Below are 57671 nucleotides of genomic sequence, written 5' to 3'. Positions count from 1 at the left end.
TATTTGGAACTAACCGCCTGAGAAAGAGTACTTCTAGAACAGAATAACCATAGTGGACAAATGGGTGAACTATGGTTATTCAATATTATTTAACAGATGCTGGGAAAGGCGTGGCACTTAACGCAGCAAGTCTAGGCTTGAATGTTTCTTTATCCCATATCGCTATAGGCACTGCTAAATATGAACCACTGACAGCATTAGGGAATTCTTCTTTAGTTGCTGAAGTAGGTCGCTATCCATTAAATGGTGGAGGGGTAGAACCTAATTCTCACACATTGAGATTTGTATCAAGTATTGAGCCGATTATTACTGCTGATGGTTTTGAAATAGGTATTTATACCGATGCTGGTGTTCTTTTTGCGATTGCTGCTACAACAACAAATACTCCTCTTATTCGCTTAGTGGAAAATATTGTCACCATTTCTACTTTTGGAATGATACTTTCTACAATTAATCTTGCAAATCTGATCGTTACGATTGACCCAAATACACCAATCTGTATTGCTTTGATGAATCAGCATTTAGATCATCCCAATCCACATCCGCAATATGCCTTAAATGTCGATGTAAATGCATTCAACAAGTATTCATTACTTGAAAAGCATATTTTGGATTTAACTGCTCTGGACTCGAACACGTATTACCCGGTCACTATCGATCTAAGAAGTCGACAAGATTGTAAATTTTATATTGATACACCGCTATATACCTATACTTGTCCTTGGTCCACGCACCACTCAAACACTTTTAATATTTATGCGGAGTGGAGCGATTATAGGCTAGCGTGGGGTGAAAACCTTGGTCTTAGGAATATCGATAAATTTCAATTTGTTTGGTCTGAAAAATCACCAATTATTAAAATAGATCAAATTTATTTTAATAGTCACGAGTATTTTTACGCTCGTGGTGGGACAAAATACATTCTTTACACTGAAAAAGGATTATCTCCTGTCTTACATACTAGTAGCCAACACTTTGAGGCTATAGGTTCAGTTAATGATCTACATACATTTGATCTAAATTTGATCAATGTTAATGACGTTAACCCCACAATGTTTCCGGAACCAACTTTATTAAAAAAACGTGAACATTTGGATGCATATGATCCACATCCACAATATGCTCGCCAAACAGATCTTGAAAATGAGCAATTATGGCGTACTCAGGCAGATGCAGATTTATTGCAGAGAATAGGTTGGGAGAGCGATGCCCGCATTACAAATGACAATCAATTACAGGGAAATATAGATCAAGAACGAGGCTGGCGTGAGAGTGCAGATAGTAATTTACAGCAACAACAGAATACAGAACGTGACTCGCGAATCTATAGCGATAACTTACTGAATGACAAAATAGATCAAGCTAATACTGCAAGAGTTAATGCAGATAATGCATTGTCTGATCGAGTAACGATTTTAGAAAATGCCCCACCACTACAAGTGATTGGGGTGGGTCAATCAATTGTTGATGTTAAGAGTAATCGAGCTGCTAATACAACCTATTGGAATACAACAGGTCGAGCAATTGAAGTTTCGATAGTTGTGCGAGCGTACCACGATGGAGGCAATCAACCGGTTAATCTATATGTAAACACCATTTTTCGAGCTGGAGCTCAATGTGATGTGGGTCCGGGTGGGTGGGTAGTTTCCACATTATCATCAGTTGTGCCAGACGGAAGCAACTACAGGATAAACTCAGGTGAGGTTGTGGCTTGGACGGAGTTACGATAATGAAATATTTTAAAGATTCTAATGGCCAAGTTCATGCACTTGAATCGGATGGTTCTCAAGATCATTTAATTTTAAAAGATATGAAAATGATGACTAAAATCGAAATTGATCATCATTTATATCCTGAAAATTATTTAACTGAGGATGAAAAGAACAGAAATTATTTGAATTCTTTACAGCCACTTGAGAGACGTCAGTTTTTACGAGCTCTAGTTGAGTACAACGAATACGAAAATCTGAAAAAAGCAATTGGAGACATTGGCGATAATAAGCAAAGAAGCATTGTAGAAATTGAGCTGAATGAAAGTAGAATTTTTGGTCGACTCAATGAATATACATTGATTATGTTTTCACTCATTGGTTTTGATGAAACTAAAATTAATGACTTCTGGGAACATGGGCTACTCCTATGATCAACGAATATCGAAATGCCATAAGGGACCATATAAATAGAAATATTCAGCAAGGGAAGTTGAATAATCTAGTTGTTTGGGATGTACAGTCGGATGAGGCAAAGGATCCAACACTATTGAGTTTCCGTATCTACGGCACCCGTCAGCATGTTGATGTTATTCAGGTTGCTTGTGGAGTAAATGGTATTTGGGAGAAATTGCCAGAGAAGCGTATAGCTGTACCATTAATTATCGATGTTTTGCGCTTGCGTAACGAATACGTTTTGTAGGAGGGAATATGTCTAATAATGACCATTTCCAACAAGCCTACTTGCAAATGCAAGAAGCATTAAAAAACGGAAGCTTGCGTAGAGACTTGCAAGGGCGAAGAAGTCAAGATAATAAGCAGCGTGCATTTGCTGAGAAAGAAATTGAATTTGATGATCGCGGTCGGAAAATTCCACGACCAATGTTTTTACGCCCTGAAGATATTGCTAAAGGTAAAGACTACGATGTTGAAAAGGTTCTATATACAACATTAGGCCTACAACCTGGTGAGCCACCACGTCGAATTACCAGAGATGATATTCTAGCTTTTCAAGACAATATTCTGCTACTGAAGGACCAGTATAAGAAGGGTATTACCATTCAGAATATTATTAATTTGAGTTTGGCTGATGATATCCAAAGAGCAAATGAACAAATTTATTTAGCGGTACCCTTAAGTCGAAAAAGTGGATTAGTTCACTTTCTCACAAATGCAGGTCCTAATAGTAAAGTACAAAATCACCATGTTGAAGTTGAATTTACTAATTTCACATCTGTTGTTTTTGACATTAAAAAAGAAGCAATTTCAACCGTTAAAAATAGATTGGCAAACGGAAAAATTAGATTTGAGTGTGATTGTGAACGGCATACATTCTGGTATCGATACATGGCAACAATCGGAGGCTATTGTTTAGGCCGTCATGAAGGGGGATTTCCTAAGGTAAGAAATCCGCATTTGTCCGGTGTAGCATGTAAACACGTTCTTCGTGTTGCTAAATGGATCACTTCACCCGCTGGTATCCAATATTTAAAAAAACAAGTTGAAGCAGATCGTAAAAAACAAGTTGGAGCCCGTTATAAGCTTTCTGATGCACAAATCAATGACCAGATCAGCCAGCAAGTTGAAGATTTACAAAATGGTATGTCTAAACCAATTGTCTCTAATATCCAAAAAGCTGAACAGGAAATGATGCGACGGGCAGAAAAAGTCGCCAAAAGGCATTTTGCTAAGCAGATGAAAGAAATCAAAGCACTTGAAAATAAGATGCATAAGTTAATGGTTCAATCACGCCTTGAGGCTGTAATCCACACATTGAATAAAGATAAACAATCTCAAGCTAAACGCATGGCAGATTTGTGGGTAAGAAACGAAATCAGCCAAGATGATTTTGATATTTATATGAGAGGTCTAAATGCTAAATAGTGCAGTAAATCGTGTAGCAAATGGCCGTCATCTTGCAGCAAGACGTGTTGTGATGAACACATTAGGGAGTATTCCAACACAAGTATGGCGTAAGCGTATTGTTTACAGTAATCCTATCGATGCAGAAAAGCCTGTAGACCTTTTATCCTTTGAGGCAAATGCATTATCGATTCAGGATGAGCCTAACTACGAATATGATCCACTCGGGTTTGCGTTTGTACTTCCAGATAAATTTAATGGGGGCGTAATTCATAAAAATAGCAGTATGAATAACCCAAGTGATTTAACACTCATCGTACAAATTGCAGCTTATAACGCTGAATTAGACACGCTCAAAGAGCAAATTAACCAAATCCCAGATTTAGAGTTTCAGGAAGGGGATTTACTGGCATTAATGATTTATGAAGGCTTTATTGTCTGGTTTGAAATTGTGCATATCACAGGTCAAACATTAATGTCTGATTTTGGCAAAAAGTACGTGTTGAATCGCCGTGATGAGTTGGGGTTGGACCCTGTTAAATCGGAAGTGGAACTAAGGGTGGCAATCAAAATGTTAAGAGATTTAATAGAGTTTAAGCGCGGTGAACAATTTTTTACTTCAGTAAGCTTTTCAGATTTGGAAACAGAACAACCTATAGATATTACTTCCGATATGGTTATTGAAGCGGTAGTGAAAAGCAATGCAAACGAAGACATAGCTACGCTGATATCTAGCCCAGATTTAAATCAAATAGGGTTGGTTGATTTGGAATCATTGGGTACAACCGAAATGTGGAAAGTAGGATTTGCTCAACTAGAAATATCATTGAAAAGCCAAGGTAAATTGCTAGGCCAACATGTTATTGCTTTCAAGGTGATTGAATAATGAAATCAAAAGCACATCTTAATCTTGGGGGTAGCCGTCCTTCAAATTGGGGAGCTGTTAAAGGCAATATCGATGACCAAGTCGACTTAATACAGTTACTTTCTACTAAAGCAGATAATGATGAATATATCGCTTTAGTACAAAGAGCAGATGAGTTAGAAGGTGAATTAGGAGGTAAAGCCGATTTAGTTCAAGGAACTATTCCTGAGTCACAATTACCTAATTCATTAATTCAATTACAACCTCAGATTAATGATTTAGGTATTAATAAACTTGATAAAATTGAATATCAACAACATTTTAGGGGATTGCATGATAGCTATGCAAAACTCATAGAAGCAATCCCGATTGGTAATGATGGGGATTACGCACATATTAAAGAATCACAAAATTTTGGACGATTATCTGCAATCTGGAGTGGTACACCTGGTGTTTGGAATATTTCTGGAATAAATGTCGGATCTAATACCGATGAGGTACCAGAAGGCAATCAAAACCTATATTTCAAAGTAGAACGTGTATTGGTATCAGTGATCAATGGATTCAATCCGGTAAACACAGCTATTATTGCAACTGATACTGTTGTTCAAGCCATAAGCAAGGCTCAAGGTCAGATCAAGAATATCATTGATAATTTTGCGTCAAATGTCAGATCAACATTGTTAACAGGGCTGAATACAAGTAATGCGACTAAAATTGTTGCAGGTGATACTTTTATTCAGGCATTCGGTAAAACTCAAGCACAATTGGACACAATTCCTTCACCAGTAACTTGGGTTTCAATCGCAACAATTGGAAGGCTAGCTGCTAATGTGGTTGATAGGGACCTACAGTTTGCCAAGATCAATGGTATTTTGTGGGTAAGAGGGAGTTTTACACTGACGGGAGGTATTACAGCAAACACCCCATTCATATTCATCACAAATAAAAACTATAAGATTGTAGCATTTAGACCTAACAGCTCCACAAAACAGTTGGCAGCATTGCAGATGCACACCGACAATTTCATTATCCGACAAGCACTATATTTTTCTGATCACAATGTTACGTCTGATTACGAAGCTGAGACAGTTTCTCAAAGCATACAAACGGGAGCTGCTGGTATTGGGGTAGCAGATGGTGTAATTGTTATACAGCCAATGCCAATTGGTATTTTAGCGATTTGATGCTTTTAATTATTTCGGAACTTGAATAGTTTTTATGTTGTTCTTTTTTTGATAATAAACAAATATTCGTAAATAAAGATATAGATTATGACTTTTTTAGTGCTTAACGAAACAAATAAAAATACTGGCGATAAGGGCATGGTTGCACAATGTACGTCAGCAATTTTTAATTATCAGGTTATAGGCAATGGTGCTGTGGTTGATTTCTTTGGCAGCAATCACCCCAATGCTGATATTGGGAATGAAGAACATTGGTCGCCAATTGTGACAATTGCTGCCGCGTCGCCTGACAGTGAACCATTTAGACAACATGCTTGGGACAAAATACGATATGTTGTAACTGCTGGAAACAGTGTAGAAATTTATGTTTCTAGTGGTGTGTCTGGTTAAAAATTCCTAATTTGAAAAAGCCTATCAATTGATAGGCTTTTTTACTTTTTAAAGTTAAATGATTTCAACGGGCAATTGGAACTTTATAATTTCAATTTTTTACAGCATGCGAAAGTAGGTTATCAATTTTCTTAAACCTACACGCAGGTGAAAAAAATGTTTGATTTACCAGATCAACAAAAAACGCATTTCCAAGCACAAGTATCAGCTGTGAGCGAATGTCAGAATTATTTCTATAAAAGTGGCGAGACTGCTGGTTTTGATAGTGCTGCTGGTATGCCTGAAGTTTTACCAAGTGCTTTGCTAGGCATCTTAAATATTGTTGGTTTTGACAGTGCCTCAGATATTGATAATGGTATTAAAGTAGGTATTCAACAATATCAATACTGTCATGGTGGTGAATTGCCGCATCCTTCGGTTATTGCAACTGCATTAGATGCTGGCTTATCTATGGCAAAAAAGGTGCACGGATTTACTGGAACTCTTAAAGATAACCTTTCAAGCTTAGAAACTGGATTCGATGATGTCAGCAATACGCATCAGGAGTCGGTAAGTATTGTTCCAGCAATGACGGTTGCAACCATTGCTACGGTTATCGCGTATGCCGCACCAATCATTGCATATATTCCAAATAACAATGGTTCAAATGAAGTGCCGATTGTAGCTGCCCGATTCACAACCGATCGTGCCTTCGGTGCAATGGATAAGGGCGATTATCTTGACGGAGTAAATGCATCAAAACCATACTCTGAGGGTCGATTCCGCTTTGCATTAAGTAATGGTGGGAATGGTGCAGTTTATACAGTCGTAGCTCACACGAAGTATGATGATTTTGCAGCTAAAACCCCAGATACGAATACGCCTTTGTTACCATTTATTGGTGGTAATATCTCAATCCGAATTAATGGCAAAGAGGTAGCTCACACTCGTAACCGCAGTAAATCAAAGCTTGCGGGTCAAATTTCTGCAATTGCTGAAAAGAAAGCTGTTATTGCAGGTACCGTATATTCAGTTACAGCAAGCACAATTAATTTAGACACAAGTGCAATTTCTGTAACATTAAATCAAGCCTTGCCTGCTGGCGCGAAACTAGAAGTGTTCTTAATCGCAGATTACGATGCTCGGGATAATAACAATAAATTTAAACTTGAGCCTGTAGGCGTAAGTATTGCACCAGATTACGAAACTTTAGTAAGTGCTCCTATTGTTACGCAAATTCGCGGTTCGAAATTGTTAGTCAACCAGCTTACAAATGAGTTGAATGTCGGTTTTGTTGGAACAGCTTTGTCTTTGATGCAAGGTAAAATTTATCTCGAACAAACTGTGCGTTTGTTAAGTGAAGGTAAAGAGCGTGCTATTTACAACGAACGTGAGTTTACATTTGACGCAAGCCGTGGTGTAACTGGCAACTTAGCAGCGGCATACAATACCACAGGCGACTTGTTCGGCGAATTCATGAAATATCTTGAAGCTGCCAAAACCCAAATTGTCCAAGATACAGGCGGAGCAACAGTAGGCTTTGACTTGTATGTAGGAGACAGTGCGAAAGTATTCTTTGCACAGTTATCTTCAGACAAAATGCCAACTAAAACTGGTGCAACAGCGGGCCATGGACAGATCGTGCGAATTGGCACTCTAGCAGATGGTACAAATGTTTATCATGTGCCTTCTTCAGCCGAAGTGTTAGTTGAAGCAGGTCAAGCTTTTGAAATGCTTTTGGTTGGTCGTGGTAGTGAACCTGTACGAAACCCGATTGTCGGTTTTATTGAAATGCCCCTTACTGTTAGTGAAGCTACGCCTGACCCTCGTGAATCACTCTTAGCTCTTATCGGTTCGCAAGCTGCGGAACTCAACCCACTAGATCGTTATGCAGATCAATTCTCGTTACTAAAAGCGATCAATATGCCAAAACTCAAAGATTAATACCTCAAATTGAATAAGGCGCAATATGCGCCTTATTCAATTACATCTAGATATTCACAATTTTAAAGGGTGGTGAATTCCCATGACACAAGCTCAAGATAAAATACAAACAACAAATGATGACGCAAAAGTGACGGAAACGAAAAAACGTGGTCCTAAGCCGAAGCAACAAGCTGAGGTACAAACTGAATCGAACCCAGCTCCTAATGCGGACAATGTAAAACTTGGTGCGGAAAATAATTCCGGTGTGAGTTCATCTTCTCAAACTGAATTAGCTTCTTCGGAACAACCTGTGACTGGTGCAGGACTAAATGATCCAAATCCCGAATTCCAAGTTTCCCTAGACGCGGTAAAAACTGATGGCGAGGATCAAGGGAATTCGAACAGTAACCAAGACAACAATGGAAACTCTGAGAAGGCTAGTAGTTCTGAAAATACTACTGATCTCAAGAATGTAAACCCTGAAGAAAAACAGATTAGTAATGGTGATTCCGAGAGCAAAGATGAACAAAATGTAAACAACGAAAATATCGTTGTTCAAAAAGTCGACCAAACTCTCACCATACCAAAATCTGCATTGACCATCAAAGTTAAAAATAACGGCTACAAAGCTGTATATGAGCCTTTTTCAAAAGTTTCTATTGAACCTGGTGAAAATGAAACTGTTATTGAATGTGCTAATCGAACTGACTTGAAAACAGTCCTAATAAATATTGATCAGCTTAAAACTCTTGGGAAAAAAGTTGAGGTTTTAGAAAATGAATGAATTCGATGGTACCAATCCGATTTTATCTGCTTTAGGTGATATGGCCATTGTGCGCGATGTCACTATCTTGAACAAAGGATTTAAAAAACATATAGAACCATTAACAGGTATTCATTTGCTTCCAGAACAAACTGTGATTATTAGAGTCACAGGTGATGCAGCATTCGAAAACATCAAAAAAAATATTGATCAAATAAATTTTCTTAAAAATAATTCGATAGAATTCAACTTTGAATTATCTACTGATGAATCTTAACTAGAATAATTTTCTATCAAAAAAAAACTCTACTTTGTGTGGAGTTTTTTTCATATTGGAACTCCGTTATTTTAAATTTTTTTGACATTGCAAAATATATAAAAGGTTTAGCCAAAGGGCAAACAAAGTGAACACAACAAAGATATTAGGTGAGGCTATTGGCATCCAGAGCCAAGGCATCATAGATAACACTGAGACTCTAACTAATGAAGGGCTTACCAGTGCTGTAATTGTTGGGCAATTTATCCGAGGTCGCTTTGATAAGCCAATGACTATTCATAAAGGTAATATCCGCGGTCAATTGGGTTATGAGCCTCAAAACCCGTTTTACAACGCAGTACAGGACTGTTTAGACACTGGTGTGCCGAGTATTCAAGTTTTGCGTGTTGGTGGAACTCATTCAGAGGAATAATGGAGCATTTATGTCTACTTTAAAATTGATGAGCAATGGTGATCTAACAATTGGTGGATTAGGTAGTGCACTGTTAAGCTTAGATTTCTCGACATTTAGTTATTTGCAAAATACAGAATTAGAAGTCTCTTTTTTTAGCAAAAAAAGCATACCTTTAATTTCAGATATTATTATGCGTTTGCGTATTATAGATGCTACCACTGGTGATGAAGTCATTCGTATTCAAGGTATTGTTGACAGCAATCCTGATAACTTGGCTTCAATTGTCGCTGTTGCTGATGCTACCGAAGAATTTGAGCAATTTGAATTAAGCTTTGTAGTTGAAGATACAGCTGATGCAATTTTGCTTTCTGATGCATTTAATGCGGCTAATAGTCTTGGACGTAACAAAGTCAGTATCCCATTGGATGATGAGATGGTGCCTCCATTTGATGCGGATGAACTTGTTAAAACGTTGACGAAATTAGTTGACCCGCCGTCATATCTTGCTTTACCCGTAGCAGATAATTTGCCTTTATATGTGGCATGTCTTCAAGCAGCTGAAAAATTTAATATTCCTTTGGATGTCGAACTTGATCCAACAATTACGGCAGAACAAGTCGCTCAACTATCAGAAAGTCTTGATGCTCAAACCCATCGAGTTCAATTGATCTGGTCGCCAATTTTATGTCGTCCACGTGATGCTGTATCTCTCCGTGGCCGTAAAATTCCGGCAACCTATATTGGGCAATATATTGGCGACAAATTATTGCGCAATGCTCAGACCAATGCGGAAGGATACGCACCAATTCAAAAAGCCGTTGCATGGAAAGATTATCCCTTCAAAAAAAAGGCATTAGAACTACGTCCGGATTTAGATTTGGGAGACGAGCAAACATTGGAAATTTTAGCTAAGGCTAAGGTGAATGTTGTTCGTCCTATCAAATTTAAGCAAGGTGTGCGTTTTGTATTAAGTGATCTTCTCACTCAAAAACAAAGTGAAAATAGTGCATTACGTTTGGTGCCCGCAGCGGAAATTGCAATGCGTACAAGCAATGATTGCGTGGCAATTCTTAAAGAAAATATGTTGAGACCTACAGATGATTTTCTTAAAGATACCAGTGAGGCCATTGAGGAATATTTGGACGGAGCTGTTACAGCCGGTTGGCTGAAACCCGCTGACGATTTAGGTGGCAAACCTTACGCATTCAGATTGACACCAGACAAAGACAAGCCTTTCGAACGCGTACGTTTGTATATGGCCCGTCGTCCAGAAGGTGCAACACGTACCGCAATCTTCGATGAAGATGTTCTAGTTAAATAATAGGTGATAATTATGTTTGGTCAAAATAGTCCATTTAATCCAAAATCTCAGCCGATTGAATTACGTGATTTTGATTCAGCTGCTGGTCAAATTTCATCGAGTGTGAATACTCTTACGAGTTCAATTCGAGAAGAACTTTCTTTTATAGAACAAATCCGAGAAATGGCATTACATATTGTCTCTGATCTTGTTGATGCTGTAATTGATAACACACTTGAAGAAGGTGAGTTACCTACTGATCGTTTGGATGCTTTGATTCTTGATACCATTGATGGTGAAGATGAAGATTCAACGTTTGAAGATGCATTGGTTGCATCCATCGACGATTTATTGTCGTCGTTTGGTGTAGATGATTCTGTGATTACTGAAGTCTTTAATGATAATGTTGAAGCTGCTGATGCGGCGATTGAAGCTGCTGCAAATACAGTGATTGCAAATATGCCAGATGATGGTGATCCAATGGATGAATTTGTTCGTGAATTTATTTATGGTGAACCTGATGAAGAGGAAGGATTTGACTCAGCTGGTGGCAAGAAAAAACTATCTCGTGGTCAAATGACAACTAAATCTGTTGGTGGCCGTAAAGTGCGTTATAAAGCAATTGCCGCGATTCGAAATGGTGTTATGAAAATTGTGAATAAACGATTACCAGGTCAAAAAATTCGACTTTCAGCTGCAAAGAAAGCTGGATTAAAAAAAGCGGGTTTAAAAGCACGTTCGGCAAACTCAATACGTTTACGGATTAAATCCTTGAAGAAAGGTAAGAAAATAGGACTTCACAAGTAACTCTTATTTTCAAATATAAATTTTAATAGCTCATGTTTGAATATTTCATGAGCTATTTTTGTTATATAAAGACGGAAATTGTCATTCCATGAATGAGGAATATACAGAAAGAAATTTATAATGATATAAATAATACTTTAATAATAAATAGGTGAAGGACATGGGAAAATTACAAGATCCACCATGGTTAGCAAGTGCAAAACAATATTTGGGTGTACAAGAAATCGTTGGTACGAATGATGATCCAACAATTTTAGGTTGGTTAAAGGATTTAGATGCATCATGGCAAAATGATGAAGTTCCATGGTGTGGTGTATTCATTGCAAAATGTTTGCAAGAAACTGGCTATGAATATCCTTCTAGTTGGGCATCCGCTTTGGCATATGCAAAATTTGGAGTAAATTTAGGCCAACCAGCAGTTGGATGTATTGCTGTCAAAAAAAGATTAGAACATGGAAAACTCGTAGGTGGTCATGTCACATTTATCGTCGGACGTTCAGAAAGTGGTGAACTAATTGGTTTAGGTGGAAATCAATCCAATAGTGTTTGTTATAAACTATTTAATGAAAATGATTTTATTGCATTTGTATGGCCTAGTATTTATCCGCTTAAGGAGCGTTTTAATTTACCAACATATCAGTGTAAATCAATGTTCGAGCTCTCAAGCGAAGGTGAAGAGGCTTAGTAATAAATGTATTAAAAGCCCTTATTGAAGGGCTTTTAATTGGAACAAGAGATATAAACAAAAATAATAAAGTTCAAAATATTCTTATCAAAAGAATTGAGAACAAACATGCGTCAAGTCAATCCAATACTTTTAAACCAAATGCGGGCTGATTCTTTGGCAATACAGCAAATTGGTTCTCCAATTTTGTCATGCCAAGGGATGTTGGTACCACGTGGAATGGAGGATTACCGCTTTTTAATTAAAAGCTGTCCTCGTCCAATTGTCAGTAATGAAGATCCTGCGGAAGTTCAATATCCCGGTGGTTTCACAGGTATTGTGGCTGGACCACCGAAAACACATTACACAGGTAATCTACAGTTGCTGGTCACTGAGGCTGGTCACGATCAACTTTTTGCGGAATATATTGTTGCAAGTAAAGGCATCATAGATTGCGATTATTATGATGGGCATGTAAAAAGTTTTACTCGTGCTTATGCCCTTGAAAACTGTGCTATTCGATTTGAAATGGCAGAGTTTGATACAGATAGCCGCTCACAAGTAATGACGGTTTCTTGCCCTATAGATTTCAACTACTTTGGTGGATTCGCAAAAATTGGTAGTAACGGCACAGTAATACCTGGACAACGAGAAATCGAAGGTGTTGAAGGATTAATTAGCCGTGTACAGAATGTCGTAAATACTGCTCAAGCGTTAACAAGTGTTGCTGGTGCCGCAGCGGGTCTTACACGTCAAATCGGTTCATTATTCGGGTAATTAGCTATGCAGTTGTTACCTGATGATGGAACACAGAATCCTAAAGTTATTGCGGGTTCAATTGCTGAACTTGCAAAGCTTTATTTCCAAAAACTGCAAATTAAAGGTTATTCACTACTTTTAGAAGATGTGACTGCGGCCCTTGTTGAAGAAACCAAACGTTATGCAGGTAATGCAACCTTAACATGTCAACGTGGTTCAACAAGTATCATCACTATAAGTCCTGATCTTATTTTAGAAGGTTTTGAGTGGGTCATCATTGAGCCATGCTTTAGTACAAATTGTGATGTGATTCAGGCACAACTAGTTGAAGCATCGAGAAGTATGGGCGGTGATGGTTTTGGTATGACTGTAAGTGAAGCTGAGCAAAATCACAAAGACGCTAAGGAGCAAATGCCTAAATTGGCATTTGTTTCTCCTCCGTTTAGTTTTAAAACGATGGGAGAGCGAGATTGAGAATTGTGATTGTTTCTTCGAATAAGCTAATTTCTGCATCTGAACTAATTATTGCAACTTTAAGAACTGATTTGGTGCCAGTACCTGTAAGTATTGAATTTGCAGTCAAGCATACAAAAGAGCTCGAAGATCAACTGCATGATGGGGCTGAAATTATTGTAAATGATTTCCCTTATCCATTTGAGATTGTCTATTCACTACCTGTTAAATCTCAAACGATCAAAGACAATGCAAGAATCGGAGGCATTCCTTGTATTGCTGTATTTAAAGGCTGCAAAAAGATTCTAGAAAATGCTTCAAAGGCTGTAATTCTTGATCAAACATCTTTTAATTCAGCTTATCGCGCCTGTGGAGCTTCAAATATTAGAATTGGGACCGATTTGCCGTTGCCTCAATTCGTTTGCTTAAAGGGTAGTTTAATTTCAAAAAGATTGGCCCTTTACCTACAACAAGAAGCTGCAGTTATCTGTTATAGAGAGAAGCAAATATTAGTAATTAAGTTAGACGCACTATTTAAGCAAAAACCTGTTTTAAAGCTCGACCCAAGTGAAGTGCAATGGCTTAACAGCGAACAGATCGAAAAGCACCAAAAATCTTCTTATGTATCCATTGACCAAGACGGATCAACATTCATTGGTGATGATACAACAACTCAAGGTCAATCAATTATTCAAAAAGCAGGACTAGATGCTAGGCAATTAAAAAATCTTGAAAAAGTTCTAATTCCCCGTGGAATCATACACCGTTCATTAAGTCTTGAGTTAAATGGTGGAGATATCGTGGAAATTGATAAAAAAACCTACGTCATTTTAACTGCGGCGCATCAAGTTGAAACCGGTGCGATTGGTGGAAATGTAGGTTCAATGACAAAATTATGGTTGGCGAGCTTATGAACACAACAATGATATTAGGTACATCATTAGAAGATGAAGAAATCCATGATTCATTAAATAACACTTTATTTTCAGTTTAAGGCCAAATCAACGATCCGATATGTTTTTATTTTCGGTAGAAAGGTAGTAGTTGCACATTCTTCGGGTGCATATATTAGGAAGAGTAATAGTCTTCTGGAACATTTATAATAATCATACATAGGTCTGACTAGACTTATAGGAAAGTTTAGTCAGATTTTTTATAGGTTTTAGTTATGGATATGGGATTTAAGAGAGCAAAAATCCTTAGCTACGATAGTAGTAATCGCACAGCAAAAGTTCATATACCTGGTCTAACTGATGGGTCTGCTGAGGGTTTAACTGCAACTTTTGCATATCCTGTTGGTGATAGTGATAAAGACACCGAACGAGAGATTCTTGATGGAGAAGATGTATATATTTTCTTTGAAAACAATGAACAGTCTAGGCCAGTTATTGCGTTTTACAGTAGCCATGGAAAAGACGTTGTAGTTGATACAAGGCGTATTAGGCAAGAAAATATTGAACTTTTAGCAAGAACTCAGGTGAATATTGAAGCACCAGAAATACGGATTAAAGGCAAGTTGGTGCTTGAAGGTGATTTTGAGCATTTAGGAAATCAAGAGACCACGGGCACAATTTCAGCAACAGAAGATGTAATTGCTGCTGGTGTTTCTGGTAAATCGCATTCGCATAAAGGGGTGAGAACCGGCACCGATGATAGTGGTCCACCAATTGCAACTGGAACTTAAGTCTTTTAGAGACTGAGAATCAAGCCAAAATTGCCATAATTCTTATGGTTTGGCGTAATTATGGCTGCTTCTGACATCCTATCACTCTTGCTGGGACCAAGTGCGAATAGCACTGTCCCACAACAAGTCATTGATGCAAACCAAGAAGCTATGGCACATATGTATGATGCTGTAGCTCCATTCTCACTTGGTACAAGTACAACAAAAGAAAATAGAAAACGGACTAGAAAAGAAATCCTTACTAAGTGGGAGCAAATGTTAAAGTTTGCGCCTATTGCAGAGGGTATAGGTATTCATGTAATGGCTGCATTAGGTGGAGACACACATAGCGGCCAGCAAATATTTATCACACCGACTGAACGATTACGCGGTGAAGTAGGCGTCACTGAAAAAGAGCAATTAAAAAAACTTGAGGCTCGAATTAAGCCAATTGAGACCATCATCAATAAGTACATTACTAAGCTTTGCTCAGAAGGTATATCTTTTGGTGACTCATACGCGCGTGTTTACGGTAAGAAAGGCAAAGGGGTTACTGATCTTTTAAGTAATGAATATACCTACGCCCCGAATATACAAGCATATGAGCAAGGCAGTAAAACAGTTGCATATTTTGCGCTGAATCCAAAGAATTGGTCGAAAGTAATCACTAAACTGAATGCGAGACAAATGGTTCGCATGAAGTTACCAAGAATCTTGAACATTCCACAATATGATCCTGTTGAAGCTGGCTTAATTTCACAGATGCTTGAAGGAGATGATCCAGCAGAATTACCAATATTACCTGCTCAAGTAGGTGGTTCATTCTTATATGCAATCGAAAAAACTTATGATGATGTAATCCTTGCCTTAACAACCATGAATAGCCAGCAAGTTGCTGATGCTGTAAATCAAATGTTCTTAACGCTTAACATGGCTGGAATGCCACCAGCGCAGCGTGAAGCATATATCCGTGGTCTAGAGGGAATGCTAAAAGATCATGAGAAGTTTGTTAAAGGTGCTTTGGAGGGGGGGGAAAGCATTTGGAATACAAAATACCATGTATTGCCTACTTGGGATGAGAAACAGATTTTAAATCCTGTTGGTGATATCAAGGGCCAGCGTACAGCACCAGTAAACATTGAAACATTTATGATCAATGTGCGCCTCCTAATGGGCGGTATAGGTCTTGATCCATCTATGGTCGGTTGGGCTGATATGTTGTCTGGTGGTATTGGTGATGGAGCTGCATTTCATACATCTAGTCAGATTATGCGTCGATCAATGTATATTCGACAATCAGCAGTCCAATTGACTAACGATGTCATGCATATTGATTGGGGATATTGTTATAACGAACAGTTTGAAGCAGGTGAGTTGGACTTCCCGTGGCGCATAGAGTTTTCAAGTACTCAATCAGCAGCAGTAACAGAAGAAAACACTAACAAGCAAATGCAAATGAACACTTCTTTACTCAAAATTCAGGTAATCAATTCACTTAAGGAGTCAGATTTAAGTGAGGCTACAATGCAATACATTTTAGAGAAAGATGCGGGTTTTAATTATGATGATGCATGTCGTGTAGCAGCTGATATAGCAAAGTCACGACCTGAAATTGGGGGAGAGGATTAAATGGCATTAAATTTAGATATTGCAAAAGGAGATGTTCCTTTAGGTATGTGGTCTGGAATGCCAATAACTGATGCGAAAAAGCATTATAGTCAAATTTATGCACTTGGAAGTATTTCATGCATTCATTTTGGCATTGAGCTTGAACCTTATGATTTCGATGGGAAAATAGCAAATAGTGATATTCCATTGTTTAATGTGACAAATAAGCTTCCATGGCTATGCCAAAGTGTTGATTTGTCATTACTGGATGTTCAAACTGATAGTGTTATTGTTGGTGCTTTTCAAATAAATCACATCACGGGTAATGGATCAGGGGAAATATCGATACCTTTTATTGAAACTAAAAATGCTTCAATTTTGAATAGTGCGCTTGCGATAAAAGAGATTATGTTCCCAAATGGTGAAATGGGGGGGACGCAAGCTTTACCTATAGATTATCTTATGAAGATGACAATTTATATTTATGATAGGCATAGTTACTCAACACGAGTATTTGAAGTCCAGCATTTAGTCGCTTTGCAAACAGGAAGCATTCCTTTGGATGCCACAAACAAAAATGGAATAGGTATCGTAACCTTAAATTTTATTAAGATGTTCCCAATGTTGAAATGATTGGAACACTTGAGTTTTTAACAAATTTTATAATGCAAAAATTGCCTTAATCACAAAAATATTGAGGCATTTTTCAATGCGTAATATCGACATTTTCGAACAGCTTTATGCTCCACATACTAGTCGTAAAATTGATGGGTTTGATTCGGCGGTCAATAGCGGCTCTTGTTCAATTGGCCTCATTAAAGGGCAGTATCGTCAACTGAATGCAATTGTTACAGATTGCGCCACTGAAGATGATAATTGGCGAATTGTAAATCTCAAGGGCACCTATAAGAAATTCAATTTAAATGGGCCAATTAGTTTAATTCCAGCTTTCGATTCAATTGCGGTTTTAGGGGCTGTCAGTGATGATCATGCCAGCGCATTGGCGATGATGCAGTATGGTCGCATGTTTGATGCGATTGAAGAAGATGTAATAGAGACTAATGCACAAGGTTTAGTTCGCCATTTATCAACATCACATTTCCATAAAAACAACCAATTAATTCAACGATCTCAACTTACCAACTTACAGGATATTCCTTGTGCATTAGTACCAGGATGGGATGGCATTGAGCTCATAACGCATGAAGGCCGTACTTCTCATCTATTATTAGATATGCAATTGCATGATGATCATGATCGACTTTTATCTGCATTTGATGGCTTATCTAATTTGCTTGAGTCAATCGGGGCAGAGTATGCAGATTTTGATTCTATTATCGTTGAGTATCAGTATCTAGATAAATTGATGAACATGTTGCATAAGGCAATGCAAACAGCATCAAAAGGTGGCGTAAAAGTACTTAATGTCGATCAAAGTGAAAAACCCTTTCGTCACAAAAAAGTGCTTAATGTCGCAGTCTCATATGATTTCGAAGATGGTCAGACTATCACGATTTTATTTCATAACCCTGATCGCGATGCAAAACGTATTTCAGCACAAGATACTTTGTTATCTTGGAAAATCATGATGAATAATCGAGATGTCACTGGTGTTATTCAACCTAATCAAGGCGAAGGTATTGCTTTACCCGTCTTAGCTGGTCGTATTGTTAAATTAATCAACCAAAACAGTGCTCGTTTTAAACGTACTCAGGCTAAAAAGGCTGAAAATGCAAAGACTTTGGCTGAGACTGATCAACGAATTGTAGAAAAACAAAATCAAAAATCTGCTTTAGCAACTGAAATTGCCAACTTATTGGAGCAAATTGGATTGCTGAAGGCTAATGATCAGCAACCTATCCCTGATGAAGGAACAGTGAACAAAGATCCATCTACACAGGACTTAAACACCAAAGCAGTTACAAAAACTGAAGCTAAAGGTGTCTATGATGCATTGAGTACTCGCCATCGTTGGTTAACAGGAGGTACCATGGAAGAATTTTTCAATCAAAACTATCCTGAAGGTATGCTTGAGGCATTAACAGATGCCAAAGCCTTAATTGAACGTCCATTCGGGAAAGTGGCAACTGCAAATGGCCTAAAAGAATCAATGGAGCGAATGATTCAAACTGTAGAGACAACCATTTCACGTTGGAAAGATGGACCTAAAGATGGTGCTGTAAAGGCCAAATCTTTTCCTCCAATTGAAGATTTAGGTGATGGCTATTTCAAAGCATATAAAAATGATAAAAAATTAGATGATTGGACAGCTCACATTAATTCTTATGGCGAATGGCAGGTTTCAGCAAATAACGCCTCATCTCGAGCTTGGAGTAATGGTTTTGGGGCACCACGGTTCTTTAAGACTCTGGATGAAATGATTGCAAAGTACCCAGCCTTTGGAGCATTACCAGCATTGTTAAAAGAAAAAGAAATCGAGCCAGAAAATGGTGCAAATAATGATGATGCCGACTATTTGAGTAAAATCATTAAAGGTGAAGTGGACTTTTCTAATGCATCGGAAGTTGAGGCCCATCTGGAAGAAATCGGGAACCGGTTAGCTCCAGAGATTAATGATTTATTTGAGCAAGCTGTAAGTGCCTACTCTGTATATCAAGTTAATCAAGCAGCAACTGTAAACTAAGGAATTACTTAAAATGAATGCATTAGAAAAATTGAAGCTCACAAAAGAGTTACGTGGCCTGATTGAGTCAATTCCTGAAAAAAAGGGAATGGATAAACTTCAAAGCACCAAGCGATTACGTGAACTGATTGAGTTGCTTGGTGGAAAATCTAATGAGGCTGTGAATAGGCTATTTCAGTCTATCATTGACGGTGATGTCAAAGTTTCTGTTGAGCTACTACAAAATGTTCGTAGTGAAGCCGAGAAAAACTTAGATGATCCACTGTTACTTGAGGCAGTAAATGTCTTGATATCACAAGTAAATGAGTTGGTTGGAACTGAGCAAGCCTAGACATGCAGTAAGCTTTCAAAATAGTCCTTAAATGGGCTATTTTTTTTGAGTTTTATCAATGAACAAGATCGATAATATTTCTAACGATTCTGATGCAATAACCGCAATTGATGCAATGATTACAAAACTGGGCAAACAAGTTATTACTGAGTGGAATGGTGAAAAGGCAAGTAAAACGTACCACGAATATCTATCAAATTTAGATCAATATGATGGAAAACTTATAACTGCATCTAAAGCATACTTTAATGATCATCTAAATGGGAAAGTCGTTAATACCAAAATAGGCTTGGTTCGAATCAATTCAAGGTCCAGAGGGAAAGTCCATGACCGTATGCGGGATGTGAAATATCTTGCTATTCCATATATTCCTGACGTTTTAATGACGGGTGATGTTGGTGATTTAGTACCTTTAAACAAGGAACGTGAAGATAGCGCCGTTGGTTATTATCATTTTACAAAGGGTATAAATCTAAAAGATTTCACATTAAACATAACGTTGAAAGTCGCTTTAGATGCTGATGGTAATTTATTGTATTTTTTAGGAGCCGCAAAAGAAAAAGCCAACTTACGGTCTATCTCTCATGCTCAAGGCACCACAGACTCTAAAGCTGGCTTTGATTCTATTGAATCACATGAAGATGATGAAATCAATATAATAGTACAAGTTTTAGACAAAGACGGTAATGTACTGGCAGAGGATGATGCTGAAAAATTAATATGGGGAGATAGTCCAAAAGCTACATCTTCAATTTTTAAAGGCAGAACAAACAACGTCAAAACAGCTAAAGGCACTAAGGTATCAACAGTATTTGCAGTATTGGAAGTTGATAAGGTTATTGCCTCACATACTGCAACTGGCAGTGAAAATCCGAATTACCCGCAAGAGCTTCAACCACGTGACCGAAGCCGTGAGTCATCACAGGCTTGGGTACAAAAAACCTCAAACACACTTGATCCTGAAAGCTTGGGGCGTTCAGGGCGTGCAGACACTGGCGCACCAATTATTGGGGATGATCTGGTTGTTGAGTCAGGCAATGGCCGCACCATGGCAATACAGCTTGCTTATGAGCGAGGAAATGCCGATGAATATAAGCAGTGGTTGAAAGATGAGGCTGATTACTTTGGATTTACTACCGAGCAATTGGAGAGCTTTAAGCAGCCTATTTTGGTTCGTATAAGAACGTCTGAAGTAGATCGTTCGAAATTCACGGTAGAGGCCAATCAAGATGACAAATTATCATTTAGTGCAACCGAACGAGCAAAATCTGATGCTAAAAGATTAGATATAAATCTATTATCACTTTTTATACCAGGTGAAGATGGTGATCTCTTAACAGTTAGCAATCAAAAGTTTGTTCAAGGATTTTTAAAATCTATTGGTGAAACAGAAGCTGCTCAATATATTGCCACTGATGGAAAGCCAACACAGGCATTAGTAACGCGGATAAAAGCTGCGATTTTCAGCAAAGCATATAATGATGATCGATTACTTGAAATGATGGCTGATCAATCTAAGCCAGACCTTCAAAATATGCTTAATGCATTGAGTGTTGCAGCACCAAAATTTATTGAAGCTCAAGCGGCAAGCCGTGGAAATATACAAGAAGTCTCTAATGCAATTGTGGATGGTTTAGAGCAATCACTAGATAAGCGTGTAGCAAATGCGATTATTGATGCAGCAAATACAATCATGGCAGCAAAGCACAATGACCAAGATATTGTTGAATATGTAAAACAACAGGGTTTGTTCAATGATTTAGGTGAGGGAGTCGCAGAACTAGCAGTCTTTTTAGCTAAAAATAGTCGAAGTGCTAAAAAAATGAGTTTGTTATTTAAAGCTATGGCTGAATTTGCTGAAAAACAGGCGATTGATGATCAAAATATGGGGCTGTTTGGGGAACCTGAACCTGTAAGCATTAAAGATGCTATTAATTATGCCGTGACAGTGATAGGCGATAATTATGGAGATAATGCAAATTTGAGCATGTTTGATCATGCCACTGGGTTTGATGGGATTGCGGAAGGCACGTTATCCTTTACAGTTTCACCTAAATCACCTAAATCACCTAAATCACCTAAATCACCTAAATCACCTAAATCACCTAAATCACCAAGTCTAGAGGATGATATAGGACAAGCCTTGTATCAGGTTGTACGTGCTGATGGTGTTCTGTTATGTGAAGTAGTTCATCTACGAGATGCAAATATTATTTGCAAGCTACTCAATAAGAATCAGGGCGTAAATGTTATTGATGATGAGCAAATTGATCCTAAATTTATAAGTGCATATGACAATGCCGTAGAAAATGACTCAAATCTTAAAACTAAATTTACATCTTTCGACCAAAAAGCACATGAGGCTGCTACTTCGCCCTTGAATGGTTTGGATTCTCCCTCTGATGCACAAAAGCTTTCTGGTGAATATCAAAAAGGCCACTTTTCAATTGGAAATTTAAAAATTGCAATTGAAAATCCAGCAGGTTCGATTCGTTCTGGGATTGACCCACAAGGTAATAATTGGGAGATCAGACTTAACCATCATTACGGATACATTGAAAATACAACTGGTGCAGATGGTGATGAGATTGATGTATTTGTTAAGAATCATCTAAACGATGCACCAGAGTTCGCTTATATCATTAGTCAATTAAACTTAGATGGCTCTTTTGATGAGCAGAAAGTGATTATAGGGGCAGAAACCGAAAAAGAAGCCAAAGAAATCTATATGTCCAATTATTCAGAGGGCTGGCAGGGATTTGGCGGTATAAAAAAGATTTCAATAGTTGATCTACTTAAGAAGATACAACATACATGGTCTGAGTTCGATTCTTGGGCAATGGATGGTAATTATGAACATATCCCCGCAGATAAAATTAATACGGAAAATGCCCCAAAAATTCATGAAAGCAAAATTAGTAAAGAGGACCCAATTGTAGTGATTGAAAAACATGGGAAATACTTTTTAATTGCTGGTACCGAGCGTCTAGCCTTGGCAAACAAAAGAAGAGAAGAATTCATTCCAGCTATCATTTTCGATGACAAAGATGTGAAATCTTCTATCATTCAAAAAGCTATAAAAAAAGCGGGCTCAATAGTGGACCCTGTAGCATTGGCAGCACTTATTGTTGATGAGTTAGATAAAAGTTTAATTAAAGATTTTGATAGTATTTCTTTTCCTCATTTAGATATTCTCTATTGACCTAAATGAATGGAACCCTTTAAAAATCATATACATTTCATCCCTTAACATGGCTGTATTAAAAATCCCATGTTGAGGGTTGTATGTCCATCTTTGAAAATAACTTTTCTCTAAAACCAGACAATGTTCTTAGCTCTCTCGATAAACTAATCGATGCCTTAAAAAACATAAATGAGATCACACTATTTTTCAAAAAAGTTTTATCTGGTGATATTAAGATTGATCGTTTCGAAATTAGAAAAATTATCTCGTATGCCGAACTTGATCCAGAAAATGAACTACTAGAACAAGTTGCTGAATTTCTACTAAATGATTCGATTCAAAAACTTGACTCAAATTTGCGCGAATTTATTGTTAAAGATAATCCAACATCTTTGCTTGAAAAAATTAAAAAGGCACAAGTTTATTATCTTTGTGAAGAAGAATTAATTGAATATGTAACCAAAAAGGGCAAACCATTACTTGTAATCGCTCTTAAAAACGTACCAATTAAAACAGCTAAAGAACATGATCCTTATGCATTTATTTTTGACGGGCATGTTGTAGTACGTGCAAGACACTTACCTGAATTACCCAACTCATTATTAACCAACCCACAAATATTAGTTAAAGAGGTTTTGTCTAATGTTACAGATACCGTTTCAGATTTGGCACAACTTAGTGAATTACGTCGCGGATCCGGAAGATCAACAATTTCTAAGACTCAATCAAGTGGAAATGGAGCAGAAATTGGAGAAACAGGCTCAAGTACTATTGAACGAGGGGTACTCCGAAACAGTGATATTGGGCTATCAGAAATTAATGATGCAAGTCTACTTAGCGCAGGAAATAGAGGAAATGAATCTGGAATCGGGAGAGGCTCAACCAGTTCTACAGGGGATGACGGCCGCGGAAGCAGTACAGATATTATCAAAGGATCATCTGCTAGAACTAAACGAGATAGATCAATTGTTCATTCTGCTAAGGCAATTAGAGTTGAATTAGATTCCAAGGCACAATTACAAGCTGCTGCTGAAGGAACGCCAACTGAGTGGGGTGATCCACAAAACATTGGTGAGGCTTTACCTTATCTACTTCCAGAACAATGTGATGATATTGTCAAAGCAGAAAAGCGTTTAATCCAAGATAATGCCAATGGTATGTTATTTACGAATGGCACGGGTACTGGTAAAACATTTACGGGTCTTGGAGTAGTTAAACGCTATTTGAATGCTGGATTGAAGAATATTCTAGTTATTACCTTAAGCGATAAAATTGCGCGTGATTTTATTAAATCGGGCGGTCCTCTTAATATCAAAATACACCAATTAGCAAGTACCCAAGATAATGGCGGTGATTCAAGTGTTGTAGTCACGACCTATGCAAATTTTGGGCAAAATAAGTCATTAGGGAAAAAAGATTGGGATCTCATTATAGTTGATGAGGCTCATACTTTGATGCAGAGTGCAGATGGCGAAACTACTTCAGCTTTAGATAATTTGCGTGCATTGTCTGGACATCATGCTGGTTTTCATACTTGGGCCAAAATGCGTTTTGCAGAACAAGATCCTTATGAGCTTCCAAAAGAACAGCGTACTGACGAAATGGTTAGAAATTGGAATGCTTTCATACATGATTGTAAAGTGGAATGGGAAAACAATTGGACCAACCAAACAGGAAAGCGTGCCAAAGTTGTCTTTTTATCAGCAACTCCATTTGCATACATTAAAACGATAGATTGGGCAGAAGGCTATCTTTTTAACTTTAAACCACCACAATCACAGTTCAATAATGATTCCTATGGAGGCTATAACTCGGGCGGTTCACGCGAAAAATTCTATATGGCTAACTTTGGATATAGAATGCGTTATAACAAGCTTACCCGTCCTGTTGGTGGAGTTGATGAGGGCGTATTCGAGCGACAATTTGCTGAAAGTCTAAAATCTTCTGGTGCTATGGCTGGGCGTGAGCTGCAGCTCAAATTTGACTATGATCGAAAATTTGTTTTGATCAAGTCGAATGTTGGTCAGAAAATTGATGAAGGTTTAGATTATCTATGGGATACCAAAGATGATAAAGGGAATAGCAAATATTCCGATCTCAGCAGCTTGGTTAATAATCGGTTTGATTATCTTTCACGACGCCGTTTACTTGAAGCGATCAAAGCAGAAGAAGGCTTACCATACTTTAAAAAGAACCTTGCGTTAGGTCGAAAAGTAATTATTTTCCATGATTATAATGATGGCGGTGGTTTCAAACCATTTGCTTTTTCAGATGATCAATTTAGATCAAAAAAAGATGGTGAGTACAATGCTGCGGCAGCTGCTCAATATCAAATGTTAGTACAAGAACGGCCTGATCTAATTCGGTTGAACTGTAATTATAATTCCCCGTTGGTTACTTTACGACGTGCATTCCCCAATGCGTTACTATTCAATGGGCGTATATCAAAAAAAGATCGTCAAAAGAATGTAGATATGTTTAACCAGGATAACAGTGGTTATGACATGTTAATTGTGCAATCGGATGCAGGTTCAACAGGTATTTCATTACACGATACTACTGGTACGCATCAACGAGTAAATATCAATATCGGGCAACCAATTAAACCAGCGAAGCTTCGTCAAACGGAAGGGCGTATTTATCGAGTTGGGCAAGCATCCAATGCAATTCAACGTTATTTCACAACGGGTACCAATTGGGAGCGGATGGCATTCGCTGAAACTATTGCGGGCCGTGCGGAAACAGTTGATAACCTGGCGAAGGGTGAAGATGCATTAGTCAGTATCAAACAAGCATTAATCCAAGCCTATGAGGAAGCAGACTATCAGGAACCATCATTAATGGATGGTATTGGTGGCAAGGCTTATGATGAAGAAAATGCTCGTATTGCTCGATTATCACCTTTTGATAAGGCAATGACATATTACCATGCGAAAGGCAAACGCACTGAAAGCCGCCAAAACCGCGAAGGCAAGGAGTGGTATGCAACACCTGAACCACTGGGCTATAAAATGCTTGAATGGGCTGGTGTTCACAAGGGCGATGATGTACTTGAACCAAGTGCTGGTGATGGGGCAATAGGTCGATTTGCGCCAAATGATGTCAACTTAACAATGATTGAACCTACTGAATCCTTGGCGAGTCGAGCAAAAATGGCAAATACTGGGGCAAATGTTATTGTTGGCGGTTTCGAAGTCCATGGTACAAACAATAAATATCATGCCATTATCATGAATCCACCTTTCGGGAATGCCGGCGCACTTGCTATCCAGCATGTACAAAAAGCATTTCAGCATCTTTATGATGGTGGTCGTATTGTTGCCATCATTCCGCGCGGTGCAATGGATGATAAATTTTCCACATGGTTAGGTAATGAGAAAGAAGCATATTTGTTTGCAGAGGCTTCTTTGCCACCAAGTACCTTTAGAAACGCTGGTACTGGGGTTAATACTCGAATTGTAATGATTGAACGTCATAGTTCCCCAGAAGATGCACCTGCTTATCCTAAGCACTTCAACTTTTCTCATGCTGAAAGTCCCGAGCAACTTTTTGATCTGATCCGTGATGCACAAGTTAGACCGCGAAAATTACGCATTGATGAGCAGCTCGAGCACTATAATTTGTATATGCGAACTGAACGAAGCAATTATGTTTTCAATGGTGATGGCTTAAATGTAGACTACATTAAAAAAATACTGACAAGTTATTGGTTCGCAGAAGTCAATCAATACGGTGAAGTCGTTTTGTCTTATAACAAGTCAGCAGAGATTATTCAAAAGATCAAAGAATATGAGAGCTCTATAGAAACAGTTTGAATGGAACTTGCATAAATTTTAAGAAAGAACTTAGTGAAAAATAGCCTTATCTAGATAGGGCTTTTTTATGGCTGATTTATCACGAGCACAAGCTGCAAACGCAGCCAAAACTACACCAGTAGAGGATTTGAGTGCAGATCCTTTTTACGGTTACGTGTCTAAACATAAATTTGCTGAATTTAATCTTTGCACTATTACCCGTGATGAAAATACTAGTGAACCAGTGGTTGCTATGGATGCAGAACAACCAACAATACGAGCATTTTTAACTGATGGTGATATTAGCTTTGAAAGCCAGTGGCAAACACCATTTGAGAATTCTAATCCAGAATTAAAGATGCCTATGTTAATGGCAGGGCTTCAAACAGGACAGACGGTTGCTTCAATTGGCACTATGAGCGGAGCTGTATTGGGGGAAATGTCAAAAGGCATTAGTTCTGCAATGCAGCCAATTGCTGAATTTGCAAAGCAGGTTGAAGGAAAAACCAATTTAAATAAAGTGAATACGACACAGGTATTTTTATCTACAGCTTCGGTTCATTTAAATCTGAGCATATTTTTTATTGCTATGAAAGATGCCCGCAAAGAAGTTGAAAATAAATTAATGCATCTTCAATCATGGTCCTTACCAGCGCATTTATCACAAGGCACTGTTTTAACTGATTTAGCTAACCAAGGGATTGAAGGGCTTTTCTCAGGAAAAATCCCACCTTTCATATCGCTTACAACTCATGGGAAAACTTATCTACCATTTCTGCTTCAAAGTGTTTCAGCACCTATTGTTGCGCCAATTGATAAAGACGGAAATCGGTTAAGTTTGACCGTGAGCTTAAGTCTTATTAGCCGTACAGCTTGGGATGCCCAAGATGTCCGTAATCTTTATACAGTTAAGTAAAAGGATCACTATGTTAGTTTTTGACCCTATGCCAATTGGTGAAAATGCGTATCAACTGAGTGAAGTTACATTTAATGATGCTCTTAAAGTCTCAGCTATAGGTAAACAACTGAATGAAAAGCGTATTTCAGCCTTCCTTGGTTATTCGATTGGCAATATGAATCAACCGTTGAATATGACGGCACAAGAGCGTTATTTCTTAATGCTTAAATATGCAGAAAAGCAAACCAATACTTTAATTTCAGTAAATATAGATTTTTCAAAATGCTTCAAAAGTTGTTTGAGTTGGAAAAATGATATTTCAGAACAAGGTGTAACAGTTCGTCAATTAACTGGCGCAGAGACAGAGTATTTAGAAGCACATTGTGTAAATGCTGCTGAATGGATTGCCTGTCTATTGGCTTTTCAAATTAAGTATGAAAACCATGAGCAGTTAGGCCATTTCCCAGATAGATCTACGACGGACCTTCTTTTCAAACAGCAATTTGCAAAACGCTTAAACTTCTTAAAAGCACTTCCACAAAGTGAATTTAATCTAATTTATTTGGATTACCAAAAACTTAATAGCCAACTTTTTACCCATATCGAATTAAGTGTCAACAACGAAGGTTTCGTAGTGCGAAGAGGTGCAGATGACGCGCCATTACGATTTCGGCCCTCTACCTGTTTTATCGGAATCATCAAAGAGTTGGACGAGTCATTTGCTTAGTACAGCTCAAAACCTATCTAACCATTGCAAGATGTCTTTATACGAAACTTTAAAAATGCCGATTAGTTTTGAAGCTGATTATTACGCTTCAGATGCTTGGGAAGAACGTAAGAAAGAAATGGACCAAGAGGCACAGCAATTTAACACTCTACTCAAGTTAGGCAATGAAGTAATTAAAGGTTTAAATAATTTAGGTGGCAGAAGATGAAAACGACAAGGATTTTAGGAGAGGCGATTGGCATTCAAAGCCAAGGCATAATTGATAAAACAGAAAATCAAAGTAATGATCGACTTACAACTGCCATAATTGTAGGTCAATTCATGCGAGGTCGCTTTGATAAGCCTATGGTGATTCATCAAGCTAACATTCGTGGGCAGCTTGGACATGAGCCTCAAAACCCGTATTACAACGCAGTACAGGACTGTTTAGACACTGGCGTGCCGAGTGTGCAAGTTTTCCGAATCGGTAGCTTCACAGATGATGGTGGTGGTGAAAATGGTGATTTGTTACAATTGTCAATTGATTACCCAGCCGCGGCCTCAGGGAAAATTACATCAGCATCGAACGGTTTGGTTGATGTTTTAGGTAATAGCGTAGGCACTGTACATCAGCTTGATCCAAACAAAGCGTGGGGATTAGGTGCATTATGGGCTATACGTTTTGTCTTTGTTGATCAAAACAATTCAGCAAAAAATTTCAATATAACGAAAACAGGCCGTGTTACGACTGACATTATCGTTAATGGCTGGCTTCTATCTTCAAATATTGAAGCGGGTAACATGCAAAACGGTACTTTAACTTGCACGTTTGTATTGTCATTTGATGAAGAAACGCCATTGCAAACAATTGAAAATTTATCAAAATTTGTCGGTGGTAAGAGTGTTGGGTCGCCAGCTTGGTATGTTGAAGATTCGCCGTTTGGTGATGTTTTAGCTTATTTCGGTCAACCTAAATCTGTCGAGATTGCAATCTCAAATCTGATTAGTTGTGATGGAGCAACAAACACATTTGAACTTCCAAATGATCCTGATGGTTCTGCATCTACTCTGATCACATCTATTGTCTTGAATGGTGTTAATTACCCAATCAATGAAGACACGGGTTCGTTTAATTTACCACCTGACACGATCACAATTAGTTATAAGAGAAGGGAGAAACCTAACGAAGAGAGTGGATATCACTGGGGTTACTATATTGAAGTTGCGAACGTCGCCAGTGAAGACATGAGAGTTGAGCTTGTCGGTTATCAAAATGGTGTTGTTGAAGAATATTGGGATGGTTCACAGAATACCAATCCCACATTAGCCTTTGTTGAAGGAGATACACCCAAAGCTATTGTGTGTTTGTCACCCAAAGGGAGCCAGATTAGTTGTGAAGGTGCTGAATCTTTGATCAGATTTGGTTGGTTTACTGGTCAGTGGGATGTTGAGTTAGATGGCGTACTTCACCACACCAATGGCGATAATGTCCCTTACTTCCTCCGAAGTAATTTTGGAGATATCTTAGAAACTGGCGATGATGGTTTTATGAACATCCAAAACAAAGATAGCAATCCCCATCGTTTCAAATTCATCCCCTTATCTGAAACTGAATTTACCGCACCAACGAATAATCCAACGTTTCTTGAGCATGATGATGGAAGTTTAACTTTTTGTTTATCAGCTCAAGACTTTACAGAACAGTAATTAATATTCTGATCATTACAGCCACCTTCGGGTGGTTTTTTATTGGAACAAACATAAAGGTAAGTTTTACTGATAAATCAAAATAACTATAAATAAAACATTGGTGACATGACATGGCTGAGCCAGTTAGTAGTGGGGTGGGAGCAGCTGCTTTATTAAAGTTGTATGGGCTTCTAACAATTTTGTCTATTGCGGCATCTTTAGCATATTTAATTGTTGTTATGACGAGAATGCCTAGGACTCGTAAAGAATGGGTTGTTTCTTTAGTGACAACACTTATGGGTAGCATTGCAGGTGGATCTTTTGTTATCCAAAAATTCGGTATGCATGAATGGGCCTTAAATTGGTTTGGGATGTGTGCTCTTGGCGGCATCATTTTCTGTTGCGGTTTGCCCTTTTGGGCAATCGTAAGATGGACCTTTAACTATATTGAGAAGAAAGAAGGTTCCGATATTGTCGAAGTAGTAAATGAGGTCCGCAATTCTATTCAGGGGAAAGACAATGTTAATGACTGAAGAAGGATTTAAAGTACTTCGTGAAAATTTTGGCAAACTTAGCCAGAGTCAAGTCGATGGTATCAATTCTATTGTAACTGCTATTCATGCAGATAAAAACATTAGTCACGCACAAGCAGGTTACATGCTCGCTACTGTATGGCATGAAACGGCTAAAACGATGCAGCCAGTGATTGAGTATGGTTCCGAAAAGTATCTAAAGTCTAAGCAATATTATCCCTATATCGGCTATGGCTATGTGCAACTGACATGGTTGGCTAACTATAAAAGAATGGGCGATTACTTAGGGATTGATTTAGTAAAAACACCAAAACTTGCATTACAACCAGAAATAGCTGCAAAAATTATGATTGCTGGTATGAAAAAAGGGATGTTTACGGGCAAAAAGCTAAGTGACTATATCAATCAATCTAAAAAAGATTATGTGAATGCCCGACGGATTATTAACGGTACGGACAAAGCAGAATTAGTTGCTGGTTATGCTGATACATTTGAGTATGCATTGAGGCGTCCCTGACGTGATTATTCATTCTTGTAAACGCTCTTTTCCCTTGTTGGTTTTGAGCGTTTTAATTTTTGTAATAATACATGGTTGCACAGCCCACACCATAAAAACAAATGTGAGCATATCGGTATGTTTGCAATGTGTTCAACATTAACTCACCCTCAATAATCCTTCCCATGTGAACGGATTATTACTGAGTTTGTCACGTGACATCGACCAAGCTCTATTTGGCATGAAGCAGGGACCTACTCCAATTTTCCTTTTTCCAAATTTTTCTTGGATTGCTTCATAAGCCTTCATCAAGCGTTCTTTTTCATCAATATCTTGCATATCTGTTAATAAATCATATGTATGTGATGATTTCGGCTCAATGCAAGTGAAAATAACACCGCATTTTTTAAACTTTATGCCAGCTTTAAAAACATGAGTAATCATTATCGTGGCGGCTTTTACAAAATCCGTAACGCAATCTGTTGGTTCAGGAAACGCAAATGAAACAGACTTGTTGTAGTAAGGAACATTCGCATCAAATGGGTTTGATTGTGCAAATACAATCATGCATCCGCAGAGTGATTTATCAGAGCGAAGCCTTTTACAAGCATCTTGAGCGTGCATAGCAATGGCTTCTTTTAAATCTTGAAGTTCTGTTACTTTCTGACCGAAGGACCGGCTAGATATAATTTGTTTTTTACTTGGTGGGGTATCTTCGATTTCAATACAAGATATGCCTTGGAGTTCGCTAACAGTACGCGCCATCACGATGCTAAAAAGCTTTTTCATTTGAATGGGATTACTACAAGCTAGGTCAAACACTGTGTTGATGCCCATACTTTGCAGTTTCTTTGTATGTTGTCGGCCCACGCCCCAAACTTCAGATACATCAATCCTAGATAGATAATCTTCCTTATTACATAAATCCATTCTTGCTAAATCACACACTCCATTAAATTGTTTGTTTTTTTTAGCAATATGGTTGGCGATTTTCGCTTCCGTCTTGCTGCGTCCAATTCCAACGCAAACAGGCAATCCCAACCATTGCCAGAGGACATTTTTCATTTCATGTCCGTATTGCTCAAGATCTCTATAATATTCAAAAGATGTTAAATCGCAGAACACCTCATCAATTGAGTAACGCTCAATTTCATTGTTGGCAACAAATCCAGAAAGGATATTATAAAAACGTTTGCTCATTTCTTCATACATAGCGTAGTTGCTCGACATAACAACAACATCATTGCGCTCTACAAGGTCTCTGATTTGAAAAAGTGGCACACCCATCTTGATACCAAGATCTTTGGATTCTTGCGAACGTGCTACCGCACAGCCGTCGTTATTGCTGAGTACAATCACTGGCTTATTGTTCAGCTTTGGATTGAACACACGCTCACAACTGACATAGCAGTTGTTTACGTCAACTAGCGCAAAAATTCGATCTTTCATGGTCAACTTGAATAAGTTACAAAATCAAGATAAATGTTAGAACTTGGCTGCTGTGAATTCAAATTCAAAATATTGTGGATAAACAATAGGGCGACATTTGGTGTCGCTGCTTAGTGTGCATTTTGTCGGAAATCAATCATTTCAATCGAGATTTAAGTTGCTCAACTTTTGACAAAGCTTTCAACGCATCATCAATTTCAACAGGATTTTCTGCTACTGATTTTTCTAAATAATCGAGATGACGAGTGATCTTTTTAAACTGTCTGTTTTTTATATTTGAAATGATTTGATCATCAAGTAGAAGATCTTCAATCATATTCATTGAGGTTTGAAGGTCTTCAAAAGACACTTGAACATAGCCATCAGTTACGTCTGTATCGTCGGTTGTGTGATTGATTAATCTTTTAATCGTATAGGAACCAACGTTGAGGCTATTGGCTACACTTGAGAATGTTCTTCTTAAATCATGATAGGTAAATGTAATACCAGTTAATTCCGCTATTTTAAGTCTAGCTTTACTTCTGTTTGTGACATGGCCTACACCTTGTCTAGCTTGAAAAACATATCTACCTCCTCCAGAACGCTCGAAACGCTTTTGCATAATATAGTGCAACGTTTTACCAATTGGTAAGGTGAGTGGTTCTCCATTTTTCGGATCAACTGAGGTAATTGATCCATATTTCAAATCTACATGCGGCCATTCTATTGTCTCGGCTTCTTCACGACGAAAACCTGTAAGCAATACAGTTAAAAGAAAGTCTTGGTTGGTATAAGCATTATGGTTTTTATACTGTTGTCCGACCCATTGAGTAGTAACAACTGCATCAAGCCAGTCTTTCATTTGATTATTTCTGATGTATCCCTTTCTTCTCTTAATTTTATTCCAAGATTTTTTAGCTTTGAGTGTGTTTACTGGATTAGAAACATCAATAATATTTTTATCATTTACATCAAGATAGTGTTCAACTGAAAAATTAAAGACAGCTCTAAAGAATCGCATCGCCAAGTTTGCACGCGCTTTAGATCGTTTTGTTAGTTCTGCATGTTTTTCTTGAACCATCTTCCGCGATATTTCAATTAATTTAATATCTCGCCATTCCACCAAATAATCTTTGATACATTGATCGTAGTCATCCAAAGTATTTTTGCTTAAATCACGTTCAGTTTTGTAGGCGGTGTAGGCATCTAATAGAGTGGGTTGCTGATCAGCTTTGGCATAATCGGCAAACATTTCTTTTTTAGCTTCTTGCTTTTCCGTGTTTGGATTAATACCTTGAGACATCAATCCTAGCAAATGGCTGGCTTTATCACGAGCTTGGGTAGGGGTTATTTCACCATGTTTTCCTATAGTGACACGTACTGAAGACTTGCCGTTACCAATACGACGTTCTACAACATATACTTTCGTATTAGTTACACGCAATGCAAAGCCAATAAGCTCTGAATCCCTATAGATAACTTGTTTACCAGGGGATAATGGCAACGAATCAACAAAAGTTTTTGTTAGCTTTGTTCTTTCAGATGCTGATGTCATGGTGTATCATCACGGCTGTTTGCAATAACTCGCAATAACATACAATATTTTTAACTGCCTACATAGTGCCTACAAAATTTCTTATTGCAAACGAAAAAAGAATTATGTAGAATTGGCATCAAGTTAAAGCATTGTATTAATTGCATTTAACTTTATAGGGCCTATAGCTCAGTTGGTTAGAGCAGCGGACTCATAATCCGTTGGTCCCGTGTTCAAGTCACGGTGGGCCCACCATATATATATATATATATATATATCAAGCACTTACATGCATTAATTGTAAGTGCTTTTTTATTGGCCAAATTTATGTAAGTGATATGTAATCAGTAAAATTAATAAGTCAGCGTGAAAAACAAGAACTATCTAGGTTTGGAAGATGCTGAATATTATTTATAGTTTTTCTAAATCAATTCAATGTACATCGAAATTAGAGAACAAGACTTTTTAAATAATTTGATGATCTAAATACTCTTTTTAGCCTAAGTAAGTTAGCTATGATTAGAGGATGATAAGGAAATGACTATTTATATTCCCGACATATTTAATATGAATTGTTTTTACAAAAAAAGATGAATAATAAAAATTGAAATGAAATCTATTCTAAAAGATTAAAATAGAAGGCGTAGTAAAAATTTGAACATATTCTTATTCGAAATATTTAAATTTTTATATCATAAAATAAGTTTGAAGCTAATTAAGTTTTAAAGCAACTTATGGTTGAAAGAAAAAATATATTAAATTTATTTATATCAAATATTTAAGGTGTTTGAATTTTTGAGTGAATTTTTAAATTTAGCTTTGAATGTAAAATAAATCAATAAGTAAAATAAATTATTGGACTATAGGGGATTTTCAGTTTTGTCATATTCCATTATTTTTGCTATATTATATTTTTTAATTATATAGATTACTAAAGTGAATAATGTCTTAGCTTTCACCATCATGTTAAGTTTATTGGGGTGTGAAAGTTTTGAAGATCATAAGAGCAAAGACTCTAATATTATTACAGAGTTTGATTCTTATATAATTGAGAATGATAATCGAAAAAATATGAGAGATTTGAGTAAAAGCTCTGCTTATATTCGGAAGTCCGAAATTAATTTAAATAAGGAAAAACTGATTGAAAAGTGCAAAAAACTCGTAGTTTCGAATGTAACAAAGAAAAAGACAGTTAGTTTTAATGATAATTTACGTGGTAATTACTATATAAATCAAAAAAGTGGAGATGTGTATATTTACCTAGAGTTCTGTGCCGAAAATGAGTTGGGGAATGCACAAGAATTCAAAGGGAAGTGTATATTTTCTATAGATGGACAGACTCAAGTAAATATTTTTGAATAGTTGGTACTAATTTATTTGTTCTAAATGAAAAGGGCTAAACCTCTATAAAATTAGGGGAATTTATGTAGCTATACTTTGAAGAGGCAATACTACATATTACTTTTTTCACTTTCTTCTTATTTTTATCTCACTTTAGTGAAAAACTGATACAACTCAAATTTAAGTAAAAGTGTCGTTAAACTCCAAAATATTGATAAATCGACTGTAAATTGAGCTCTTGTCGCTATTAATCAATATTAAACTTGCATAATTAAGTTAAAGCGCCTATAAAGCTAACTCGTCGGTGCGGGATGGAGCAGTCTGGTAGCTCGTCGGGCTCATAACCCGAAGGTCGTTGGTTCAAATCCAGCTCCCGCTACCAACCGACTTAATTAATTTTGCTCTGTGATGTATTTATAGTTGCTATTCTGGAAAGAACAAATAGCAATTGAATTAGCTTACATAATCCTAAATAAAGCTAAAAATTATTAGATTCTAGAAATGCAGTTATCTTCTTCTCATCTGTCTAGCGTTATAGTAAATCGAATCAATCACATGAGCTCAGAAATGAGTGATTTTGTGTTAAAAATTATTAATGAATGGCGTATGGCCAAAGCCAGTAATGGCAATGAAATTTGTGTGCAAATTATCCCACTTAAACGTCAACAGAATACGTTGCTAGGTTTTAAATGGGTTGAAGTTGGAAAGAGAGTACTTCTAGAGTCTGGTCAAGAGATTGACTTTAATCTAGATGGAAAAAGTTTCTACACTGATGTTAACCAGCTTTATCGTTTGACATAGATAATTCACACAATGGTAGTATCTTTTTTAGTAAAGATAGATTGGATCAAAATTAAAGTTTTGATCCATAAATAAACAAAGTTTAAAAGGTTTAAAAGTATGTCTGATAAAGCTACTGGTACTGTTAAGTGGTTCAACGAAACTAAAGGTTTTGGTTTCATTCAAGCTGATTCTGGCGAAGATTTATTTGCTCATTTCAGCGAAATTCAAAGCAATGGCTTCAAGGTTTTGAATGAAGGTCAACGTGTTTCTTATGTTCCTGGACAAGGTAAAAAAGGACCACAAGCAACACTTATCACTGTAATCTAATCACTTAGAGCAGTGTAAAAGCCCATCGATAGATGGGCTTTTTTATATTTGTTTAATGCACTAGCTTAATTAAATACTATTATAAATTCTAATCTGTTCCTCGATTCTTATGACGAAGTCGAGTTGCTATCAAACTTAATATAAGATCAAGAATGGCTCATTCAATTGAATATCTACAAAAGTGTTTATAGTGGTTCTTTTCTTTGAGTAGAATTCATTTCATGTCGGATTGTACTAATATTCTCGTAAATTACTCTACGCAATCTATTTATAGCACCTAAGGGTCTATGCTCAGGCAGTGAATGCCACGGCGTAAATGAAAGATTCTCACAAAATTCATTCTGAGCAGGCGTATCAAAAGTTTGTTGAGGTATATGGATCGTTGCAACTTGATAAAATGGGGCTTGAGCTTCTTTCCATTCTGTCATCGAATCTTCAACGAGCATTTTATTTGATGTTCTTGGTTGGATCAGAAACACCATACATGCATCACCTTTTTGTAAGCTATTCCGAAGCACTTCTCTTAAGAAGTCATGATTGGGCTGATCTGGCACAAGTGTTGTGTTTTGAGAACAAGGCCTTGCTGAATATTTAACTGCCTGACGGTCAGCGCCTAATCCTAATTGATAAGGCACCATTGACCAGTATCGGGCTTGTATTGGATTGGAAATTTTTGAATTTCTCGCTCTAAGCGCATTCATGGTTCCCCGCAAACCTAGCACAAATGGGATCTGCAATTTTTTGAACGTACTTCCACTATTTATATTCTGTATAAAGAATAAATAGCGATCAGGTTGATCTACAAAAAATACAGGATGATTAATCATAATAAAATCTTGAGTCATTGCTTGATTATCATTCTCCATAATCTTTTTTCCAGTAACACCTAAAATTTTGATTGCCATGCCGCGCGCATCTTTTTTATTGTCAGCTTGGGTGGCATCTCCTGAAGCATTGGAGAAACGAATCCATGCTGAATAGGTTTTATCAGCAATAAAAATGCCTTTCGCTAGGTTTGATGGTAACGATTTTGAGACATGGAATTCTGCCCGAACACAGCCATGTGCTTTAGGATGTGCATCACGTAGCACATGTCCTGCTGCGTACTGTTTACGAATACTTTGTCCAATTTGCTCAGAAATTTGTGCAGCCAAAATATTCTCGTTCGGCTGTAGCTTTTCACCTAATTCCGTATCAATGGTTGGATAGGGGATTTTATGTGCATTGGCCACAATGTTTGATTTTTGATGCTGATAAGCGCATCCACTTATGCTGATCAGTAGAGGAGTGATTGTGAAAAAGAAGCCAAAACGTACCAAAGCTCTTAGATCTAACATATATTTGCTCCGTAACATACATCAGTTTAGCAACATGCCTATGAATTAAAAGATCGTGAGTAGAAGAAATACGCTGATCTAGTCGATTTTTATGCTTGTGTTCTGTTTGGTCTAGCTTAGCCAATGGTCATTTGATGTGCTTTCCAAAATGGACTATTCAACCATCTTTGTTCTTGCTTATATAATGAATATCTTCGATTCTCATAGATTTTAATAATTTTATGAGTTTCTGCTAAATAGTGTTGATGAGCATCCTTATGTTGATCATATTGTACAATCGTTTCTGCGGCTTTCATTGCTGTATAAATTGCATTAAACAAACCTTGCCCTGCGATTGGATCAAATGCCAATAATGCATCACCGCAAGCAATCCAGCCTTCCCCCAAACCCTGTTTTAACCAAACACTACGTACATCATGACAACAGATATTTTTTCCAAATTCTAATTCACCAAAAAGCTCAGGTATGATCGTATTGGTTTTAATTATTTCATCCCAGTGTATAGGATAGTTGTGAAGTGCTGCTGCAGTTTTGGGAATTGTGTGATAACCAAGAACCCATTTTTGTTCTGAAATTTTCCCTGCATATAACCACCCATTTTTATGTGATGAAATGATGGTTTTACTGAGTGAAATACTTTTCTCAGGTTTAAATGTTCGATAAAGCGCAACCAATGGTACACCACGATGGCGCTGAATACCGAGTAGACGGATGATTTTGGCGCTGCGGCCTGTTGCATCAACGATCCATTTTGTTGTAATGGAGTTGCCACATTCCAATTGAATGTTCCATATATTGCGATCTTTTTTTAAATCCAAAATATTTGCACTAAATTGTATTGTTCCCTCAACATGAGCATGCTGCGCTAAAAGCATATCGAATTTTTGCCGATCAATCCGAAGCCCAAACCCATAGGGATCATGTAGAGCATCAGAAATGATGGGGGACTCGCTTCCCCAAAAAGACATATTCCCACCGACACGAGGTGAGTAGTAGCCATTGGCATGTTGCTCGGTTTGTAAACGTTCAACGATTGATTGAAGGCCGAGTTTGGTTAATAAGCGAATTGCCGATCCGGGGAGTGTTTCACCAAATTTATGTACTTTATGGCTTGGGTTATCAATGGTGCACACCGATAACCCAGCCAAAGCAAGTTGTCTTGCAGCGATAAGTCCAGCTGGCCCGCAACCTGCTATACAGACATCTACATTTAAGTTATCCATTTAGCGTTTTTGTACACGGACCGAGCGGAATGCCAATAACTGTTCATGACTAGCCCAGCCTGCTTTTTCTAAGTCGCTAAGTGGTTCCACCTTACTTTCTAATAAGTTGGTTGCATGTTCGGCAGCCGTTTTTAATTGACCAGCAATCAGTGTTTCAACATAGATATATTCAGGAATATCTGGATCGTCTTTTACACCTGCACGGACTTCAACAATACCCAGTTCATTAAATTGAGCAATCATACGCTTCATTACTTCGGCAGTATTTGCATTCTGGATTGCACGTAGCCAACTGTGACGTTGATTAAAGGCGGCGATACGTTCCTCTCTCGGCAGCTCAGGATTGATAACTTTTTGATAGTCTTGTTCTGTGAGAACGTGGTTTGGAACACGGGCTGCCCAAAATGTTGGAAGATAGGGATCGAAATCTGGATCGTACCCAGATCGGCAGAATGCAGTATCTCCTTGCCATGGGACTGCCATCCAGCGAGTAATACTGCCTGCGACTTGAGCATATAAGGGGCCATCAACTTGCTGAACTTTGATTGGTGTCATTGTTGAGCCATAGTCTGGTTCGGGATTTGTAGATGCACGTAATCTGATTCTGAATGGTGAACTATACATACTGGCATGACGCATCGGCCACGTCATTTCACAACCAGGATGGAAGGTATCGGCAAGACAATAATGCAAGGCCGCCTGATCTAATGTATGAGGTTGATCTTGTAATGGAACTTGATCTAAAGATGAAGGAGGTTTAATTTCTTCATTAGACCAATCATCGATAAAATTTCCGTCCACCCAGTTTCGGAGTAGGCCTTCTTGTAAACCCGTCATCGTCAGCATATTGCCAGGCCCATTTTCTGGAAAGCTTCCAAACGCATCGCCATATATCCAAGGCCAAATATGTGGCCACTGTACTGGTTCAGCTACGCTAGGTTGGGATGGTCTGAAACTATGCAAGATGGCACGGCGTAATTCACTATATGGATCAGCTAAATTTTTATTCTTTGATTGGAATGAAAGTTTAGCCAGCAGTGCAGGGTTATTAAAATCCATTGGGCAGCCTTTGCCAAAGTAGGCTGCAAAACCTTTATTTACCCACTGTAAACCGCCCAGACGTTTCAGGAGTGGCCAAATGTCTTTTGTAAAGGATGGTTTTTCTGACATCACCATCCAACCTGCATTGACGTAGACATCGCACATAAGATCGTACATAGTTCGCCAGCTCACGACATCTGGCGCATAGTTGGGTGGAGCAACAACAACCCACGCAGATTCAACGGGTATCGCGATTCCATTTATGGAAACTGTTGCAGTGACTGGGCCATCGGATGTGTCATCATACCAATCATCAGCATTATTAAAGCTTGGCGGATGGTCAGGATCATAAACAGGGGCATGGGTTGGAGATGCCGATTTACCATGCCCACCTAAGAATAATAAGTGTCCATTTTCATCTGTTTGAATTTCACCTAAAGGTACAGTCACAGCGTGTTCCGCTGCCGCTTGGAAAGTTCCCGTATCAAAACGATGTTCAGCACCACCCGAAACATTACGACCAAAAATACTGCGTGGACCTGGATCTATGGCTAATTTATGTCGATTGGCTGGTTTGACTTTGGGATTACGTAGCGTGAACGCATTATCAGGAGCATTGACGGCTTCTGGTATGTCCAGTGCATACTGAAATTGATACCATTCAGCTTTACGGTTGGCAACATGGACCGTCCAGACAATATCAGCATTGTCAGGATTCAGCTCACGGACTACGTCACCAGCAGCATTGTAGCCATAGATACGGAATCGAGCTGCTTGCCTTTTGATTGCACCAGTCTTATCTCGATAGCTATTGGGCTGCTGGGTTAGGTCTGTTGGAGCATCGACAAGCTCTGGTCCGATAAAAAACTCATTTTCACTGTCACCTACGCGAGCGACCCCAATTGCAGGATGGATTGCTGCACGAACGATCTTGGTATCCATACACGCTGCTGGGGAAATAACAGGGCGAGGAGTGTCAGGTTCACCTAGAGGCACACCGTTTACATTGCGGCGTAACTCTGCTGAGGCTGCGTAAACAACGCGTCTAGCATCTGCAATCGAACCGACAGGGGCGTGTTCAGCGGTGACGCGCCAAATATTCATTGCTAAGTTTTCACCGTATTCGGCTTGCCCTCGAGCTGAAATATCTTGAATGGGTATGATGATGTCGGCGACGTGAATAGGTGGGCTTAAATCTTCTGGCCAAACGACAGTTGCTTCGTCTAATGGCATACGTTCAGGATCTGTTCTGAGTTGGATCATGAAACGGAATCGTGCTTCAGAGACTTTTAATCTTGAGATTAAGTCGTTGGCTAAATAAGAAGGGTCATTAGGCGAATGGTTCGGTGGGTCAAGATAAAAAACCGGTTCTAATTTATATTTTACATATTCATTTGGACCAAATTGAAAGGGTAAACCACTCCAGTAAGCAGAAGCTAAAACACTGGCAACAGGTTTTGCCATCGCATCCAATAACTCTGACGTTTTCGGATGAGCTTTTAGATAAGGATCATAATCACCATCGACCACACCAGCTTTGGTAAATTCACACATATCTTTTGCAGTGTCTACAAAAAAAGCATCAAAATTCTGCATCAGGAAATCAAAGGTACTCGCATCAGGGTTACCGAGTATTTTGGTTCCCTCAACATCAAATAGTTTGACCCCGATACCAAGGGTAGATTTGAAATCCGTATTTGTTGGGGTTGTATCTGATGAAAAGCGAATCCAAGTAGGATAACGTTTACCCAGATTGGAAAATAAGCCGACACGGAGCTTCTCGGGTAAATCATCACGGATAATGAACTCAGCAGCAGCGATCCCATGAGGTTTCAAAAATACTGGTCGCATGGCAGGACATTGACCTTTACCAATTCTTCCAGCTTGGACCATGTCCACAAACATGGCTTTCAGAGATTCAATAGGGTCTTTTGTGCAATCGACACATGGCGTATTGTTGGGTGAATCTGATTTTAAGTGATCCATTTTTTGTCCTTATTATTTTAAAGTGTTTTTATTTTCATCGTTTATGAAAGTATAGAAAATATTGTAGGTGGTCAATATGTATGCAATGGAATAAATAAAATAATTTGATCGACTGTTTTTAATTAAATAGTCTTTAAGTTTTTCTTATTGAAAATATTTTATCAAAACTAAACAGTGGGAGTTTTTTGTTGGAAATAATATTGTTTTAATGAAATCTAAATAAATCTGAGTATTTTTTAGTTGGGTTTTATAATTTTGAACAATGTGAACCATTAATTTAAATGTTAATTAGTTCACATATTAATATCTAATTTATTAACTAGTAGTAACTTGCAATAATAACAGCATTCTTTTGATCTGGTAGCTGTTCGAAGCTAATGTCAGTGGTTGTATTCTTTTGTGTGTGAGTACTTAAGTCACTGAGGGAAATTGATTGAGAATCAATCTTATCTCTGATTTGATTCAACTGCTGACAGTCACTATTGTTATGCTGCTGAGAGCAAGTATCCTCTACAATACTTCCATTCATTTGGATTGTGCTTGCAGAATAACCCACCGAAGCAAATGCCATTAATGATAAAAGTAGGGCAGATTTATAGATATTGTTATACATGTTTATTGCCTTTTATAAGATGTATTAAGTATTAATTAACATAAGTATTATTATTAAGGCAATATTAAAATTAAATATTGATTAAATAGTTATTTAAAGTGTGATGTATTTAAAATTTTGCTTTTAAATTGATAATTAATATGTTTATTTTAATTTGTTAATTGTGTCACACATTTTTGTTTTAATGCGAATTTAAAAACCCTGACCTGTCTGGTATACATTATATGGTCGCTGTAACATATTTTAAAATTCAAATATGGAACTTAGGTATATCATTGTTACGGGGAAATTATCTGATTGCTATTTTGGGCAAGAAAAAAGCCTAATCAACGATTAGGCTTTTGTGACACTAATCCAGACTAAATTACATTGCCACAGATGTCTGTTGTACCTTGAGGGTAGCTGAATTGCAGTGCGTTGCGGTCAGTGATCATTTCAGATGATAGTTCTTGCCCATCTAAATGATTAGAATATATCGAGACTCCACTATCAATGTTAAAACTAAGATTTTCAAGTGCTGCAGGTAAGGTAGATTGATAGCCTTGATCAATGCCATTAAAGATAAATCCGACCTGTTTTGTTAGTTGATTAATATAGATACCTAAGCGTTGATAATTATTTGTATAAGTAGTCACTTTGGTATTCTGGTAATAGTCAACTGTCGTAGGTCCAGTACCATCACTAAGTTGATATCTCAGAGAGTAGCTTAAATCAGGTGGGTTTTCTCCAAAGTCTGGATCATATGTACCAGACTGAAAGCCGAAATTTGACCGAATTGCATAACCGTTATTTGTGACCCCTGTAATTAAAAATGAAGAGGTATAAGAAGAATCACCTGTAGGTGGTGGTGTTGGAATTTTTAGTTGCATTTCAAATGCGATAATTCCTGTTTTGGGGAGGGGGAAATCACCATTTTCATTGGTTGAGTTAAGTTGAGCTTTACTTGTAGCCACATAGTAAGCATATGCATCTTCATCTATAGGTGCAGAGCTCACGATGAAACCGAACTTTTGACCATTGATTTCAGGAAATTGCGTGACGGGGGTATATCCTGGATTTTGAAGGTTCCAAGTATCATAATCTTGCTGAGTTGCATCGAAATTATATTGGCACGTTTGTGGTTGGCTAGAACTACGTAAACTAAAGCTGGTAGATGATGCAGCTGTTGGTTGAGTACTGGTATTGTTTTGCGAACTATTCTGATTTTCACCACAGCCGAGTAGGGCTAGGCTAAGTGCCAATATGCTGAGTTTTTTCATTGATTGTTCCTCTGGTTTATTTTTCACGGCTTATTATCAAAAATAAGAAATGCGACTTTTTAATAAATAAATTTTAAAAAAAATTAATAGTTTAGGTGTATTTTATTTTGAATTTTATAAAAAAAAGACCTCTCGTTTGGGAAGAGGTCTTATAAAAAGTTTAATCGTATTGAATGGTTACGGTTGCCATTGCACGGACTGTACCCGCAGTGACATTGGTTGCTGTTTGATAATAGCGAGCAGACAGCGGAATATTGTATTGTACAGTTTGATTTGAGTTGACTGTACCTACATCCAATTTGTCACCTTTGCGGATCACTTGATTTTTACTTTGGTATTTCCAAAGTAGCTGAACGCCAACACCATTAGCCTTAGTTGAGTTTGGTGCCGTATTGGCCATGACTTGGTTGTTGGTACCATCTTGTGGAAAATCAAAATCTAAACTGATCTGGTTCTTTTCTTCATATCCTGTTGGATTTTTACCGCCATTACACAAGATGTTTAAGTCAAAGGTTTGTTCGCCTTGCGTCGAACCAATACCACTAAAACCTGATTTCGTCACCGTAGGTAGTTGAACCACTTTATTAATATTGCCTTGCAGCTCACAAGAAGATGATGCAATGGTAATTGCATTAGCAAGTACAGTACTGGTTAAAAAAGGCTGATGAGGATAGCCACGCACATAATAACTACTGTATTGACCAGGAACCAAGGCACCTGAACCCGTTTGTTCCGCTGTTTTAACAATTTCAACAACGAAATAACCAGAAGCTAAATATCGAGTCCCAGAGATCCCGCTACGTTCATAAGGATAATATCCAGAGAAATTACTACTATTCTCAGCCTCACGATAGAGCCGAATGCCAATGCCTTGGATATTGGTTGAATAGATATTATTTCCCTGTGGGCTTAGGGGATATCCTTGATTCAGTTCTGCAACTACGCGATCATATCGATCACAATTATATGCGGTTGTACCTGAAGAGGTGATTGCAAAAGTCGCTTTGCGTAGGATTTTTCCGACTTCATCACTCGGGCGAACTACAACTCGCCCAACTGACATTTTTACATCATTAGGTGCATAGTTAGAGATCCGACAAGCTGCATTGGCTTCGCTATAAATACCAAGGCTTGCGGTAAGCAAAACACTATTTAAGAGTAATTTTTTCATTTGCATACGGCCTCAGTCATGATCATGCTTGCTTGAGCGTTAGAAATTTGTGCTGTTACATCATAACTGAAGTGGCACTGCTCATTGGCTTCATCGCCCCATTTTACATACAAATCACCTTTTGGCTCTTGCGTACGTAAATACACCATGCTGCCTTGCGCCACGATACCAACAGATTCATCTTTAGTATTAAATACTTGTGCTGCGAATGGTAAGCTTTCACCCGCTGCTGTTTTGGTGTTGATGTAGATGGCATAGCCTTTCTTGGTTGAGAAATCAACTTTAGCAATCGCACCAGCAAAAGGAGCAATACGTTGGCTAGTTTCTTCTAATTCAACATTGGTCGACATTTCTTGTGGGTCAAGTGTGATGTCATTTAAACGGTATGGTGTTACATAAGGAATCACAGCATAACCAGATTTATTTACACTGAGACCAACGGTGTTGTTGACTTTTGCACCTGCAGCGTCTGGTGCATACACCAGGACCATGGTTTGCCCTTGTTCTGGACCAAATAGGATGCCTTTATCATGTGCAACAATGCTACCGCTGACACTGAGCATCGCTTGTTGATATGTGTCAGCAATACTATAAGAACTACCCACCGTTGCAAAGTTGGTACGATAGCGACTGTTAACGTTGAAGCTTGGGTTCTGTCTATCTTGGTGAGATACAGATACTCCATAGTTGAAGCGATCGCTCACCATTCCGCTCATACCGACTGTACGGCTGTTTTCAGATACGGTTGCATTGACGTTAGCTGAGCTCTTTCTGAAGTTCATTGGGAAAGAGAGGGTCATTAAATATTCTGTATCGCGGGTTTGATTATTGGAACCGTATTCGATCTGACGATTAGTTGCAGAAAGTCCGTAGGTCAGACCCTGATAATTATTGCTATAACCAATTTGATACTGACGGCTGGTCTCATTACGGTTCCAATAATCATTCCAAGATCCAACCATATAAACATTACCCCAACCCTCAGGTAAACCTTGGTTTAAGGTGATTTGAAATTCACTGCGCTGTTTACCCACGGCAAAGGTATTTACACCTTTATCTTCAAGATCGCGAATGAGCAGAGCATCACGTAACTTATAATAGTTTTCAGTCGAATAACGATAGGCCGCCAAGGTTAAGTTGGTATTGGTCGGAGAAATCAGTTTGCTATAACTGAGGCGGAAACTTTGTCCTGATTGTGAACCTTGCTTGTCAAATTCAGTATTAGACTGGGTAATGTCAAATGATACCGCACCAATTGGTGTTGCTACGGCTGCACCTAATAGCAATGCACTGTAGTCCTCAGCTAATTGGAAGCCTGTATAACCCGTCAAATAGTTATTAAGACCACGTTGATATTTACCCTGTGTTACCCAAGGCGTTAGATCAATATCACGATCACGAAATTCACCCGCTGTGACAGAGTAACGGCTTAGACCAGGACGAAGCATTTGCACGACAGATGCATAAGGAACCGCGAGTTTTTGTATTTCACCATTAGATTCGATAATCGAAACTTCAAGTTCACCACCAAAACCAGTAGGGTAAAGGTCATTAATTTCAAAGCTACCCGGTGCAACCGTGGTTTGATAAATCAACTGACCTTGTTGACGAACTTCTACTTTAGCGTTGGTTTTTGCATTACCGCGAATACGGGGTGCATAGCCGAGCATACTATTCGGCAGCATACGGTCATCGCTTGAGAAATCTAAGCCACGATAACCAAATGAATCAAATAATTCACCATTGGTAAAACTATCACCTAAGGTTAAAACACCTCGATACTGAGGAAAAGCGCGCTGTAAATAGGTGCTTGTCGATTCGTAATTCGATTTCTTTTTAGTGTCTAAACCTAATTCGTTTTGAACATTGTCTTGCCATTGCCATTGACCATTATGACGAAACTGCCAGCCAGCAATATTGGCACCCGCCGTAATCGCCATAAAAGCATTGGTAGTTTCTTTATTGTCATTTAAACGGTTAAAGGTTTTATAGGCACTACCGTTATAAGATAAAAAACCAGCATTGACACCACGATCCCAAATACTCGGATCAACATAACCTTGTGCATTTTTTTGTAATACAATTTGTGGAATGGAGATATCGACACGCAGGCGTGAAGTATCAAAATCATAATAAGCGTTTTCGATCCACTCTTCGATTTTATAGCAGGCATTCGGCGCAGCAGATTCAGTACGATTCACAAGAACATCTTGTTTTACACCATATTCAAGTAATGAGCTTGAAGTGAAACAGGTAAAGGCATTTTTATTTTGTTCAGTTGAACGGAACATCATTCTTCTTTTACCAAACCAGTTACCATTGATATAAACGTCAACGTTATATTCGCCAGGTAAAACGGGGTTGCCATATTTAAAACGAGAAATATCTACTTTTTGTGCATCACCGATTAAGAAAACAGAGTCAAATTCTGCTTCCATTGGTGGGACTTGTTCTGCTGTCTGTTCTACTGCATAAACAGCCATAGGCATCGTCACCGTGATTACCCCAGAAGTAAGGTAATAACATATACGACGCTTCAAGAATTTAGCTGTTGCATTTTTCTTTGACATAATCCGTTCGCCTATTCAATGATAGGTACAAAATCATTTATTGATTTAAAATAAAGTTGTTTGTTATTGAAGCTTGATCTGATGTTCGATACGACCACCGTAATCGTTGATGCTTACATAGCTCAACTTCTCAGTACTCCCAGTTTTCAATTGGATTTTGTCCTCTGAAAAGGGCGAGAGCATTAGACCTTTAGGCAGTAGGTCAACTGACTTTCCTGCATTTTGTTGGTACACTGCAGTCATGGTGACGTGAAACGGCGTTGGATTTTTTACAATTAACGTTTGCCCGCTTTGAGCCCATTGCAATTTTTCACCGGCAAGATTGGCATCAGTTTTAATGCTGGCTGGGCGATAGAAAAATTTGATACGTGAACGGATCGCAAGCTGTAAAAAATTATCAGGAACAGCATCTTTACTGTTTGCTGTTGGTCTTGGTGGAATATCCAAAACATTCAACCAAAAAACTGTTTCTTGTTTTTGATTTAATTGGGCTGCATTTGGCAATGCCGTAATACGAAGCGATTGACTCTTGGTTGGATCAACACGCGAAATAGGGGGCGTAATCATAAACGGAACTTTAGACTGATCGGGCGTACTTTTAGCGTCACCTTCATCAATCCATGCTTGAACAAGCGATGGTTTAGAACCATTGTTACTGACTTGCAAAGTTACTTCACGAGCATCAGATGGATAAATAACGCGAGTACCATGCAAAATTATTTCTGCATGTGTTTGACTTGCGATTAAAGCCGATGACATCGTTAAACCAAGCAAAAAATTGTAACCGTTCAGTACCATTTAAATTTACTCTATGATTGCGTGAAGTGTGCAACTGCGAATTTCTAGATACCCAGAAATTCGCACCATTTATCAAAGATTATTGATAAATAATAGTGTACTGAACTGAAGTATTTACTTCACCAGCAGTAGATGCGCCAGTTGCATAATATTCAGCATAGTAGTTAAGGTCAGCACTACCACCTTCTACAACGTCAACCCATTGAGAGTTAGTTTGAGCGCCATTGCTACCCGCTGCAAGTACTGGAATTACTTGGTTGTTGCTACCTAATAATTGTACGTCAACGTTTTTAGCGCCACCAGCATTTTGGTTTAGTAAACGACCTGTATTGAAATCTACAGTTGCACCAGGTTCAAAGTAAGTTGCAACCTTACCTTTTGAACATTCATCAAGTTTGATTTGGAATGGTGTACGACCAGCAACGTCACCACTGTTTGCAAGAGTTTGTCTTGATACTGTTGGAAGCGTTACGGTAAAGTCTTTTCCAGCAGGTGTAACAATTTTACATGTTTGGTCTGTTACTAGACCATTAATTGTAATCGTTCCGTCTGCAGCTTGAGCGTTAGCAATACCTACAACTGAAAGAGCAGCGATCAAAGCAAGTTTTTTCATAATAATTTCTCGAACACATCGGCTAAAAGTTTGAATTAAAATTACTTCTCAGTTGGATTTTTGCGCTGAACAAGTAATGTGCGAAATATATATCACTAGGTTTGTAAAATGCAAACTGCATCACATTTACTTGATATGTTTCGATCTAAAATTCCGATCATAAATAAGTTATTGATATAAGGTATTTTTATTTCTGGTAAAAACAGCTTTTTTAGCCTGTTTGTTTAATATTACTTAATACTGATTGTTTTTTCCTTTCATAAAAAAGGCCTGGTTGATTATTTTTTGACCAAAAATAAATTAATCCACATTTTTTTTGTGATCTGGATTGTAGAAAATAAAAAAATAATTTAGATGAATAATCAAGTTTTTAGTGTGATTATTAGGCTTATTAACAAAAAGCTCAAAGTTCTTTTAAGAATTTTTTAAGGTTCAATCCTTAGTTTTTTAGTCATGATTAGATGAAAAAAACACCGTAAAGGAGCTTTCAATGAACATGCTTTATACCCACAAACCAAACTACTATTTCTTCGCACACAAGTTTGTTTTATTCCTAGAAAGTTATTTAAAAAGCCATGCTACGGAACAGCAAACTAGCTTTAATCTGCAGACGATCTATGATTTATTCAGTCATGATCGTGCCTCTAGTACAACCAATTTAGAAGGTATTTTAAATATTGCAGATGAATATGTGCTTGAAACAGATGAGGGCCAGCAGTCATTGATTCAGTCTTATCATGTTCATTTAGACAATCATGTGCTGACTTTAGAATTTAATGCCAAAGCAGTTGCAAGCTTAAAGGCGGGCCAAAATATTCTGAGTCCACAAGCGGCTTAAGCAATTCAAAAAATTTTTCCAGTTAATACACTTGGTGAGTAATGTCCTTTACTAAGTGTTTTTTTAACAAGCTGCACGAACCTGATCTATCCGTTATGATGGAAAGATCAGGTGAAGATAACATAGTGTTATGAGTAAGGACTTTAAATCAGAAACATATACTGTTGATGAAAGTGTTGCTGATACGATTGCTTGGTTAATGCAACATCAAGATATTTTTGATTCATTTCATTTTGATGTGCATAGCCAAGAATTGTCAGTAACCCATGCAGCCGGTGTTGATATCATCCGTGTTGGAATGTTTTTAAATGCCAAATACGGCATTTTGGTGACATCAATTTAATCATATCTAAAAAAAGCCTTGTCAAATGACAAGGCTTTTTGTTTATGCACTCATGGCATCGACAGAGAGTTCTGCAACCGTTGGTTTCGGTTTTTCCGCAGTTAAACCTAATTTAGCAAATAGAACCTGATCTTTGCCTTCACCCGCATTTGGCGTCGTAAGTAATTTTTCACCAGAGAAGAGAGAGTTTGCACCCGCCATAAAGGCAAGCGCTTGGTCAGAATCACTTAATGATTCCCGACCAGCAGAGAGACGAACATAACTGTGTGGCATGATAATACGTGCGACAGCAATGGTACGAATCCATTCAGTCACATCAAGTTTTTCAACATCAGCCAAAGGTGTGCCTTCAATTGGAACCAGCATGTTAATTGGCACAGATTCAGGATGTACTGGCATAGTCGCAAGTTCATGTAATAAACCAATGCGGTCATTACGGCTTTCGCCTAAGCCAACAATACCACCACTACATACTTTCATACCGGCTTGACGCACATGATCTAAAGTATCCAAGCGGTCGTCAAAAGTACGTGTGCTAATGATATGTGAATAATATTCACGAGAGGTGTCTAGGTTGTGGTTGTAATAGTCTAGACCTGCATCTTTTAAGCGTTCCGCTTGAGATTGGTTCAGCATACCTAAAGTCATACAGGTTTCTAAGCCCAATGCTTTCACTTCACGCACCATTTCAAGCACGTAAGGCATATCACGCTCATGCGGATTGCGCCAAGCAGCGCCCATACAGAAACGCGATGAACCAGATTCTTTTGCTGCAAGTGCTTCACGAATAACTTTATCAACGGCAATACGCTTTTCTGCTTCTAACTTAGAGTCATAACGAGCAGATTGTGAGCAATACTTACAGTCTTCAGGGCATTTACCTGTTTTGATTGAAAGTAGCGTGCTGACCTGAATCGCATTTGCTTGGAAATGCTGACGATGAACGCCTTGTGCTTGAAATACTAAGTCTAGAAAAGGTTGGTCATATAAAGCTTGGATTTCATCACGAGTCCAGTCATTACGTAAAGTCATTGTTATATCCATGATGATTGATTACAGACATTGAGATTCATCATACAGAAATCGTGCCAAAGCCAAAGGGCAAAAAACATCATTTTTCTATTCAGTGTACTTTTATTTGCTGCAATTGCTGTTGAATTGCCCAATCAATATGTACATTGACGACCTCATCGTGCGCAATTTTTGCATCTTGCAATTGCGTCACGATCTCGGCTGAGTATGGAGCATTTCCTAGGCCGATTGCAATATTACGCTTAAAGGATTGGTAGCCTGTACGGCGGATTGGGCTACCTTCTGTATTGGCTAAGAATGTTGCCTCATCCCATTGCCAAATCTCTAATAAGCTGATGTCATCTAAGTTATGTCTTGGATCAAAGTCTGGAATTGAAGCCTTTTTAGCAAAGCTATTCCAAGGGCAAATCAATTGACAATCATCACAGCCAAAAATGCGGTTGCCGATACCTGAGCGTAACTCCTCTGGAATGATTCCTTTATATTCAATGGTTAAATAGGCAATACACTTTCTGGCATCTAACATGTAGGGTTCAACAATTGCCTGCGTGGGGCAAATGTCGATACAGGCTGTACATGAACCACAATGTGCGCTAGCAGGTTGATCAAATGGCAGATCAAGTGAAGTAAACAGTTCGCCCAACACAAAAAAAGAACCTGATTTTTTATGAATTAATAAGGTATGTTTACCGGTCCATCCCATACCTGCACTTTCAGCCAGCGATTTTTCAAAAATAGGGGCGGAATCAGCAAAGGGGCGTGATTCAAAATCGCCAACTTTTTCTTTAATACGAGTCGCTAAGGTTTTAAGACGTCCACGCATGACTTTATGATAGTCACGGCCACGCGCATAACGCGCAATAATGGCAGAATTTGGTTCAAATGGTACATAACGGGGCTTGGGTGATGCGACAAGATAGTTCATGCGCACACAAATAATGCTTTTTGTACCAGGAACGAGCAAGGTCGGATCAGCACGCTTTTCTAAGTTTTCTTCTAAATAGTGCATATCTGCATGATAACCACGTTCTAAATATTCCTTAAAACGTGGCATTTGATCTTGAGCATCTGGTTTGGCAATGACACAATCAGCAAAGCCCAAGTCTAAAGCCTGTACTTTGATCCAGTCTTTTAACGCTTGCGGGTCAAGCTGTTGTAACTTGATTTTATCAGGCGTTTTCTGAGACTGTATTTGAGATGATGTGCTTGAAGCCATAAAACGATAATAAGGAGAAAAACATGCAAGCTGTAGTTTACCATAGCCGAAGTATCCAAGCATGGGAGCAACGTTGGTTTGCTCAGCAAAACTCATCTTTGGGACTCATGCAGCAAGCGGCTTGGACAATTACACAACAATTAAGTCAACAATTTCAGCAAAATAAAATTCAAAAGATCGCAGTTTGGTGTGGGCAAGGCAATAATGCTGGCGATGGCTATTATATTGCTGCGTTTCTAAAGCAACAGGGATTTAGTATCACTGTGTTTGCAACAGAACGCGGACAATCAGCGGATTTAAAACAAGCCGCAGATGATGCACAGTCTTATCAAGTCGATATTCAAAGTATTGATTATCTATTGTCAGAAAAAGCAGTTCATCAAGAAATTCCCACTTTTGATTGTCATATTGATGCTTTATTCGGCATTGGCCTCGATCGAATGCTAGATCCAAAATGGCAAGAGATTATCCAGCTGTATAATGAGCAAACAGGCTTAAAAGTCTCAATCGATATTCCAAGTGGGTTGCAGGCCAACACAGGACAAGCTTTGCCTTGTGCGGTGCAAGCCGATCAAACCTTTACAATTCTGGCTTACAAAGCAGGTTTGTTTACGGGGCAAGCTAAGGAATATGTGGGAAAACTACATTTGCTAAGTTTGATTCCAGCTGACCAAGAATTAAAACCACTTGCTTATTTGTCGCCCGAAAGAATCGTTTTACCCAAGCGTCAAGCCTTTGGTCACAAAGGCAGTTATGGGTATGTGCTTGTTGTCGGCGGTCATGCAGACATGGGCGGTGCCGTCATCATGGCGGCTGAAGCGGCGTTTCATGCAGGGGCAGGCAAAGTCAGTGTGATTTGTCATGCCAAACATCATCAAGCCATTTTGGCACGTTCACCGAATATTATGGTGCGAGACATTAACGCCTTAGATCAGGAAGCCATTCAACAGCTATTAACCCAAGTGAATGCCGTCTGTTTTGGTATGGGCTTAGGTCGAGATGAATGGGCAGAGCAGATATATTTGCAATGGTTTGATTTACTCAAGCAAAACTCACATTTAGAGGTTGTACTTGATGCAGATGGTTTGTGGTTTCTGGCCAAGCATCCGCAACAATTAAACCAGCATCTCTATGCAACGCCACATTCAGGGGAGGCAGCAACACTCTTGGGGGGGACTGCTGCGGATATAGAACAAGACCGTATCGCTGCCATTCAACAGTTAAAGCAAAAATATGCAGGGCAATGGGTGTTAAAAGGCGCGGGTAGTTTAATTTTAGAAGAACAATTATTTATTTGTACACAGGGTAATGCCGGAATGGGCACAGGAGGTATGGGCGATGTATTGGCAGGTATGATTGCCAGTTTAAAAGCTCAATTTCATCAAAAGATTGCTTTGCATGAGATCGTCAGCCTACATGCACAGGCAGGTGATTTGCTGGCTGAAAAGGGTATGAGGGGATTACAAGCGCATGACATGGGAAAAATGATATATAAAGTCGTGAATCAAAAGATTTAACGGCGTCTGCTACTGGAACGGCTACGACCGCGTGCCATACCGCCTAAGGCATTGAGTACAGCCATTTTACTCATACTACCTGACGCATGAGCATGACAAATTGCAGCGGCAAGCGCATCTGCTGCATCTGCTTGAGGTTGGATGGTTAAATTAAGCAAACGCATCACCATGAGCTGTACTTGTTCTTTTTCTGCTGCGCCGTAACCGACAACAGACTGCTTGATTTGACGTGCTGTGTATTCTGCGACTTGTAAATCTAGATTCACCAGTGCGGCAATTGCCGCGCCTCGGGCCTGACCGAGCTTAAGAGCTGAATCGGGGTTTTGTGCCATGAACACTTGTTCGACTGCTGCTTCTGTTGGACCATGAAATTTAACGATACGTTCGACACCCGCAAAAATACGTTTCAAACGTTCAGGCATTTCTTGTGTTTCAGTACGAATGGTTCCTGCATCAACAAACCGCAGCTTATTGCCATCTTTTTCGATAATTCCATAACCTGTTAAGCGTGAACCAGGGTCAATACCAATAATTAATGACATGAAGCACTATATAAATGAAAGGGTGATGATATTGTTACATAATGGGCTTTTTACTGCATAATATTTTTGTAGAATTTTGAATTATAAGGAAATAGTTGTTTTATTGAACGAATCTTGGTTGATTTATTCAATTTCTGAAAATTTAGAACTCATTTGCAAGTTTAACTTAGGCACATTGAATAAGAGTGAGTTTTGATCGCTTTGTGTGTAATTTAGACATTAATTGATAAATTAAGCGATTTTTATAAAAATAATTTGCATTGTGGGTAAGATGTGCGTATAAAGCTAACTCGTCGGTGCGGGATGGAGCAGTCTGGTAGCTCGTCGGGCTCATAACCCGAAGGTCGTTGGTTCAAATCCAGCTCCCGCTACCAACCGAATTAAATTAGTTATGCTCTGTGATGTATTTAAGGTTACTGTCTAAAAAGAATAGACAGTAATAAAGTTAGCTGAAATAACCCTAAATAAAGCTAAAAATTATTAGATTCTAGAAATGTAGCTATCCTCTCTCATCTATCTAGTGTTATAGTAAATCAAAATCGATCACTTGAGCTCAGAAATGAGTGATTTTGTGTTGAAAATTATTAATGAATGGCGTGTAGCCAAAGCCAGCAATGGCAATGAAATTTGTGTGAGAATCATCCCTTTAAAGCGTCAGCAAAATACGCTGAATGGTTTTAAATGGGTGGAAGTAGGGAAGAAGATCCTGTTGGAATCAGGTCAAGAAATTGACTTTAATTTGGACGGGAAAAGCTTTTATACGGATGTTAATCAACTTTATCGATTGACATAAATGGTTCACATACTTGTAGTATCTATTCAATAAGGATAGATTGTATTAAATCATGATGTAAAAATTTTGATTTAATTCATAAATGAACAAAGTTTAAAAGGTTTAAAGGTATGTCTGATACAGTTACTGGTACTGTTAAGTGGTTCAACGAAACTAAAGGTTTTGGTTTTATTCAAGCTGACTCTGGCGAAGATGTTTTTGCTCATTTCAGCGAAATCCAAAGCAAGGGCTTCAAAGTATTGAATGAAGGCCAACGTGTTTCGTTTGTTCTTGGTCAAGGTAAAAAAGGCCCACAAGCAACTCTAATTACTGTTATCTAATTACTTTAGACCAGTGAAAAAAAAGCTCACAACAGTGGGCTTTTTTTGTGGCTCAAATAATTTGAACTGAGTGAAATAGCGAATATTTGAGAGTAAAAGAAAATGAAATAATATGTTAAAAATTTATATAAAAATCATAATTTAGAATTTAGATGAAAATATTTAGATTTAAGTGTCTAAAAATTAAATAAAAAAATTATTTTCTATTTATTCTTAGTCCTGAATAGCGTGCGGAAAAAAGACGTAGAACGTGGGATCGATAGATAGAGATTGCGTGAAAAATGTAAAGTCGTGTATAGTAAAAGCTAACTAGAAGAATAACGCTGTTGATTCAGAAAATCTTGCATCTCATATAGTTGTAGATAAACCTTTCGTTTTATCAGATTTCCTCTCAGAGTTTATGATTCCAAGTTGCTCGCTGCTAAGCGCCCCAAATTTTTTAAAATAGGTTTAAATATATGTCTAATACTGTGACTGGTACAGTTAAGTGGTTCAACGAAACTAAGGGTTTTGGCTTTATTCATGCAGACTCTGGACAAGACGTTTTTGCTCATTTCAGCGAAATCCAAAGCAGTGGTTTCAAAGTGCTACATGAAGGTCAACGTGTGTCTTTTACAATTACTGAAGGTAAAAAAGGCCCTCAAGCAAGTGGTATTACTGTCGTTGCTTAAAACTAAGCGCGATAATTAAAAAAAGCTCACTTTGGTGGGCTTTTTTTATGTCTTGATGTAAAGCACGCTCTTTTTTAAAATTATTTTGTATTAAGTGTCGATTTTTGTCATAAATTCACCATTTGGTTGAAAAATTGCACTAGCGAGATATACGACTTTTTGCTAATTTATTTCTATTGATTTGTTAGGCAAATTAATAAGTGTAGTACATTTAATGAGCGTTAAAGTTATGGAAAACTTGGAGCCGTATGCTCAAGGGTTTGAGCAAGAAGTTCATGTACATTGCAAGAGATCTTTAGGTACGTTGTTATTCAGCTTTGTAGTATTGATTGCAACTAGTCTATAAGAGAGAAAAGCACCTTCGGGTGCTTTTTTAATTTCAATTGCTGATTTTTATTGAATCACCTCATTTTATCGTTGATACGCAGAAGATCTGGGTACATTAAATTTAATTGGTTTCATAATCTGAGTATATTGATGGAATATACGGCTACTTATATACCTATCAAAATTATTGAAAGATTCTGGTTTTGTTACTCAATTTTTCTGCGATAAGCTACTTGCATTAATCGGTAAAAAATTGTTTTAGGTGAATTTAGAATGTTTGGTGATATAAAGAAACCAGCGCATTTCGATGATGTTGTTTTTAAAGAAAGTAAAGCATATAAAAATTCTAATGAATGGAGTTGGGTCAACCCAAAGCAAGGGCAGTTTGAGCATCCTGCAAACTATTATGAGAGTTCTTTAGAGGACTGGCATTGTTTTGATGCTTTATCAGCAGATCAAGAGTGTGATGTTGTTGTGATCGGTGGTGGATTGTTAGGTGCTTCAACAGCATTGCATTTGGCTGAGCAGGGTGTTGATACGATTCTGGTTGAAAAGAATCGCATTGGTTCCGCAGCGTCAGGTCGAAATGGCGGGCAGCTCACGCCAGGCTTAGCCCGTTGGGAAGCCGAGGAGATGATTAAGCGCTTTAGTTATGAAGATGCTAAAAAACTTTGGCATTTTACCTCTACGGAAGCAATGTCTTTAATTGATCAAATTGCTGAAAAGTATGCTGTAAATTTGGCACGTAAACGTGGACATATTACCGCGGCTGTACATGAGGGGCATTTGATTGCCTTGACTCAAGGTGCAGATGCTCGGAAGTATTTGGGTGAGGATCACACGAAAGTGGTGGGTGAGTATGAGTTAAAAGAGTTGATCAAGTCCAACCTGTATAAAGGTGGTTTGGTTGATAACTTGGGTGGCCATATTCACCCATTGGCACTTAACCGCGCTTTGGCACATGGCTTCTGCCAGAATGGCGGGCGGGTGTTTGAACAAACGGAAGTGTTGTCGATCACTGAGCAAGCAGATGGAGTTTATGTGCAGACGGCATCGGGAGTGATTAAAGCACGTAAAAGTGTGGTGATTGCGGTGCACCATAATGCATTTAAGTTACTTCCTGAAAAGAAACAAACAGCAATTCCATTTCATACCTATATCGCAGT

Annotated in this window: 53 protein-coding genes, 3 tRNA genes and 1 pseudogene (1 of these 57 running past the window's edge); 43 read left to right on the top strand and 14 right to left on the bottom strand. The window is 38.2% G+C overall.

The features are described 5' to 3' along the window. Nucleotides 1-71: 71 nt before the first annotated feature. The 30 genes and pseudogenes from A7P55_RS17890 to A7P55_RS17745 all read left to right on the top strand — a co-directional run bounded on the left by A7P55_RS17890 (nucleotide 72) and on the right by A7P55_RS17745 (nucleotide 30903). Nucleotides 72-1730: a phage tail protein gene (locus A7P55_RS17890; protein ID WP_171553146.1), complete on the top strand. Its 1659-nt coding sequence runs from the start codon at nucleotides 72-74 to the stop codon at nucleotides 1728-1730. After that, nucleotides 1730-2143: a hypothetical protein gene (locus tag A7P55_RS17885; RefSeq protein ID WP_171553145.1), complete on the top strand. Its 414-nt coding sequence runs from the start codon at nucleotides 1730-1732 to the stop codon at nucleotides 2141-2143. Before A7P55_RS17890 ends, A7P55_RS17885 begins: the two co-directional genes overlap by 1 nt. Further along, entirely contained in the window at nucleotides 2140-2412 is a 273-nt protein-coding gene (locus A7P55_RS17880; protein ID WP_171553144.1) for a hypothetical protein, read from the top strand. The genes A7P55_RS17885 and A7P55_RS17880 overlap by 4 nt, the downstream gene beginning before the upstream one ends. A gap of 8 nt (nucleotides 2413-2420) precedes the next feature. After that, complete coding sequence (locus A7P55_RS17875; RefSeq protein ID WP_171553143.1) at nucleotides 2421-3593, top strand: hypothetical protein; 1173 nt, start codon at nucleotides 2421-2423, stop codon at nucleotides 3591-3593. Next, nucleotides 3583-4110 (top strand): annotated as a pseudogene (locus A7P55_RS22885) (hypothetical protein); the annotation flags it as partial. The gene A7P55_RS17875 and the pseudogene A7P55_RS22885, both read left to right, overlap by 11 nt. Nucleotides 4111-4457: 347 nt before the next feature. Then, entirely contained in the window at nucleotides 4458-5624 is a 1167-nt protein-coding gene (locus A7P55_RS17865; RefSeq protein ID WP_171553142.1) for a hypothetical protein, read from the top strand. An 87-nt stretch (nucleotides 5625-5711) separates the two neighbouring features. Beyond that, complete coding sequence (locus A7P55_RS17860; RefSeq protein ID WP_171553141.1) at nucleotides 5712-6014, top strand: hypothetical protein; 303 nt, start codon at nucleotides 5712-5714, stop codon at nucleotides 6012-6014. Nucleotides 6015-6170: 156 nt separating this feature from the next. Further along, a complete protein-coding gene (locus A7P55_RS17855; protein WP_171553140.1) occupies nucleotides 6171-7937 on the top strand; it encodes a hypothetical protein in 1767 nt (588 codons plus the stop codon). An 82-nt stretch (nucleotides 7938-8019) separates the two neighbouring features. Continuing rightward, nucleotides 8020-8703: a hypothetical protein gene (locus A7P55_RS17850; protein WP_171553139.1), complete on the top strand. Its 684-nt coding sequence runs from the start codon at nucleotides 8020-8022 to the stop codon at nucleotides 8701-8703. Next, nucleotides 8696-8959: a hypothetical protein gene (locus A7P55_RS17845; RefSeq protein WP_171553138.1), complete on the top strand. Its 264-nt coding sequence runs from the start codon at nucleotides 8696-8698 to the stop codon at nucleotides 8957-8959. The genes A7P55_RS17850 and A7P55_RS17845 overlap by 8 nt, the downstream gene beginning before the upstream one ends. A 127-nt stretch (nucleotides 8960-9086) precedes the next feature. Then, complete coding sequence (locus A7P55_RS22880; RefSeq protein ID WP_171553137.1) at nucleotides 9087-9371, top strand: hypothetical protein; 285 nt, start codon at nucleotides 9087-9089, stop codon at nucleotides 9369-9371. 10 nt (nucleotides 9372-9381) lie between these two features. Further along, nucleotides 9382-10674, top strand: a complete 1293-nt coding sequence (locus tag A7P55_RS17835; RefSeq protein ID WP_171553136.1) for a hypothetical protein — start codon at nucleotides 9382-9384, stop codon at nucleotides 10672-10674. A gap of 12 nt (nucleotides 10675-10686) precedes the next feature. Next, the gene (locus A7P55_RS17830; RefSeq protein WP_171553135.1) at nucleotides 10687-11460 is read left to right on the top strand and encodes a hypothetical protein; all 774 of its coding nucleotides are present in this window, start codon (nucleotides 10687-10689) and stop codon (nucleotides 11458-11460) included. 160 nt (nucleotides 11461-11620) lie between these two features. Beyond that, nucleotides 11621-12145: a TIGR02594 family protein gene (locus tag A7P55_RS17825; protein ID WP_171553134.1), complete on the top strand. Its 525-nt coding sequence runs from the start codon at nucleotides 11621-11623 to the stop codon at nucleotides 12143-12145. Between the two features lie 108 nt (nucleotides 12146-12253). Then, nucleotides 12254-12901 (top strand): hypothetical protein, encoded by a 648-nt coding sequence (locus A7P55_RS17820; RefSeq protein WP_171553133.1) that lies wholly within the window; start codon nucleotides 12254-12256, stop codon nucleotides 12899-12901. A 6-nt stretch (nucleotides 12902-12907) separates the two neighbouring features. Further along, entirely contained in the window at nucleotides 12908-13357 is a 450-nt protein-coding gene (locus tag A7P55_RS17815) for a hypothetical protein (protein WP_171553132.1), read from the top strand. Further along, nucleotides 13354-14250: a hypothetical protein gene (locus A7P55_RS17810; protein ID WP_171553131.1), complete on the top strand. Its 897-nt coding sequence runs from the start codon at nucleotides 13354-13356 to the stop codon at nucleotides 14248-14250. The genes A7P55_RS17815 and A7P55_RS17810 overlap by 4 nt, the downstream gene beginning before the upstream one ends. Nucleotides 14251-14504: 254 nt before the next feature. Continuing rightward, nucleotides 14505-15020: a hypothetical protein gene (locus A7P55_RS17805; protein WP_171553130.1), complete on the top strand. Its 516-nt coding sequence runs from the start codon at nucleotides 14505-14507 to the stop codon at nucleotides 15018-15020. Nucleotides 15021-15080: 60 nt separating this feature from the next. Beyond that, entirely contained in the window at nucleotides 15081-16628 is a 1548-nt protein-coding gene (locus tag A7P55_RS17800; protein ID WP_171553129.1) for a hypothetical protein, read from the top strand. Next, complete coding sequence (locus tag A7P55_RS17795) at nucleotides 16629-17240, top strand: hypothetical protein (RefSeq protein WP_171553128.1); 612 nt, start codon at nucleotides 16629-16631, stop codon at nucleotides 17238-17240. A gap of 76 nt (nucleotides 17241-17316) precedes the next feature. Further along, complete coding sequence (locus A7P55_RS17790) at nucleotides 17317-19251, top strand: hypothetical protein (protein WP_171553127.1); 1935 nt, start codon at nucleotides 17317-17319, stop codon at nucleotides 19249-19251. A 13-nt stretch (nucleotides 19252-19264) separates the two neighbouring features. Then, the gene (locus A7P55_RS17785) at nucleotides 19265-19582 is read left to right on the top strand and encodes a hypothetical protein (protein WP_171553126.1); all 318 of its coding nucleotides are present in this window, start codon (nucleotides 19265-19267) and stop codon (nucleotides 19580-19582) included. A 58-nt stretch (nucleotides 19583-19640) separates the two neighbouring features. Continuing rightward, nucleotides 19641-22784, top strand: coding sequence for a hypothetical protein (locus A7P55_RS22685; RefSeq protein ID WP_252727880.1), 3144 nt, complete (start codon nucleotides 19641-19643; stop codon nucleotides 22782-22784). Nucleotides 22785-22867: 83 nt separating this feature from the next. Beyond that, a complete protein-coding gene (locus A7P55_RS17775) occupies nucleotides 22868-26581 on the top strand; it encodes a DEAD/DEAH box helicase family protein (RefSeq protein ID WP_171553125.1) in 3714 nt (1237 codons plus the stop codon). Nucleotides 26582-26648: 67 nt separating this feature from the next. Further along, nucleotides 26649-27476, top strand: coding sequence for a hypothetical protein (locus A7P55_RS17770; RefSeq protein ID WP_171553124.1), 828 nt, complete (start codon nucleotides 26649-26651; stop codon nucleotides 27474-27476). Between the two features lie 10 nt (nucleotides 27477-27486). After that, on the top strand, nucleotides 27487-28185 hold the full coding sequence (locus A7P55_RS17765) for a hypothetical protein (protein ID WP_171553123.1): 699 nt from the start codon (nucleotides 27487-27489) through the stop codon (nucleotides 28183-28185). A 31-nt stretch (nucleotides 28186-28216) separates the two neighbouring features. Next, on the top strand, nucleotides 28217-28393 hold the full coding sequence (locus A7P55_RS17760; protein ID WP_171553122.1) for a hypothetical protein: 177 nt from the start codon (nucleotides 28217-28219) through the stop codon (nucleotides 28391-28393). Beyond that, a complete protein-coding gene (locus A7P55_RS22680) occupies nucleotides 28390-29871 on the top strand; it encodes a hypothetical protein (RefSeq protein WP_252727879.1) in 1482 nt (493 codons plus the stop codon). Before A7P55_RS17760 ends, A7P55_RS22680 begins: the two co-directional genes overlap by 4 nt. 113 nt (nucleotides 29872-29984) lie before the next feature. Continuing rightward, nucleotides 29985-30386 (top strand): hypothetical protein, encoded by a 402-nt coding sequence (locus A7P55_RS17750; protein ID WP_171553121.1) that lies wholly within the window; start codon nucleotides 29985-29987, stop codon nucleotides 30384-30386. Continuing rightward, the gene (locus A7P55_RS17745) at nucleotides 30373-30903 is read left to right on the top strand and encodes a hypothetical protein (RefSeq protein WP_171553120.1); all 531 of its coding nucleotides are present in this window, start codon (nucleotides 30373-30375) and stop codon (nucleotides 30901-30903) included. The genes A7P55_RS17750 and A7P55_RS17745 overlap by 14 nt, the downstream gene beginning before the upstream one ends. Before the next feature lie 138 nt (nucleotides 30904-31041). Here the strand turns inward: A7P55_RS17745 and A7P55_RS17740 are convergent, their stop codons facing one another. Together A7P55_RS17740 and A7P55_RS17735 are read right to left on the bottom strand one after the other, a co-directional pair. After that, a complete protein-coding gene (locus A7P55_RS17740; RefSeq protein WP_171553119.1) occupies nucleotides 31042-32331 on the bottom strand; it encodes a Y-family DNA polymerase in 1290 nt (429 codons plus the stop codon). 136 nt (nucleotides 32332-32467) lie between these two features. Then, entirely contained in the window at nucleotides 32468-33865 is a 1398-nt protein-coding gene (locus tag A7P55_RS17735) for an integrase family protein (protein WP_171553118.1), read from the bottom strand. Nucleotides 33866-34022: 157 nt separating this feature from the next. Between A7P55_RS17735 and A7P55_RS17730 the strand changes: the two genes are divergently transcribed. The 5 genes from A7P55_RS17730 (at nucleotide 34023) to A7P55_RS17710 (ending at nucleotide 36295) form a co-directional block, all read left to right on the top strand. Beyond that, nucleotides 34023-34099, top strand: a tRNA-Ile gene (locus A7P55_RS17730). 708 nt (nucleotides 34100-34807) lie between these two features. After that, a complete protein-coding gene (locus A7P55_RS17725) occupies nucleotides 34808-35206 on the top strand; it encodes a hypothetical protein (RefSeq protein ID WP_171553294.1) in 399 nt (132 codons plus the stop codon). A 284-nt stretch (nucleotides 35207-35490) separates the two neighbouring features. Beyond that, nucleotides 35491-35567 (top strand) — tRNA-Met (locus A7P55_RS17720). Between the two features lie 185 nt (nucleotides 35568-35752). Next, on the top strand, nucleotides 35753-35986 hold the full coding sequence (locus tag A7P55_RS17715) for a hypothetical protein (protein WP_004807806.1): 234 nt from the start codon (nucleotides 35753-35755) through the stop codon (nucleotides 35984-35986). A 99-nt stretch (nucleotides 35987-36085) separates the two neighbouring features. Continuing rightward, nucleotides 36086-36295, top strand: a complete 210-nt coding sequence (locus tag A7P55_RS17710; RefSeq protein ID WP_004807805.1) for a cold-shock protein — start codon at nucleotides 36086-36088, stop codon at nucleotides 36293-36295. 185 nt (nucleotides 36296-36480) lie between these two features. Here the strand turns inward: A7P55_RS17710 and A7P55_RS17705 are convergent, their stop codons facing one another. From A7P55_RS17705 to A7P55_RS17665, 9 genes are all read right to left on the bottom strand, one after another. Continuing rightward, nucleotides 36481-37632, bottom strand: a complete 1152-nt coding sequence (locus A7P55_RS17705; RefSeq protein WP_171553117.1) for a catalase family protein — start codon at nucleotides 37630-37632, stop codon at nucleotides 36481-36483. A gap of 116 nt (nucleotides 37633-37748) precedes the next feature. Beyond that, a complete protein-coding gene (locus A7P55_RS17700) occupies nucleotides 37749-38855 on the bottom strand; it encodes an FAD-dependent monooxygenase (RefSeq protein ID WP_171553116.1) in 1107 nt (368 codons plus the stop codon). Further along, a complete protein-coding gene (locus A7P55_RS17695; protein WP_171553115.1) occupies nucleotides 38856-41882 on the bottom strand; it encodes a LodA/GoxA family CTQ-dependent oxidase in 3027 nt (1008 codons plus the stop codon). 319 nt (nucleotides 41883-42201) lie between these two features. Then, nucleotides 42202-42495, bottom strand: coding sequence for a type 1 fimbrial protein (locus A7P55_RS17690; RefSeq protein ID WP_171553114.1), 294 nt, complete (start codon nucleotides 42493-42495; stop codon nucleotides 42202-42204). 359 nt (nucleotides 42496-42854) lie between these two features. After that, on the bottom strand, nucleotides 42855-43754 hold the full coding sequence (locus A7P55_RS17685; protein WP_171553113.1) for a DUF4882 family protein: 900 nt from the start codon (nucleotides 43752-43754) through the stop codon (nucleotides 42855-42857). 160 nt (nucleotides 43755-43914) lie between these two features. Next, on the bottom strand, nucleotides 43915-44925 hold the full coding sequence (locus A7P55_RS17680) for a fimbrial protein (RefSeq protein ID WP_171553112.1): 1011 nt from the start codon (nucleotides 44923-44925) through the stop codon (nucleotides 43915-43917). Beyond that, nucleotides 44922-47498 (bottom strand): fimbria/pilus outer membrane usher protein, encoded by a 2577-nt coding sequence (locus tag A7P55_RS17675; RefSeq protein WP_171553293.1) that lies wholly within the window; start codon nucleotides 47496-47498, stop codon nucleotides 44922-44924. The genes A7P55_RS17680 and A7P55_RS17675 overlap by 4 nt, the downstream gene beginning before the upstream one ends. Nucleotides 47499-47558: 60 nt before the next feature. Then, the gene (locus A7P55_RS17670) at nucleotides 47559-48293 is read right to left on the bottom strand and encodes a fimbria/pilus periplasmic chaperone (protein WP_171553111.1); all 735 of its coding nucleotides are present in this window, start codon (nucleotides 48291-48293) and stop codon (nucleotides 47559-47561) included. A gap of 79 nt (nucleotides 48294-48372) precedes the next feature. Beyond that, the gene (locus A7P55_RS17665) at nucleotides 48373-48906 is read right to left on the bottom strand and encodes a fimbrial protein (RefSeq protein WP_171553110.1); all 534 of its coding nucleotides are present in this window, start codon (nucleotides 48904-48906) and stop codon (nucleotides 48373-48375) included. Nucleotides 48907-49396: 490 nt separating this feature from the next. On the opposite strand from A7P55_RS17665, the gene A7P55_RS17660 reads away from it, so the two are divergent. Together A7P55_RS17660 and A7P55_RS17655 are read left to right on the top strand one after the other, a co-directional pair. Further along, nucleotides 49397-49744 carry a hypothetical protein gene (locus A7P55_RS17660; RefSeq protein WP_004807786.1) on the top strand — a complete coding sequence of 116 codons (348 nt, stop codon included), beginning with the start codon at nucleotides 49397-49399 and terminating at the stop codon, nucleotides 49742-49744. Nucleotides 49745-49874: 130 nt separating this feature from the next. Beyond that, nucleotides 49875-50087 (top strand): hypothetical protein, encoded by a 213-nt coding sequence (locus tag A7P55_RS17655; RefSeq protein WP_171553109.1) that lies wholly within the window; start codon nucleotides 49875-49877, stop codon nucleotides 50085-50087. A 42-nt stretch (nucleotides 50088-50129) separates the two neighbouring features. Here A7P55_RS17655 and bioB read toward each other — a convergent pair whose 3' ends face one another. Continuing rightward, on the bottom strand, nucleotides 50130-51119 hold the full coding sequence (gene bioB / locus A7P55_RS17650; RefSeq protein WP_004807782.1) for a biotin synthase BioB: 990 nt from the start codon (nucleotides 51117-51119) through the stop codon (nucleotides 50130-50132). A gap of 91 nt (nucleotides 51120-51210) precedes the next feature. After that, nucleotides 51211-52335 carry a tRNA epoxyqueuosine(34) reductase QueG gene (queG, locus tag A7P55_RS17645; RefSeq protein WP_171553292.1) on the bottom strand — a complete coding sequence of 375 codons (1125 nt, stop codon included), beginning with the start codon at nucleotides 52333-52335 and terminating at the stop codon, nucleotides 51211-51213. Nucleotides 52336-52358: 23 nt separating this feature from the next. On the opposite strand from queG, the gene A7P55_RS17640 reads away from it, so the two are divergent. Next, nucleotides 52359-53852: an NAD(P)H-hydrate dehydratase gene (locus A7P55_RS17640; RefSeq protein ID WP_171553108.1), complete on the top strand. Its 1494-nt coding sequence runs from the start codon at nucleotides 52359-52361 to the stop codon at nucleotides 53850-53852. Here A7P55_RS17640 and ruvC read toward each other — a convergent pair. Beyond that, the gene (gene ruvC / locus A7P55_RS17635; RefSeq protein WP_004807778.1) at nucleotides 53849-54394 is read right to left on the bottom strand and encodes a crossover junction endodeoxyribonuclease RuvC; all 546 of its coding nucleotides are present in this window, start codon (nucleotides 54392-54394) and stop codon (nucleotides 53849-53851) included. The genes A7P55_RS17640 and ruvC overlap by 4 nt on opposite strands. A 297-nt stretch (nucleotides 54395-54691) precedes the next feature. On the opposite strand from ruvC, the gene A7P55_RS17630 reads away from it, so the two are divergent. The 5 genes from A7P55_RS17630 to A7P55_RS17610 all read left to right on the top strand — a co-directional run. Then, a tRNA-Met gene (locus A7P55_RS17630) sits at nucleotides 54692-54768 on the top strand. A gap of 185 nt (nucleotides 54769-54953) precedes the next feature. Then, entirely contained in the window at nucleotides 54954-55187 is a 234-nt protein-coding gene (locus A7P55_RS17625; RefSeq protein ID WP_004807776.1) for a hypothetical protein, read from the top strand. Nucleotides 55188-55297: 110 nt separating this feature from the next. Continuing rightward, entirely contained in the window at nucleotides 55298-55507 is a 210-nt protein-coding gene (locus A7P55_RS17620) for a cold-shock protein (RefSeq protein WP_004653101.1), read from the top strand. A gap of 458 nt (nucleotides 55508-55965) precedes the next feature. After that, on the top strand, nucleotides 55966-56178 hold the full coding sequence (locus A7P55_RS17615; RefSeq protein WP_004807774.1) for a cold-shock protein: 213 nt from the start codon (nucleotides 55966-55968) through the stop codon (nucleotides 56176-56178). Between the two features lie 600 nt (nucleotides 56179-56778). Continuing rightward, nucleotides 56779-57671, top strand: partial view of an FAD-binding oxidoreductase gene (locus A7P55_RS17610; protein WP_171553107.1) — the 5' portion only. It continues 526 nt past the right edge of the window; the window shows 893 of its 1419 coding nt (coding positions 1-893); the start codon lies at nucleotides 56779-56781; its stop codon lies beyond the right edge, outside the window.

The organism is Acinetobacter sp. Ac_5812 (assembly GCF_013072695.1).
GTDB lineage: Bacteria > Pseudomonadota > Gammaproteobacteria > Pseudomonadales > Moraxellaceae > Acinetobacter.
The sequence above is the reverse complement of the archived record's forward strand: the minus strand, read 5'-3'. Positions and strand labels throughout refer to the sequence as shown.

Excerpts from the sequence above, each read along its gene's own strand:
- A7P55_RS17890 (WP_171553146.1), top strand. The coding sequence starts at position 72 with ATGGTTATTCAATATTATTTAACAGATGCTGGGAAAGGCGTGGCACTT.
- A7P55_RS17885 (WP_171553145.1), top strand. The coding sequence starts at position 1,730 with ATGAAATATTTTAAAGATTCTAATGGCCAAGTTCATGCACTTGAATCG.
- A7P55_RS17880 (WP_171553144.1), top strand. The coding sequence starts at position 2,140 with ATGATCAACGAATATCGAAATGCCATAAGGGACCATATAAATAGAAAT.
- A7P55_RS17875 (WP_171553143.1), top strand. The coding sequence starts at position 2,421 with ATGTCTAATAATGACCATTTCCAACAAGCCTACTTGCAAATGCAAGAA.
- A7P55_RS17865 (WP_171553142.1), top strand. The coding sequence starts at position 4,458 with ATGAAATCAAAAGCACATCTTAATCTTGGGGGTAGCCGTCCTTCAAAT.
- A7P55_RS17860 (WP_171553141.1), top strand. The coding sequence starts at position 5,712 with ATGACTTTTTTAGTGCTTAACGAAACAAATAAAAATACTGGCGATAAG.
- A7P55_RS17855 (WP_171553140.1), top strand. The coding sequence starts at position 6,171 with ATGTTTGATTTACCAGATCAACAAAAAACGCATTTCCAAGCACAAGTA.
- A7P55_RS17850 (WP_171553139.1), top strand. The coding sequence starts at position 8,020 with ATGACACAAGCTCAAGATAAAATACAAACAACAAATGATGACGCAAAA.
- A7P55_RS17845 (WP_171553138.1), top strand. The coding sequence starts at position 8,696 with ATGAATGAATTCGATGGTACCAATCCGATTTTATCTGCTTTAGGTGAT.
- A7P55_RS17835 (WP_171553136.1), top strand. The coding sequence starts at position 9,382 with ATGTCTACTTTAAAATTGATGAGCAATGGTGATCTAACAATTGGTGGA.
- A7P55_RS17830 (WP_171553135.1), top strand. The coding sequence starts at position 10,687 with ATGTTTGGTCAAAATAGTCCATTTAATCCAAAATCTCAGCCGATTGAA.
- A7P55_RS17825 (WP_171553134.1), top strand. The coding sequence starts at position 11,621 with ATGGGAAAATTACAAGATCCACCATGGTTAGCAAGTGCAAAACAATAT.
- A7P55_RS17820 (WP_171553133.1), top strand. The coding sequence starts at position 12,254 with ATGCGTCAAGTCAATCCAATACTTTTAAACCAAATGCGGGCTGATTCT.
- A7P55_RS17815 (WP_171553132.1), top strand. The coding sequence starts at position 12,908 with ATGCAGTTGTTACCTGATGATGGAACACAGAATCCTAAAGTTATTGCG.
- A7P55_RS17805 (WP_171553130.1), top strand. The coding sequence starts at position 14,505 with ATGGATATGGGATTTAAGAGAGCAAAAATCCTTAGCTACGATAGTAGT.
- A7P55_RS17800 (WP_171553129.1), top strand. The coding sequence starts at position 15,081 with ATGGCTGCTTCTGACATCCTATCACTCTTGCTGGGACCAAGTGCGAAT.
- A7P55_RS17795 (WP_171553128.1), top strand. The coding sequence starts at position 16,629 with ATGGCATTAAATTTAGATATTGCAAAAGGAGATGTTCCTTTAGGTATG.
- A7P55_RS17790 (WP_171553127.1), top strand. The coding sequence starts at position 17,317 with ATGCGTAATATCGACATTTTCGAACAGCTTTATGCTCCACATACTAGT.
- A7P55_RS17785 (WP_171553126.1), top strand. The coding sequence starts at position 19,265 with ATGAATGCATTAGAAAAATTGAAGCTCACAAAAGAGTTACGTGGCCTG.
- A7P55_RS22685 (WP_252727880.1), top strand. The coding sequence starts at position 19,641 with ATGAACAAGATCGATAATATTTCTAACGATTCTGATGCAATAACCGCA.
- A7P55_RS17775 (WP_171553125.1), top strand. The coding sequence starts at position 22,868 with ATGTCCATCTTTGAAAATAACTTTTCTCTAAAACCAGACAATGTTCTT.
- A7P55_RS17770 (WP_171553124.1), top strand. The coding sequence starts at position 26,649 with ATGGCTGATTTATCACGAGCACAAGCTGCAAACGCAGCCAAAACTACA.
- A7P55_RS17765 (WP_171553123.1), top strand. The coding sequence starts at position 27,487 with ATGTTAGTTTTTGACCCTATGCCAATTGGTGAAAATGCGTATCAACTG.
- A7P55_RS17760 (WP_171553122.1), top strand. The coding sequence starts at position 28,217 with ATGTCTTTATACGAAACTTTAAAAATGCCGATTAGTTTTGAAGCTGAT.
- A7P55_RS22680 (WP_252727879.1), top strand. The coding sequence starts at position 28,390 with ATGAAAACGACAAGGATTTTAGGAGAGGCGATTGGCATTCAAAGCCAA.
- A7P55_RS17750 (WP_171553121.1), top strand. The coding sequence starts at position 29,985 with ATGGCTGAGCCAGTTAGTAGTGGGGTGGGAGCAGCTGCTTTATTAAAG.
- A7P55_RS17745 (WP_171553120.1), top strand. The coding sequence starts at position 30,373 with ATGTTAATGACTGAAGAAGGATTTAAAGTACTTCGTGAAAATTTTGGC.
- A7P55_RS17740 (WP_171553119.1), bottom strand. The coding sequence starts at position 32,331 with ATGAAAGATCGAATTTTTGCGCTAGTTGACGTAAACAACTGCTATGTC.
- A7P55_RS17735 (WP_171553118.1), bottom strand. The coding sequence starts at position 33,865 with ATGACATCAGCATCTGAAAGAACAAAGCTAACAAAAACTTTTGTTGAT.
- A7P55_RS17725 (WP_171553294.1), top strand. The coding sequence starts at position 34,808 with ATGTTAAGTTTATTGGGGTGTGAAAGTTTTGAAGATCATAAGAGCAAA.
- A7P55_RS17715 (WP_004807806.1), top strand. The coding sequence starts at position 35,753 with ATGAGTGATTTTGTGTTAAAAATTATTAATGAATGGCGTATGGCCAAA.
- A7P55_RS17710 (WP_004807805.1), top strand. The coding sequence starts at position 36,086 with ATGTCTGATAAAGCTACTGGTACTGTTAAGTGGTTCAACGAAACTAAA.
- A7P55_RS17705 (WP_171553117.1), bottom strand. The coding sequence starts at position 37,632 with ATGTTAGATCTAAGAGCTTTGGTACGTTTTGGCTTCTTTTTCACAATC.
- A7P55_RS17700 (WP_171553116.1), bottom strand. The coding sequence starts at position 38,855 with ATGGATAACTTAAATGTAGATGTCTGTATAGCAGGTTGCGGGCCAGCT.
- A7P55_RS17695 (WP_171553115.1), bottom strand. The coding sequence starts at position 41,882 with ATGGATCACTTAAAATCAGATTCACCCAACAATACGCCATGTGTCGAT.
- A7P55_RS17690 (WP_171553114.1), bottom strand. The coding sequence starts at position 42,495 with ATGTATAACAATATCTATAAATCTGCCCTACTTTTATCATTAATGGCA.
- A7P55_RS17685 (WP_171553113.1), bottom strand. The coding sequence starts at position 43,754 with ATGAAAAAACTCAGCATATTGGCACTTAGCCTAGCCCTACTCGGCTGT.
- A7P55_RS17680 (WP_171553112.1), bottom strand. The coding sequence starts at position 44,925 with ATGAAAAAATTACTCTTAAATAGTGTTTTGCTTACCGCAAGCCTTGGT.
- A7P55_RS17670 (WP_171553111.1), bottom strand. The coding sequence starts at position 48,293 with ATGGTACTGAACGGTTACAATTTTTTGCTTGGTTTAACGATGTCATCG.
- A7P55_RS17665 (WP_171553110.1), bottom strand. The coding sequence starts at position 48,906 with ATGAAAAAACTTGCTTTGATCGCTGCTCTTTCAGTTGTAGGTATTGCT.
- A7P55_RS17660 (WP_004807786.1), top strand. The coding sequence starts at position 49,397 with ATGAACATGCTTTATACCCACAAACCAAACTACTATTTCTTCGCACAC.
- A7P55_RS17655 (WP_171553109.1), top strand. The coding sequence starts at position 49,875 with ATGAGTAAGGACTTTAAATCAGAAACATATACTGTTGATGAAAGTGTT.
- bioB (WP_004807782.1), bottom strand. The coding sequence starts at position 51,119 with ATGACTTTACGTAATGACTGGACTCGTGATGAAATCCAAGCTTTATAT.
- queG (WP_171553292.1), bottom strand. The coding sequence starts at position 52,335 with ATGGCTTCAAGCACATCATCTCAAATACAGTCTCAGAAAACGCCTGAT.
- A7P55_RS17640 (WP_171553108.1), top strand. The coding sequence starts at position 52,359 with ATGCAAGCTGTAGTTTACCATAGCCGAAGTATCCAAGCATGGGAGCAA.
- ruvC (WP_004807778.1), bottom strand. The coding sequence starts at position 54,394 with ATGTCATTAATTATTGGTATTGACCCTGGTTCACGCTTAACAGGTTAT.
- A7P55_RS17625 (WP_004807776.1), top strand. The coding sequence starts at position 54,954 with ATGAGTGATTTTGTGTTGAAAATTATTAATGAATGGCGTGTAGCCAAA.
- A7P55_RS17620 (WP_004653101.1), top strand. The coding sequence starts at position 55,298 with ATGTCTGATACAGTTACTGGTACTGTTAAGTGGTTCAACGAAACTAAA.
- A7P55_RS17615 (WP_004807774.1), top strand. The coding sequence starts at position 55,966 with ATGTCTAATACTGTGACTGGTACAGTTAAGTGGTTCAACGAAACTAAG.